At 73.2% G+C, this 41,080-nt stretch carries 31 protein-coding genes and 1 pseudogene; 16 read left to right on the top strand and 16 right to left on the bottom strand.

Annotation, left to right across the window (positions count from 1 at the left end):
• The first annotated feature begins 222 nt into the window (after positions 1-222).
• The gene (locus ABZ930_RS35305) at positions 223-1,683 is read left to right on the top strand and encodes an NAD-dependent succinate-semialdehyde dehydrogenase (protein WP_361557462.1); all 1,461 of its coding nucleotides are present in this window, start codon (positions 223-225) and stop codon (positions 1,681-1,683) included.
• A 27-nt stretch (positions 1,684-1,710) separates the two neighbouring features.
• On the opposite strand, the gene ABZ930_RS35300 is transcribed toward ABZ930_RS35305, so the two are convergent.
• The 6 genes from ABZ930_RS35300 to bglX all read right to left on the bottom strand — a co-directional run bounded on the left by ABZ930_RS35300 (position 1,711) and on the right by bglX (position 9,214).
• Positions 1,711-2,907: a hypothetical protein gene (locus tag ABZ930_RS35300; RefSeq protein ID WP_361557459.1), complete on the bottom strand. Its 1,197-nt coding sequence runs from the start codon at positions 2,905-2,907 to the stop codon at positions 1,711-1,713.
• Positions 2,904-4,142, bottom strand: coding sequence for a hypothetical protein (locus ABZ930_RS35295; protein ID WP_361557456.1), 1,239 nt, complete (start codon positions 4,140-4,142; stop codon positions 2,904-2,906). Before ABZ930_RS35295 ends, ABZ930_RS35300 begins: the two co-directional genes overlap by 4 nt.
• Positions 4,143-4,309: 167 nt before the next feature.
• Positions 4,310-5,533: an Ig-like domain-containing protein gene (locus tag ABZ930_RS35290; protein ID WP_361557453.1), complete on the bottom strand. Its 1,224-nt coding sequence runs from the start codon at positions 5,531-5,533 to the stop codon at positions 4,310-4,312.
• 306 nt (positions 5,534-5,839) lie between these two features.
• Positions 5,840-6,016, bottom strand: coding sequence for a hypothetical protein (locus ABZ930_RS35285; protein WP_361557450.1), 177 nt, complete (start codon positions 6,014-6,016; stop codon positions 5,840-5,842).
• Positions 6,017-6,156: 140 nt separating this feature from the next.
• Entirely contained in the window at positions 6,157-6,933 is a 777-nt protein-coding gene (locus ABZ930_RS35280; RefSeq protein WP_361557447.1) for a crotonase/enoyl-CoA hydratase family protein, read from the bottom strand.
• 19 nt (positions 6,934-6,952) lie between these two features.
• Complete coding sequence (bglX, locus tag ABZ930_RS35275) at positions 6,953-9,214, bottom strand: beta-glucosidase BglX (RefSeq protein ID WP_361557444.1); 2,262 nt, start codon at positions 9,212-9,214, stop codon at positions 6,953-6,955.
• A 69-nt stretch (positions 9,215-9,283) separates the two neighbouring features.
• On the opposite strand from bglX, the gene ABZ930_RS35270 reads away from it, so the two are divergent.
• Both ABZ930_RS35270 and ABZ930_RS35265 read left to right on the top strand, forming a co-directional pair.
• Positions 9,284-11,182 (top strand): ABC transporter ATP-binding protein, encoded by a 1,899-nt coding sequence (locus ABZ930_RS35270; RefSeq protein WP_361557465.1) that lies wholly within the window; start codon positions 9,284-9,286, stop codon positions 11,180-11,182.
• A gap of 79 nt (positions 11,183-11,261) precedes the next feature.
• A complete protein-coding gene (locus ABZ930_RS35265; protein WP_361557441.1) occupies positions 11,262-14,024 on the top strand; it encodes an AAA family ATPase in 2,763 nt (920 codons plus the stop codon).
• A 644-nt stretch (positions 14,025-14,668) separates the two neighbouring features.
• Here the strand turns inward: ABZ930_RS35265 and ABZ930_RS35260 are convergent.
• Entirely contained in the window at positions 14,669-15,046 is a 378-nt protein-coding gene (locus tag ABZ930_RS35260; protein WP_361557438.1) for an STAS domain-containing protein, read from the bottom strand.
• A gap of 200 nt (positions 15,047-15,246) precedes the next feature.
• Between ABZ930_RS35260 and ABZ930_RS35255 the strand changes: the two genes are divergently transcribed.
• Together ABZ930_RS35255 and ABZ930_RS35250 are read left to right on the top strand one after the other, a co-directional pair.
• Positions 15,247-15,849 carry a hypothetical protein gene (locus ABZ930_RS35255; protein ID WP_361557435.1) on the top strand — a complete coding sequence of 201 codons (603 nt, stop codon included), beginning with the start codon at positions 15,247-15,249 and terminating at the stop codon, positions 15,847-15,849.
• Positions 15,842-16,177, top strand: a pseudogene (locus ABZ930_RS35250) (RDD family protein); the annotation flags it as partial. The gene ABZ930_RS35255 and the pseudogene ABZ930_RS35250, both read left to right, overlap by 8 nt.
• Here ABZ930_RS35250 and ABZ930_RS35245 read toward each other — a convergent pair.
• Entirely contained in the window at positions 16,136-17,644 is a 1,509-nt protein-coding gene (locus ABZ930_RS35245; protein ID WP_361557432.1) for an MFS transporter, read from the bottom strand. The pseudogene ABZ930_RS35250 and the gene ABZ930_RS35245 sit on opposite strands and share 42 nt — an antisense overlap.
• A gap of 181 nt (positions 17,645-17,825) precedes the next feature.
• Here ABZ930_RS35245 and ABZ930_RS35240 point away from each other — a divergent pair, with 181 nt between their 5' ends.
• Genes ABZ930_RS35240 through sulP form a run of 4 tightly spaced genes read left to right on the top strand, consistent with a single transcriptional unit; the run spans position 17,826 to position 23,686 of the window.
• Positions 17,826-18,245: a hypothetical protein gene (locus ABZ930_RS35240; RefSeq protein ID WP_361557429.1), complete on the top strand. Its 420-nt coding sequence runs from the start codon at positions 17,826-17,828 to the stop codon at positions 18,243-18,245.
• 50 nt (positions 18,246-18,295) lie between these two features.
• Positions 18,296-19,279: a polyphosphate kinase 2 family protein gene (locus ABZ930_RS35235; protein ID WP_361557426.1), complete on the top strand. Its 984-nt coding sequence runs from the start codon at positions 18,296-18,298 to the stop codon at positions 19,277-19,279.
• A complete protein-coding gene (locus tag ABZ930_RS35230; RefSeq protein WP_361557423.1) occupies positions 19,276-21,969 on the top strand; it encodes an HAD-IC family P-type ATPase in 2,694 nt (897 codons plus the stop codon). The genes ABZ930_RS35235 and ABZ930_RS35230 overlap by 4 nt, the downstream gene beginning before the upstream one ends.
• Positions 21,970-21,976: 7 nt before the next feature.
• Positions 21,977-23,686: a sulfate permease gene (gene sulP, locus ABZ930_RS35225; protein ID WP_361557420.1), complete on the top strand. Its 1,710-nt coding sequence runs from the start codon at positions 21,977-21,979 to the stop codon at positions 23,684-23,686.
• Here sulP and ABZ930_RS35220 read toward each other — a convergent pair whose 3' ends face one another.
• The 3 genes from ABZ930_RS35220 to ABZ930_RS35210 are packed head-to-tail and all read right to left on the bottom strand — an operon-like array spanning position 23,687 to position 29,316.
• A complete protein-coding gene (locus ABZ930_RS35220; protein WP_361557417.1) occupies positions 23,687-25,174 on the bottom strand; it encodes an alpha-amylase in 1,488 nt (495 codons plus the stop codon).
• A complete protein-coding gene (locus tag ABZ930_RS35215) occupies positions 25,171-27,870 on the bottom strand; it encodes a glucosidase (protein ID WP_361557414.1) in 2,700 nt (899 codons plus the stop codon). The genes ABZ930_RS35220 and ABZ930_RS35215 overlap by 4 nt, the downstream gene beginning before the upstream one ends.
• 21 nt (positions 27,871-27,891) lie before the next feature.
• Positions 27,892-29,316 carry a hypothetical protein gene (locus tag ABZ930_RS35210; RefSeq protein ID WP_361557411.1) on the bottom strand — a complete coding sequence of 475 codons (1,425 nt, stop codon included), beginning with the start codon at positions 29,314-29,316 and terminating at the stop codon, positions 27,892-27,894.
• Between the two features lie 133 nt (positions 29,317-29,449).
• On the opposite strand from ABZ930_RS35210, the gene ABZ930_RS35205 reads away from it, so the two are divergent.
• The 3 genes from ABZ930_RS35205 (at position 29,450) to ABZ930_RS35195 (ending at position 32,980) form a co-directional block, all read left to right on the top strand.
• A complete protein-coding gene (locus ABZ930_RS35205) occupies positions 29,450-30,004 on the top strand; it encodes a DUF1269 domain-containing protein (RefSeq protein WP_361557408.1) in 555 nt (184 codons plus the stop codon).
• Positions 30,004-30,489 carry a DUF1269 domain-containing protein gene (locus ABZ930_RS35200; protein ID WP_361557405.1) on the top strand — a complete coding sequence of 162 codons (486 nt, stop codon included), beginning with the start codon at positions 30,004-30,006 and terminating at the stop codon, positions 30,487-30,489. The genes ABZ930_RS35205 and ABZ930_RS35200 overlap by 1 nt, the downstream gene beginning before the upstream one ends.
• Before the next feature lie 151 nt (positions 30,490-30,640).
• Positions 30,641-32,980 (top strand): LuxR C-terminal-related transcriptional regulator, encoded by a 2,340-nt coding sequence (locus ABZ930_RS35195; protein ID WP_361557402.1) that lies wholly within the window; start codon positions 30,641-30,643, stop codon positions 32,978-32,980.
• A 24-nt stretch (positions 32,981-33,004) separates the two neighbouring features.
• On the opposite strand, the gene ABZ930_RS35190 is transcribed toward ABZ930_RS35195, so the two are convergent.
• A complete protein-coding gene (locus ABZ930_RS35190) occupies positions 33,005-33,451 on the bottom strand; it encodes a LuxR C-terminal-related transcriptional regulator (RefSeq protein WP_361557399.1) in 447 nt (148 codons plus the stop codon).
• 124 nt (positions 33,452-33,575) lie between these two features.
• Positions 33,576-33,785, bottom strand: coding sequence for a hypothetical protein (locus tag ABZ930_RS35185; RefSeq protein WP_361557396.1), 210 nt, complete (start codon positions 33,783-33,785; stop codon positions 33,576-33,578).
• A 164-nt stretch (positions 33,786-33,949) separates the two neighbouring features.
• On the opposite strand from ABZ930_RS35185, the gene ABZ930_RS35180 reads away from it, so the two are divergent.
• Positions 33,950-34,417 (top strand): hypothetical protein, encoded by a 468-nt coding sequence (locus tag ABZ930_RS35180; RefSeq protein ID WP_361557393.1) that lies wholly within the window; start codon positions 33,950-33,952, stop codon positions 34,415-34,417.
• A 21-nt stretch (positions 34,418-34,438) separates the two neighbouring features.
• Here the strand turns inward: ABZ930_RS35180 and ABZ930_RS35175 are convergent, their stop codons facing one another.
• Positions 34,439-35,752, bottom strand: coding sequence for a diacylglycerol kinase family protein (locus ABZ930_RS35175; RefSeq protein WP_361557390.1), 1,314 nt, complete (start codon positions 35,750-35,752; stop codon positions 34,439-34,441).
• Between the two features lie 160 nt (positions 35,753-35,912).
• On the opposite strand from ABZ930_RS35175, the gene ABZ930_RS35170 reads away from it, so the two are divergent.
• Positions 35,913-37,397, top strand: coding sequence for a DUF2252 domain-containing protein (locus ABZ930_RS35170; RefSeq protein WP_361557387.1), 1,485 nt, complete (start codon positions 35,913-35,915; stop codon positions 37,395-37,397).
• On the opposite strand, the gene ABZ930_RS35165 is transcribed toward ABZ930_RS35170, so the two are convergent.
• Positions 37,394-38,191, bottom strand: coding sequence for a YhjD/YihY/BrkB family envelope integrity protein (locus tag ABZ930_RS35165; protein ID WP_361557384.1), 798 nt, complete (start codon positions 38,189-38,191; stop codon positions 37,394-37,396). The two genes, ABZ930_RS35170 and ABZ930_RS35165, sit on opposite strands and share 4 nt — an antisense overlap.
• Before the next feature lie 108 nt (positions 38,192-38,299).
• Complete coding sequence (locus ABZ930_RS35160; RefSeq protein WP_361557381.1) at positions 38,300-38,668, bottom strand: hypothetical protein; 369 nt, start codon at positions 38,666-38,668, stop codon at positions 38,300-38,302.
• Between the two features lie 270 nt (positions 38,669-38,938).
• On the opposite strand from ABZ930_RS35160, the gene ABZ930_RS35155 reads away from it, so the two are divergent.
• Positions 38,939-39,661 (top strand): GAF and ANTAR domain-containing protein, encoded by a 723-nt coding sequence (locus ABZ930_RS35155; RefSeq protein WP_361557378.1) that lies wholly within the window; start codon positions 38,939-38,941, stop codon positions 39,659-39,661.
• A 104-nt stretch (positions 39,662-39,765) separates the two neighbouring features.
• Entirely contained in the window at positions 39,766-40,731 is a 966-nt protein-coding gene (locus ABZ930_RS35150; protein WP_361557375.1) for a helix-turn-helix transcriptional regulator, read from the top strand.
• Positions 40,732-41,080: the final 349 nt, after the last annotated feature.

The raw sequence follows: 41,080 nt of genomic DNA, 5'->3' as shown, positions 1-41,080 counted from the left end.
AGTTCCCCGCGCCCCTGGATGCGAGCTCCGCTCGCCCAGGGGCAGGGGAAGGCGCGCGAAGCGCAGCCTTCAGGGGCGCGGGGAACTGCGCGAGAAGCCCCACCGGGCGGCACGCGACCGACAACCCAACAGGGGCGCGGGGAACTGCGCGACCAGCCACCGCGCACCGGTACCCGACCGAGCACCCCGACCATGCCACCGCCACCCCAGGGAGCCCGCACCATGACCACGCCCCCCGTCATCGCCGCCGTACCGAAGGAACTCCACACCGACGGCGACTGGCACCCCGCGGCAACGCGGCGGACGATGCCCGTCGAGAACCCGGCCACCGGCACCACCCTCTGCCACGTGGCGGACGCCGGCCCGGACGACGCCGCACGCGCCCTCACGGCGGCGACACAGGCCCAGCGCGCCTGGGCCGCCACCGCCCCCAGGGAACGCTCCGAGATCCTGCGCCGCGCCCACGAGATCCTCCTCGAGCGCACCGAGGACCTGGCCCTGCTGATGACCCTGGAGATGGGCAAGCCCCTCGCAGAGGCCCGCGGGGAAGTGGCGTACGCGGCGGAGTTCTTCCGCTGGTTCGCCGAGGAGGCGGTCCGGATCGACGGCGGCTACGCCACCAGCCCGGACGGCCGCAACCGTCACCTGGTACTGCGCCAGCCCGTCGGCCCCTGCCTGCTGATCACCCCCTGGAACTTCCCGCTCGCCATGGGCACCCGCAAGATCGGCCCCGCCGTCGCCGCGGGCTGCACCATGATCCTCAAACCGGCCCCGCAGACCCCGCTGTCCACCCTCGCGCTGACCGGCATCCTCACCGAGGCGGGCCTGCCCCCGGGCGTCCTGAACGTCCTGACCACCTCCGACGCGGCCGGCGTGGTCGAACCCCTGCTGCGCGGCGGCGGCATCCGCAAGCTGTCCTTCACCGGCTCCACCCAGGTGGGCCGCATCCTGCTCGCCCAGTGCGCCGACACCGTCGTCCGCACCTCGCTCGAACTCGGCGGCAACGCCCCGCTGATCGTGTTCGAGGACGCCGACCTGGACGCCGCGGTGAACGGCGCGATGGTCGCCAAGATGCGGAACATGGGGGAGGCCTGCACCGCGGCCAACCGGATCTACGTCCACACGGCCGTCGCCGAGGAGTTCGCCACCCGCCTCACGGCCCGCATGGCCGCCCTGAACGTCGGCGACGGCACCGTCCCCGGTACCGACGTCGGCCCCCTCATCGACGGCGTCGGCCGCGACAAGGTCGTCCGGCTCGTGCGCGACGCGGTCGGGCGCGGCGCGAAGGTCCTCACCGGTGGCGAAGTCCCGGCGGGCGAAGGGAACTTCTACCCGCCGACCGTGCTCGCCCAGGTGCCCCGCGACGCCGACCTCACCACCACGGAGATCTTCGGCCCCGTCGCCGCCCTGTTCACCTTCGAGGACGAGGACGACGTCGTAGGCGTCGCCAATGACACCGAGTGGGGCCTCGTCAGTTACGTCTTCACCCGCGACCTGGACCGGGCGCTGCGCGTCGGCGAGCGCCTGGAGACCGGCATGGTCGGCATCAACACCGGGCTGGTCTCCAACCCGGCCGCGCCCTTCGGCGGCGTCAAACAGTCCGGCCTGGGCCGCGAGGGCGGCCGGGTCGGCATCGAGGAGTTCCTGGAGTACAAGTACCTCGCGATCCCCACGGGCGCGTAGCGGGAACCCCAGGCCCCGGCAGCCCGGTCACAGTCGTTCCACCGCACGGAACCCGGCGAGGCGGGACAGCAAGGAGCGTGCGGGCGGCGCGAGTTCACCCACCAGCACCGCTTCGCCCGCGTTCAACAGGCCGATGACGGCGGAGAGTTCCGGCGCCGACAGGTCCGTCTCCAGGACATGGCCGCAGGCCGCCACGAGCTGACGTCCGCCGACCTTGGACCACAGCACGCGCTCGGTGGCCCGTACCGCGTCGTCGTCGGTGAAGTAGCCGGGACGCGCGGGCGGCGGGACCGGGTCCAGGCCGCCGTTGGTGGCCTGGAGCAGCGCCTCACGGGCCACCCGGCGCTCCAGGGCCGCGGGCCGCGCCGCCTGCCGGAAGTGGTCGAGCGCCGCCGCGAGCACCGGCGGCAGTCCGGTGGGCAGATCGTCCGGCGGGTCGCCGTCCGGTACGTGGATGCCGTCCCCGCCCCAGCCCTCCTGCGGGGAGACGGGGTTCGGGCCCGGCGCGAGCAGGGAGGGCAGCCCGGTGCCGTGGCGCGTCGGCTCGCGCGGGATGCCGATGTGCACGCTCGCCGTGGCCCGGGCGGACGTCCCGGAGGCGGCCGGGGCGGTCCCCGGCGATCTCGTGTGGTGCCAGCCCGCCGGCCAGTACACGAGGTCGCCGGGGACCGCGTCCGCCGCCGACCAGTGCCCGTCGAGGCCGAGCCGCAGCCGCCGGGCGCCCAGGGCCACGTACAGAAAGCCCGCGCCGCGCCGGACGGTCGACGGGCCGGGCGCGCGGGATCCGTGGAGGAGGGTCGTCGTCGCGCCGGCGCTCGGCTGGCCCACGTGCTCCCACAGGCCGGTGAGGAAGTCCCGCTCCCGCGCCCACAGCGGGTGATGGGCGGAGTGCAGGCACAGGACCATGAGGGAGAACGATTCTCCGTGGAGCTGTCCCGTCACCCGCCGGTCGTAGGCCTCGAAGGAGGCGTCCTCGGGCCGCGGCAGCAGATCCCCGGGGTCCACCAGGTGGCGCTGTCCGGCGCTGAACCGGATCCGGTGCGCGACGCCCGGCCGCTGCGCCGCGATGACGGCGCTCTCGAAGAGCTCGTTCGGGTCGAACGGCGCACGGGGCAGTCCCGTGCCGCGGATCAGGACCGGGCGCCGGTCCCAGTACTCGGTGGCGAAGCGGGGCCAGTCCAGCGTGTCGAGGATGTCCAGGGGCGCCGGGGAGCGCGGATTCATGAGCGGCGCTCCGAGCGCTCCGGCGCCGCCTCCACGGCCCTCGCGCGGTACGACTCGACGAGCAGGGAGAGGAGTTCGGGGTCGTCGGCCGAGGTGCGGGCCGTGCGGGCCAGCTCCGCGACGGTGACGGCGCGGGGTGCGGTGCGCAGCCGGGCGAGGACGGCGTCGGCGCCGGCCGGGCGGGCCGTCCAGGCGTGGCCGTTCGCCGCCCACACCGTGTCGCCGCCCTCGCGGGGCAGCCGGACGATCTCGGCGACGCGCCGTAATCGGTGCCGGGGAGTGAGCCGGACGGCGGGCCTGCGCGGCGGCGCCGGGTCAAGACCGGCGGCGGAGCGCAGCGCGGCCCAGCGCATCAGCAGCGCCCGCTCGGGATCCGGCCCGGCCAGGGTGTCCGTGAGCAGGGCGACCGACGCGGCGAGCCGGGGCGGCGCGCCGAGCCGGCCGTCGGGAGCCGCGGGCATCGGGTGCGGCAGGGTGAGCTGCCCGTCCGGGTGCCCGGGGCGGTCGCGCATCAGGTCCGCGAGGACGTCGGCCACGAGCGGCAGCGCCGAGGTGGTGCGCGCGGGAACGCGCAGCCGCAGCGTCGTGCACCGGCCGGGCCGGTGGTCGAGGTGGCTGCCGCCGGCCGGCCAGTGGACCATGTCGCCCGCGCGGGCCCGCAGCACGTACTCGGTCCCGGTGTGCTCGGGACGCACCCGTACCGTCAGCTCACCGTCGAGCACCCAGGTCAGCGCGGCCGCGTCGGTCCGGGCCGAGGCGTCCTCCGCGGAATGGTGCCGGTCGCCGACCGCCAGCTCCGCCGTGACCGGCAGCGGGGCCTGCCCGACGTGCCGCCACAGATCCGCGAGGACGTCCCGCACGCGCGACCAGAGGGCGAAGTCGTGGCCGAGCGGATCGGAGATCGTGAGCAGCCAGCCGTCACCGGCGAGGCGGGGCTCCCGGGCGAGCCGCGCGGCGTAGCCGGCCGGGTCCCGCTCGCCGGGACCCGGCAGCAGCGGTCCGGGGTCGCGCAGCCAGCCGTCCGCCGTCGCCAGGCGCACCTGCCGGGGCGCGGCCGCCGCGATCGCGGACCGCACCAGCGCGTGGGCGTCGGCCGGGCCGAGGCCCAGCGGCCGGACTCCGGGGACCACCACCGGCTCCCGTGCCCAGTGGACCTGCGCGAAGCGCCGCCAGTCCTGACCGGGGGCGGGGCCGGAGAAGTCGTGGCCTGGTGCGGGTGCGGCGCTGGCGTTCATCGGGTCCGGGGGCTCCTGAGTCCCTCGCCAAGGGGGTTCGACGGGCCCCGCGACCTTGTCAGAGCGTTTCCCGCGCCGTCAACGCCTTAAGGAGAAGCCGTGAGCATCTGGCGCAGAACAGACGCAGCGACTCATGCCTCCCACTGGCCCCAGGAATCCCACAGGACTCAGAGGGCGCTGCCTGCCTTCCAGGCCGTCCACGAAAGGTTCCAGCCGTTGAGGCCGTTGGCCGGGTCGACGGTCTCCTCGCCGGACCGGCGCACCTCGACGACGTCGCCGACCATGGAACTCTTGTAGAACTTCGCTCCCGGCGTCGAGGCGTCGTCCGCGCCCTGCGCGTCGCGCAGCCCGATGCAGCCGTGGCTGGTGTTGCTGGTACCGAAGATCGACGAGGACGCCCAGTAGTTGCCGTGGATGAAGGTGCCGGACGTGGTGAGCCGCTGCGCGTGCGGTACGTCGTCGATGTCGTACTCGTCGCCGAGCCCCACGGTCGTGGAGTCCATCCGGGTCTCCTCGAACCGCTCGGAGACGACCATCTTCCCCGCCCAGGTCTCGTAGCCGGAGCCGCCGCCCGTGACGTCGTACGTGGCGATCTCGGAACCGTCGCGGGTCACGGTCATCGACTTCTTGCTGAGGTCGACGACGCTGATCTGCTCGCGCCCGATGAGGAAGGTGACCTCCTTGTCCTGGGTGCCGTACACCCCGTCCGCGCCCTCGACGTCCTTGAGCCGGAGCCGCAGCGTGATCTTCGTGCCCGCCGCCCAGTACGTCTCGGGCCGGAAGTCGAGCCGGGTGTCGCCGAACCAGTGACCGACGATCTCCACGTCCGGGTCGGCGGTCACGGTGATCGCCTTCTGGACGGCGGCGCGGTCGGTGACGGCCTTGGTGAAGTTGAGCGAGACGGGCATGCCGACGCCCGAGGTGGAGCCGTCCTCGGGGGTGAAGTACCCGACGAAGGTCGCGCCCGGCTTTCGGGTCGTGAAGCGGGAGGTGTGCGCCGAGCCGGCACCCTCCACCTCGGCCGTCACGGTGTAGTCCGTCCCCGACGAGGGGTTCGCGCTGGAGGTCCACTCGGTGCGGCCGTCGTTGTACGTGCCCTTGAGCGGGTCGCCGCCGTCCGCGGTGACCCGCACCGATGAGAGCGTCCCGCCGGACGCCGTCACGGTGACCGGGGTGGTGAAGTCGGCCGCGGTGGCCCCGCTCGCCGGGGTCACGGTGACCTCGGCCCTGCTCGTGGCGTCGGCCGTGGCCCCGCCCGATCCGGACTTCGCCCCGGCCGTGCCGGCGCAGCCCGCGACGGTCAGCAGGGAGGCCGCGCCCAGCGTGGACAGCAGCCCCCTCCGCGACCAGTGGTCCGGCCCGTCCGCTATTCGATCCTGAGAGTCGCCCACGCCGCTGCCTTCCTGATCCACGTCTTCTGCGGTGGGGAATGCTGCCGCGCCGACCTGGGCGGATCCTTGGAAAAAGGGGCGCTTGTCTTAATTTTCCCTTTGAGGGTGACACGCGGTGCCGAAGAGGCCGGATCGCGGACGAGGAAGCCGTGTGGAAAGGTGGTGGCGAAATGCCCTGAATGCCCGTTCACTCCGGAGGAGGCCCTCATGTCCTCGAAGCGCCGACGCAAAAAGAAGGCCCGCCGCAAGCACGCGGCGAACCATGGAAGTCGTCCTCAGTCCTGAGGGTGAGCGGTTTCGGGGCGGTCAGGCCTTCTGCACGACTCCTTCACCGGTCGCGGCCGCCCATTCCGTCACCAGCGCCTCGTACTCCGCACGGTCATCGGCGGTCAACTGCCCACCCGTACGCGCCCAAAGGCCTCGAATCTGCTCGTTGACCACATGGGCGGGGCGTGCGGAGCGCGGGGCAGGGGTGAGGGACATGTGAACGAGCCTAGGGGATCGGTACGACTTTCCGCTCCCGTAGGTGACGTGGGTATCGCCATGTGTGATGTTCGCCATGGCTGTGAGCTTCGTGTAAGCGCTGCCACGTGCCGCTCCGGGGCAGCCGGGCCGTCGTGTGATCACCACCGCCGCTGCTCGCCGAACGAGCCGTGCCGGCCCTCTCCGCCCGCGAACCGCCCGGCCCCCTCGATCCCCTCGCGCAACACTCCGGTCCCGTGGCCGAGTTCGCCCCGCAGGGCCGTCTCCTCGTCGAGCCCGTGCTGCTCCCGCACCGACGCCCGGTCGCTGCGCAGACACGCCTGCGGGAACTCCGCCAGCCGTGCGGCCAGCTCCTCCGCCTCCGCGCGGGCCCGGCCCGGCGCCACCAGACGGTTGGCCAGACCCATCGCGTGGGCCTCCGGCGCCGCGACGGGCCGCCCGGTCAGGATCAGGTCCATGGCCCGGCTCTCCCCGATCAGCCGGGGCAGCCGGACCGTGCCGCCGTCGATCAGCGGCACACCCCAGCGGCGGCAGAACACCCCGAACACGGCGTCCTCCTCGACGACCCGCAGATCGCACCAGAGCGCCAGCTCCAGACCGCCCGCCACCGCGTGACCGCTCACCGCCGCGATCACCGGCTTGGACAGCCGCAGTCGCGTCGGTCCCATCGGCCCGTCGCCGTCCGCCGCCACCCGGTTGCCGCGCTCGGTGCCGACGGCCTTCAGATCGGCACCCGCGCAGAACGTGCCGCCCTCGCCCCACAGCACCGCCACCCGTGCCGCGTCGTCCACCTCGAACGCCCGGAAGGCGTCGGCCAGTTGTGCGGCCGTGGCGCCGTCGACCGCGTTGCGGGCCTCGGGGAGGGAGAGGATCACCGTGGTGACGTGGGCGGCGCGTTCGACACGGACGGACGGCATGAGGCTGCTCCCGGCTGGACTAGGTGACGGCGAGGGTCAGTTCGGCGGCGGCCGCCGAACTCGTACCGACGTACAGCTTGAACGTCCCCTCCTCGACAAGGAACGTCCCGTCCGGATCGTTCGTCCAGAACCCCAGGTCCTCCGCGCCGAGCCGGAACCGGACGGTCGTCGCCGCGCCCGCGTCGAGCGTGACCCGCCGGAACCCGCGCAGCCTGCGCACCGGCTGGACGATGCTCGCGGCCACGTCGCGCACGTACAGCTGCACCACCTCGTCCCCCGGGCGGGACCCGCTGTTGCGCACCGGCACCGACACCTCCACCGTGTCGCCCCGGCGCAGCGCCCGCGCGGACACGCGTGCCCGGCTCGACTCCGGGGTGCCGAGGTCGAAGGTCGTGTAGCTCAGGCCGTGCCCGAACGGGAACTGCGGTGACGGCGGCAGGTCCAGGTACTTCGACGTGTACTTGTTGTCCGCGTCAAAGGGGCGGCCCGTCGACTCGTGGTTGTAGTGGACCGGGAGCTGCCCGACGGTCCGCGGGAACGACACCGGCAGCTTCCCGCCCGGGTTCACCGCGCCGAACAGCACGTCCGCGACGGCGTGCCCCGCCTCGATGCCGGGATGCCAGGCCTCGAGGACGGCGGGCGCCCGCTCCAGCCAGGAACCGACCGTCAGCGGACGGCCGTTGACCAGGACGACCACGAACGGCCGGCCCGTCCCCGCGATCGCCGCGATCAGCTTCTCCTGCGCGCCCGGCAGCGCGATGTCGCTGCGCGCCGCCGCCTCCCCGCTCAAGCCCGCGGGCTCGCCCACGACCACGACCGTCAGGTCCGCGGCCCTCGCCGCCGCGACCGCCGCCCCGATCCCCGCCGTGTCCGTGCCCTCCGGCGCGACACCCCGGGCGTACGTCACCTCCGTGTCCGGCGCGGCCTTCCTGACGGCGTCCAGGATCCTCACCGCCGGGTACCGCTCGGCCGCCGCGGGCACCACCCACGTACCGAGCAGATCCGTCGCAGCGGCGAACGGGCCCACCACGGCGAGGGATGCGAGGTTCCGGCTCAGCGGCAGGACCCCGTCGTCGTTCTTCAGCAGCACCATGGAACGGGCGGCCGCCGCGCGCGCCGCTTCCCGGGTCTTCGCCGACGGCCCGGCGAGCGCCGCGTCCTCGTCGACGTACGGATCGGCGAACAGCCCGAGCGCGTACTTCAGGCGCAGCACCCGCGCCACCGCGTCGTCGACCCGGCGCCGCGCGATCCGCCCCTCGCGCAGCAGCCGCCTGCCGTGGGTGCGGAGGTTGGTGCTCGTCATCTCCATGTCGACGCCCGCGTTCAGGGCGAGGCGCGCCGCGTCCGCGCCGTCCTCGGCGAAGCCGTGCGCGATCAGCTCCTGGACGCCGGTCCAGTCGCTGACCACCGTCCCGTCGAAGCCCCACTCCTTCTTGAGGATGCCGGTGAGGGTGTGCGTGTTGCCGTGTCCCGGGACGCCGCTGACGGTGTTGAACGACGCCATCACCGTCGCCGCGCCCGCCTCCAGCGCCGCCTTGAACGGGGGGAGGTACAGATTGCGCAGCCGGGACTCGGACACGTCGACCGTGTTGTAGTCGCGGCCGCCCTCGGCGCCGCCGTACGCGACGAAGTGCTTGGCGCACGCCGCGACGGCCGTCTTCGCGGAGAGGCCCGAACCCTGGTAGCCCTTCACCTTCGCCGCCGCGTACCGCGCGGTCAGGAAGGGGTCCTCGCCGTTCCCCTCGGCGATCCGCCCCCAGCGCGGCTCGCGCGTGACGTCCATCATCGGCGAGAACGTCCAGTGCACGCCGTTGGACCGGGCCTCCCGCGCCGACACCTCGGCGTCCGCGCGCGCCACCTCCGGGTCGAAGGCGGCGGCCTGCGCGAGCGGCACCGGGAAGGTCGTCCAGAAGCCGTGGATCACGTCCAGGCCGAACAGCAGCGGGATGCCGAGCCTCGACTCCTCGACGGCGAGCCGCTGCAGCGCGTTGGTCGTCCGCGCGCCGAAGATGCTCAGCACCGACCCGAGCCGGCCGGCCCGCGCCGCGTCCTCGACCTCCTTGGTCGAACCCGACCCCGGATTCAGGTCGTAGGCCCACGGGAGCTGCTGCAACTGCCCCAGCTTCTCCTCCACCGTCATCCGGGCGAGCAGCGCCCGCACCTCGTCCTCGTAGGGGCCCACGCGCCGCTCGTCCGCCGTCGCCGGCGCGGCGGAGGGCAGCCCTCCGGCGGCGGTGACGCCGATCGCGGACAGCAACGTCCGTCTTCCCAACTCCGGCACGTCCTGGCTCCTCGCATCCCATGTGTTGACCTCAAGAAAGGTTGAGGTCCTACTGTCGACGGCATGAGCATGGAGACCACAGCCTGGACGCAGCTGCACAGCGTCATGAACGCCCAGAACGGCGGATCCAAGAACCGCCCCTTCGCCCGCGCGACCCTGCGCCGCATCGGCGCGTTCGCGCGGCCGCACCGGCGGCGCATCGTCCAGTTCGTCCTGTTGAGCGTCCTCACCGCCCTGCTGGCCGTCGCGACCCCCGTGCTCGCGGGCGACGTCGTCAACGCCATCGTCGACGGTCACGACCAGACGCTCGTGGTACGACTCGCCGTCCTCATCGCGGTGATCGCGCTCGCCGAGGCGGGAATCGGCCTGCTCGCCCGCTGGCTCTCCGCCAACCTCGGCGAGGGACTGATCCTCGATCTCCGTACGGCCGTCTTCGACCACGTGCAGAAGATGCCCGTCGCGTTCTTCACCCGGACCCGCACCGGCGCCCTCGTCAGCCGCCTCAACAACGACGTGATCGGCGCCCAGCGCGCGTTCAGCAACACCCTGTCGGGCGTCGTCGGCAACGTGGTGACCCTGGTCCTCACCCTGGTCGTCATGCTCACCCTGTCCTGGCAGATCACCCTCCTCGCCCTGGTCCTGCTGCCGGTCTTCGTGATCCCCGCCCGCCGCACGGGCTCCCGGATGGCCCGGATGCAGCGCGAGGCCGCCGCGCACAACGCGGCCATGGGCACCCGGATGACCGAGCGGTTCTCCGCGCCGGGCGCCACGCTCGTGAAGCTCTTCGGCCGCCCCGAGGAGGAGTCGCGGGAGTTCGCGGCACGGGCCCGGCGGGTGCGCGACATCGGGGTGCGCACGGCGATGGCGCAGTCCGCGTTCATCACCGCGCTCACCCTCGTCTCCGCCCTCGCGCTCGCCCTCGTCTACGGCCTCGGCGGCTACTTCGCGCTCGACGGCAGCCTCAAGGCGGGCACCGTCGTCTCCCTCGCGCTGCTCCTCACCCGGCTGTACGCGCCGCTGACGTCCCTGGCGGGCGCCCGCGTCGAGGTCATGAGCGCCCTCGTCAGCTTCGAGCGGGTCTTCGAGGTACTCGACCTCAAGCCGCTCATCGAGGAGAAACGGGACGCCCGCGAGGTGCCCGAGGGGCCGGTGGCCGTGGAGTTCGACGAGGTCCGCTTCGGCTACCCGTCCGCCGACAAGGTCTCCCTGGCCTCCCTGGAAGAGGTCGCCTCGCTCGACGGCCGCGGCGGCGCCGAGGTCCTGCACGGCGTCTCCTTCCGCGCCGAACCGGGCCAGACGATCGCGCTCGTCGGCTCCTCGGGCGCCGGCAAGTCGACCGTCGCGCAACTGCTGCCCCGCCTGTACGACACCGACGCGGGCGCCGTCCGGATCGGCGGCGTCGACGTACGCGACCTGAGCGCCACCTCGATCCGCGCCACCCTCGGCATGGTCACCCAGGACGGCCACCTCTTCCACGACAGCGTCCGCGCCAACCTGCTGCTCGCCCGGCCGGAGGCGACCGAGGACGAACTCTGGGACGTGCTGCGCAGAGCCCGCCTGGAGACCCTGGTCCGCGAACTGCCCGACGGGCTCGACACGGTGGTCGGCGAGCGCGGCTACCGGCTGTCCGGCGGCGAACGCCAGCGCATGACCATCGCCCGGCTGCTCCTCGCCCGCCAGCGCGTGGTCATCCTCGACGAGGCCACCGCCCACCTCGACAACACTTCCGAAGCGGCGGTGCAGGAGGCCCTGGCCGAGGCCCTCGACGGACGCACCGCCCTCGTCATCGCGCACCGGCTCTCCACGATCCGCTCCGCCGACCAGATCCTCGTGGTGGAGAACGGCCGGATCGTCGAACGCGGCACGCACGACGAACTCGTCGCCGTCGAGGGACGGTATGCGGAGCTGTACCGGACGCAGTTCGCGCACGAGGAGCCGGAGGCGGTGGCGGTGGCGGAAGTGAGGTGAGCGCCGCCCGGCCGCGGACGCCGCGACCGGGCCCGATCCGACGGGACGCCGTCGCGCGCGCCGCGGCTACCCTGGCCGCATGCTGCTGGGGCGGACAGCGGAGTGCGCACGGCTCGACGACCTGGTCGACGCGGCACGCGGCGGACGCAGCGGGGCGCTCGTCGTGCGGGGCGAGGCGGGGATCGGCAAGTCGAGCCTCCTCGCGTACGCCGAGTCGGTCGCCGCGGACCTGACGCGGCTGCGCACCCACGGCACCGAGTCCGAGAGCGGACTGCCCTACGTGGGACTCGCCGATCTCTTCCGGCCGGTCACCGACCTCCTCGACCGGATCCCGGAACGGCAGGCCGCCGCCCTCACCGGCGCCCTCGCGCTCGGGCCGGCCGTCGCCCAGGACCGGTTCGCCGTCGCCGCGGGGACGCTGAGCCTGCTCGGCGCGGTCAGCGAGTCCGGCCCCGTCCTGATGGTCGTCGACGACGCGCAGTGGCTCGACCCGTACTCCCTCGACGCCCTCGCCTTCGCCACCCGCAGGCTGGGGCGGGAGGGCGTCGCCGCCCTGTACGCCGCCCGCGACGGCGACGAGGCCGCCGCCCGGCTCGCGCCCGTGGAGACACTGACCCTGGGCGGCCTCGACGCCGACTCCGCGCGCCGTCTCGTCGCCGGCGGACCGCTCTGCGCGCACGACGTCGACCGGCTGCTCGCCGAGGCCCGCGGCAACCCCCTCGCCCTCCTCGAACTCCCCGCGCTCCTCGCCCGCGGCGGCCACCGGCCCGACACCGGCGCCCCGCTGCCCATCGGCGACATGCTCAACCGCACCTTCCACAGCGCCGTCACCCGGCTCCCGGCGCGCACCCAGGACGCCGTGCTGCTGCTCGCCGTCCTCGGCCCGCGCCCCCTCGCCGGCACCGAACGCGTCCTGCGCGCCCACGAGTTGACCTACGCCGCCCTCGAACCCGCCGAGCGGGCCGGGCTGCTGACCGTGGAGGAGGGCGCGTACGTCTTCCGTCATCCGCTGGTGCGCTCCAGCGTCTATCACGGGGCGAGCGCCGTGCGCCGCTGGCAGGCCCACCGCACCGTCGCCCACGCCCTGCGGGACGCCACGGCGCCCACCGCTCTCGAGCGGTACGCCTGGCATCTGGCCGAGTCCGGCGCCGACCCCGACGAAGAGGTGGCCGCCGCACTGGAACGCGCCGCGTCCGGCGGGCCCGGCAGCCTCACCCTGCCGCTCGCCGCCCGGCTGTACGCACACGCCGCCCGCTTCACCCCCGAGGACGAGCACAGGGCGCGCCGGCTGCTCGCCGCGGGCCGCGCCGCCCAGGCCGCCGGTTCCCTCGACGAGGCGGCCGGCCTGCTCGACCGCGCCCTCACCCACGCCGCCCAGGAACACACCCGCCTCGACATCCGCCAAGTGCGCTGCTACGTCGACATCCAGCGCGGCCGCACGGCCCTCGCCCGCGACCAGTTGCGCGCCGCCGTCGAGGACGCCCGGCACGTCGATCCCGCGCTCACCGCCGTCATGCTCGGCGGCATCACCTTCACCGAACTCGCCATCGGCGACCTCACCGCGGCGCGCGCCGCCTCCGCCGAGTCCATGCGGATCAGCGACGCGTTCGGCGACCCGTCCACCGCGCTGCCCGTACGCCTTCTGCACGCGCTCGTCGAACTCCTCGGCGGCGACGCGGAGAAGGGCCGCACGCTCCTCCACGACCTGGAGAAGCCGCTCGCCGCACCGGACCCGGCGTTCCCGTACCCGGTCTCCGGCGTCGGCGGCCTGTGCCATCTCGCCGCCGAGGAACTGGACGCGGGCAACGCCCTGCTGGACCGCGCCGTGCACGCCGCGCGCGCCTCCAGCACCGTGGGACTGCTCGCCCATCTCCTCGGCACGGCCGCCGTGATCGAGTTCTGGAGCGGCCGCTGGAACGCGTCGCTCGCGCACGCCGACGAGTCCGTCCGGCTCGGCGAGGACACCGGGCGCGTCCTGGAGGTGTGCCGGGCGCTCGCCGCCCAGGCCAGGACCGAGGCGGCCCGCGGCAAGGAGGCCGACTGCCGACGGCACGCGGCGCGGGCCGTGTCGCTCGCGGCCGTCACCGGGCTCCCCATGGACGCGGTCCGCGCCCACGGCGCACTCGGGCTGCTCGAACTCGGTCTGGGCCGCTTCGAGGAGTCGGCCCGGCACCTGGAGCGGGTCAGGGACTTCTCCGTCGCCAACGGTCGCGGCGACGGCCTCTATCTGTCCTGGGCCGCCGACCTCGCCGACGCCTACGTCCATCTGCACCGCACCGACGCGGCGTACGACGTCCTGCGCGTCCTCGACCACGAGGCGGGCCGGGGCCACCGCCCCGTCACCGCCGCCGCGGCCGCCCGCGTGCGCGGCATGCTCGAACCGGCCCGCGCCGACCACCACATGGACCGCGCGCTGGCCCGGCTCGACGACGTCACCGCGCCGTTCGAGCGGGCCCGCACCGAGTTCGCCCGGGGTGAGCTGCTGCGCCGCCAGGGGCGGCGCGGTGAGGCCCGGCGCCGGCTGCGGCTCGGACTCGCCCTCTTCGAACGGCTCGGCGCGAGCGGCTGGGCGGACCGCGCCGCCGCCGAACTCCGCGCCGCGGGCGGGGACGGTGTCCGCGTCGGCGGCGCGGGACACACCCCGCTCGACGGCCTCACCCCGCAGGAACTGCGCGTCGCGCTCGCCGTCGGACGCGGAGTCACCAACCACGAGGTCGCCGAACAGCTCTTCCTCAGCGTCAAGACGGTCGAGTTCCACCTCGGCAACATCTACCGCAAGCTGGAAGGGGTGCACCGCAGGGCCCAACTCGTGCGCCTCATCAGCCGGTCGGCCCGGACCTGAGGAGGCCCGGCGGACCACGCGACCGCCGGGCCGGAACAGCGGGGGTGCCCCGCCCGGACACCCCCGTCCCCCGTGTTCCCCCAGGTACGAAAGCCCCCGTCAACTTCCGTGCCCTCCACGATGACTCCCCGGCGGCGCCCCGGCCACGGTGAAAACCCTGGGATCGAGGACCAGGGGCCTACGGCGTCCGGTGTAGTCGGCGCGCGCCGGGATGCGGGGCCGACCGGCCCCGCGGGTGAGGGCCGACCGGCCCCTCCCGCGTCGTCGTGCGCGGCGCCACGGTGGGCCTTCGCCGAGCCCAGGGGGTGCTCGCCATGGCATGGAGCCCCGTGCTCCGGCTCCGCCGCCGGACACCAGCGCCCGTGGTGGTGCGGCGCGTCGGCGGATGCCTGGTGATCGAGGTACGGGCCGCGCTCGGGCCGACCGCCGAGGCGCCGGTCGGCCGGCTGCTGCACGAGGCGATCCGTCCCGGTGGCACCGGAGTCCTCGTCGACCTGCGGCACGCCGGGCGGCTCGGGGCCGCGGGCGTCAGTGTGCTGTGGCTGGCCCGGACCCTGGCCGACCGCTACGGCCTGCCGTTCGGCCTCATCGGCGCGCGGGCCGAACTCCTGTCCACGGACGGTGAGTCGTGGGCGCGGCCGGGGTCAGCCCGCGGCCTCCCGGGCGCCCCGCTCCATCGCCTCCGTCACGGTCGGAAGCGGATCGAAGCGGTCCAGCAGACCGGCCACGCGCAGCAGCTTCAGGATGTTCCGCTGCGCGCAGACGACGAGCAGCCGCCCGCCCCGGGCGACGACGCGGTCCTGCGCCCGGCACAGCAGCCGTAGCGAATAGACGTCGAAGAACGTCACCGGACCCAGGTCGAGCAGCACGGTCCGTCCCTCGTCGCTGGTGGCCGCGTCGAGGGACGGCAGGGCGTCCAGCGTGCCGGCGATGTCGATCTCGCCGTGCAACTCGATCACGATGATTCCGTGGGTCTCACGGACCCGGATGTGCCCGACGGGCCATGCGTTGTCTTCCAGCACGGCGACTTCCCCCAGGTCGGTCGGACTTCCGCAGAAGCCCGGGAAGCAGGACGACGGGATTCGGCCACCGGGGTCAGGGACGGCCTGGACGAACAGGTTACGACCCGGGGCCACGTTCTGTGCAGGCATTGACACACTCCGGCACCGAATCACCCGCGACGGATGATGCCGCCCGTCCGGCCCTCTGCTGCGGTCTGCGGATGATGCCTGCTTACGCGGACGCCCTCACCGGATTCCTGGCCCGGGGCGTGCGGTGCGCCCGGGACGCGGCGGAGTCGATCGCCGGAGCCCTGGTGCGCGGTTCGGTCGGTTTCGTCCTGGACCGGGTGGACCTGGACGCCGTGGTCGCCCGGGTGGACATCGGCCGAATAGTGGCCCGAGTGGACGTGAACGCGGTGGCGTCCCGCGTGGATGCCGACGCCGTCGCGGCCCGGGTGGACGTGGACGCTGTCGCGGCCCGGGTGGACGTAGACGCGGTCGCCGCCAGGATCGACGTGGACGCCATCGCCGCGCGCGTCGACGTCGACACGATCGCGGACCGTGTCGACGTCGTCCCCATCGCGGCCCGCGTCGACGTGAACGGCATCGCCGACCGCGTCGACATCGAACGGATCATCGCCCGCATCGACCTCGTGGGGCTCACCCGTGACGTGCTGCGGGAGATCGATCTCGGGCGGATCGTGCGGGAGACCGGGGGCGGGATGGCCGCGGACACCGGTGCCGCCGTGCGGGGGATCGGACGGCGCGGGGACCGTGGGGTGAACCGGTTCGCCGACCGGATGCTGCGGCGGGGCGATGAGTGAGGGGGAGGAGGCGGGGCTCGTCACCAGGGGAGTCGCGGGGCTGCTCGACGCGTTGCTGGTCGCCCTGACCGGCCTCGCCGTCCAATTCGGCGCGGGCTTCGCCCGGTTGCTCGTCGTCGGGCCGCCGCTGCGGGTGCCTCAGTGGGACGGGCGGCTCGCCGGCGCGATCGCGTGGACGTTCGCCGTGTGCTATCTCGGCGGGGCCTGGGCGCTCACGGGACAGAGCGTCGGCGGGCGGCTGATGGGCGTACGCGTCGGCGACCGGGCCGGGCGGCGGCTCGGACTCCTACGGGCCCTGCTCAGGGCCGCACTCACCGTGTCGTTCCCGCTGGGGCTGCTGTGGATCCCGTTCAGCCGGCGCCGGGCCGCCGTGCCGGACCTCGTGGTCGGTGCCGCCGTGCGCTACGACGGCCGCTGACCCCCGCCCGTGCGGGAACCGCGCCGCCGCGGCGAGACCGCCGAGCCCGATCACGGCGAGCACGACGAGCGCCGTCGCGTACGGGCCCACGGCCGGATCGGCGACCAGGATGGTGCCCGCGACCGCCGTGCCCACGGACGAACCGAGGTTGGACACGCTGCGGGAGAGCCCGGAGATCTCGCCCTGCAGATCCTCGGGGAAGCTGGACTGCACGACATTGACCGACGGGGTGAGCATCACCCCGAGGCCCAGCCCGATCAGCAGCAGCCCCGGAGTCAACAGCCAGACGTTCGGCGACCCGTGGGCGAGGCCGATCAGCACACCGATGCCGCAGACCGTGGTGACGAACCCGGCCATCACCAGACTCCGCTGCTCCCTGCGGCGGGCGAACCGCTGCGCTCCCAGGGACGACACCAGCAGCCCGACCGTCGACGCCGTGAAGATGGCACCGGTGCTGATGGCGTCGTATCCGCGGACGACCTGGAGATACGCGGCGACCGTGAAGGAGATGCCCATCAGCAGCAGCCACTGGACGTGCTGGGTGATCAGTCCGAGGTTCGAGGTGCGGACGTGGAACAGGGCGGTGGGGAGCAGGGGCTGGACCCCCTTGCGTTCCCTCGCCCGGACCCAGCGGAAGAACCCGGCGAGCACCGCCACGCCCGCCGACACCAGCCCCAGCGTCAGCCAGCCGTTGTCGTCCGCCGCGAGAATGCCGAGGACGAGTAATACGAGACCTGACGCCGAGAGCACCGCGCCGACCGTGTCGACCTCGCACTCGGGATCCGGCGGCAGCGGATCGTGGACGCGGCGGCTGAGCACGATGATCACCACGACGACGAGCGCCTGGAAGACGAACGCCGCCCGCCAGCTGAGCGCCCAGGTGATCAGCCCGCCGATCAGCGGCCCCGCCGCCGCCCCGATCCCGCCCATCGCCATGATCGCCCCGAACGCCCGCGCCCGGTCGGCGACTTCGGTGAACAGAAGCGTGGTGAGGATGTAGACGGGCGGGATGAGCAGCGCCGTGCCGATGCCCTCCAGGATCGAGTTGCCGAGGATGAGGACGCCGAGACCGGGCGCCGCCGCGCTGAGCAGGGCCCCGACCCCGTAGACCGCGAGGCCCACGACGAGACAGCGCTTGCGGCCGTAGCGGTCGGTGAGGATGCCGCCGGGAATCATCAGCGCGGCCATCACCAGCAGGAACACGGTGATCGCGATCTGCACGCCCTGCACCGTGGTGTCCAGGTCCGTGCTGATGTCCTTGATCATCACGTTCATGTTCGACCCGGCGAAACTGCACAGGAACTGGGCCAGGGCGAGGGGCGCGAGCACCCTGCGAGGCCAGGGAGCCGGTGTGCGCGGAGCCGTGGGCACGGTCATCGGCTCGCCTCCGATCGAGGGCGGGACCGCCTCCGATCGAGGGCGGGACGACGGACAGCGTTCCGGACGGCCCCCTCCGGGTCGTCACCCCCGGAGGGTGACGACCCACCCCCGGTACCGGGCGCGACACTCGGGGCACAGCGGTGCGTTCAGCACCGGCACCGAACACGGAGGTAGTGTCATGGCCACCTCGACGGGTTCGCACCCACGCTCCGACGTCAAAATGGCCGCGGCCGGCGGACTGACCGTCTTCGCCGCCGTGCTGCTGTTCATCTCCGGCTCCCTGGACTTCCTCCGGGGTCTGTCGGCCGTCCTCAGGGACAAGGTCTTCCTGACGACCCCCAACTACGTCTACGAGTGGGACCTGACCGGTTGGGGCTGGACCCACATGGCCCTCGGCGTGATCGCGGTGGCCGTGAGCCTCGGCCTCTTCGTCGCGATGAAGTGGGCCCGGGTCGTCGGCGTGATCATCGCCGGACTGATGATCATCGCCAACTTCCTCTCCATCCCCTACCACCCGCTCTGGTCCCTGACCCTCATCGCGATGGACGGATTCATCATCTGGGCGCTGTGCGTGGTCCGGCGCGACACCCTCTTCTGACCCCGCCCTCCGGGCGCAACCGAGTCGGGCCCGACGGGCCGAGGTGACGTATGCGCGAAGGACCAGCACGGACGCCGGACGAACGAGCCGAGCGGATCGCCGAGTTCATCGCTCCGCTGAAGGTGCGGCCCGGCGCGAAGGTGCACCTGGCGGACGACTTCGACCCCGCCTACAAGGCGGGCGTGAAGAACAAGAAGGCCGGCCGGGAGCTGCTGCGCACCGGCGTGGCGCTCCTGGCCGACTACCAGCGGCGGCTCGCCGCCGACGGCGCGACCGGGGTGCTGCTCTGCCTCCAGGCGCTCGACGCGGGCGGCAAGGACGGCACCATCCGCCATGTCATGAGCGGGGTGAACCCGCAGGGCGTCCGCGTGGCGGGCTTCAAGGTGCCCTCCGCCGACGAACTCGGCCACGACTACCTGTGGCGCTACGCCCGCGAGCTGCCCAGCCGCGGGGAGATCGGCATCTTCAACCGGTCCCACTACGAGGAGGTGCTCGTGGTGCGGGTGCACCCCGAACTCCTCAGCCGCCAGCGGCTGCCCGGCGCCTCCACGGGCCGGGCGCTGTGGCGCCGGCGCTACCGGGAGATCAACGACTGGGAGCGGTACCTGACCGAGAACGGCTTCCGCGTCGTGAAGCTGTTCCTCAACCTGTCCAAGGAGGAGCAGCGCGTCCGCTTCCTCAAGCGGATCGATCTGCCCGACCACAACTGGAAGTTCTCGGCGGCGGACGTCCGTGAGCGCGGCTGCTGGGACGCCTACCAGAGCGCGTTCTCCGAGATGCTCTCCGCGACCAGCACGAAGTGGGCGCCCTGGTACGTGATCCCGGCGGACCGCAAATGGTTCGCGCGGATCTGCGCGGCCGCCGTCCTCGCCCACACCCTCATCGAGATCGATCCGCGCTACCCGGAGGTCGACGACAAGAGCCGCGGCGAACTCGCCCGCGAGAAACGCAAGCTGGAGCGCGAGGCACCGGCCGGTACGGCAGCGGATCCGTACGCCGCCGGCCACGGGCGGAATCGGAGGCGGAAGCGATGACCGCGCACACCGCGGCGGAGGTCTGGTACACACGCTCGGCCGAGGCGGTCGCCGGGCAGTTCGGCGTCGACCCGGCGCTCGGTCTGAGCGCCGCACGCGCCGCCGCCCGGCTCGCCGACGACGGGCCCAACGCGCTGCCGCAGGAACGCACGCGCGGCGCCCTGACCCGCTTCCTCGCCCAGTACACCTCGTACATGCAGCTGATCCTGACCGCCTCGGCCATCGTGTCGCTGGCGATCCAGGAGTGGGCGACGGCCGTGGTGCTGTTCGCCCTGACCGTCCTCAACGCCGTCATCGGGCTCCGCCAGGAGGGCAAGGCGGAGAGCGCCATGAACGCCCTGAAGGAGATGTCCAAGGCCACCGCCCGCGTGCGCCGCGACGGCAACGAGGCGCGGATCCCGGCCGAGGAGGTCGTCGTCGGCGACATCGTGCTGCTCGCCGCGGGCGACGAGGTCCCGGCCGACGGACGGCTGCTGACGGCCAGTTCGCTCCAGATCGACGAGTCCGCGCTCACCGGCGAGAGCGTCCCCGTGGCGAAGGACCCGGCACCGGTGCGCGGCAGCGACCTCGGGCCCGCCGACCAGACCGACATGGCGTTCATGAACACCCCCGTCACCCACGGCAGCGGCGTCCTGCTGGTCACCGCCACCGGTACCGCGACCCAACTCGGCCGGATCGCGGGGATGCTGACGGCGACCCGGCCCGAACCCTCGCCCCTGACCGTCGAGTTGAACCGGCTCACGCTGTGGATCGTCGGCGCCGCAGGACTGACCATGATCGTGATGTTCGCCCTGGGGCGCAGCCGCGGCGAGGCCTGGGACGCGCTCTTCGTGGCCGCCGTCTCGCTCGCCATCGCCGCGATCCCGGAGGCGCTGCCCACCGTCACCCAGACGATCCTCTCGCTCGGCGGACTCGAACTCGCCCGGCGGGGCGCCATCGTCAAGGACCTGCCGTCGGTGGAGACCCTCGGCTTCACCTCGGCCGTGAACTCCGACAAGACCGGCACCCTGACGATGAACCAGATGACCGTCGTCGAGGTCGTCGACGCCTTCGACCGGTACACCGTCTCCGGCACCGGCTACTCCCTGGAGGGCCGCGTCCACCACGCCGCGGGTTCCACCGCGAGCATCGACGACGCGATCCTGCCCTACCTCCTCGCCAACGACGCCGCGCTCGTCGACGGGCAGGTGGTGGGCGACCCCACCGAAGGCGCCCTGCTGGTCCTCGGCCACAAGGCCGGCCTCGACATCGACGCGACCCGCGACCGGCTGCCCCGGCTCGCGACCCTGCCGTTCGACCCGGCCCACAAGCTCATGGCGACCTTCCACGAGACCCGCGACGAGCGGGGCCGGACGGTCGTGCGCTGCTTCGTGAAGGGAGCGGCGCCGGCCGTCCTGGCCCGCACCACCACGGCCCTCTCCGAGGGGACGGCCATCCCCTTCGACACCGCCCTGCGCGCACGGGCACAGGACACGGTGGAACGGATGGAGCGGGCGGGCCACCGCGTCATGGCCGCCGCCGTCCGCGACCTCGACCCCGCCCGCTTCGCACCGAGCGGCGACCTCCTCGCCCTCGTCACCGACCTGAGCGTCACGAGTCTCGTCGGCATGGCCGACCCGCCGCGCGCCGAGTCCAGGGCCGCCGTGGCCGCCGCGCAGGCCGCGCACATCCGCGTCCGCATGGTCACCGGCGACGACGTCATCACCGGCGCCGCCATCGCCCGGCAGGTCGGCATCGAGGGCGACGCGATCCTCGGCGCCGACTTCGCCGCCCTGCCCGAGACGGAACGCGTGGCGCGCATCGACCGGATCGGCGTCGTCGGCCGCGTCGCCCCCGAGCACAAGGTGCTCCTCGCCGACACCCTCAAGAAGCGCGGCGACGTCGTCGCCATGACCGGCGACGGCGTCAACGACGCCCCCGCCATCAAGGCAGCCGACATCGGCATCGCCATGGGCTCGGGCACCGAGGTCGCCAAGAACGCCGGGCGGATGATCCTCTCCGACGACAACTTCGCCACGATCGTCCACGCGGTCGAACAGGGCCGGAAGATCTACGACAACCTCACCAAGTACATCCGGTTCGTCCTCGTCCTGCTGGTCGTCTTCGTCCTCACCTTCCTCGGCGCGACCCTGCTCAACATCGCGGGCGGCGAACCCTTCAGCCCCGCCCAGGTGCTGTGGATCCACTTCTTCGTCAACGCCGCCTTCGGCTTCTCCCTGGGCTTCGACCGGGTCAGGCCGGACCTGATGGCCCGCCGCCCGCGCCCGCGCGGCGAACCCGTGATGACCGGCGGCCTGATGCTCACCGTGGGCCTCGTCGGCACCTTCATCGCCGTCGCGCTCATCGCCCTGATCAAGCTGGGCGAGGCACGCTACGACAGCCTGCGCGTCGGCAACTCGATCGCCTTCACCGCGTTCGCGTTCTGCCTGATCGTGTCCGCGCTCGAATGCCGCGAGCAGACCGGCACCGTCCTGACGACCAGGACCTTCGACAGCAAGCAGCTCAACTGGACGGCCCTCGGCGAGTTCGTGCTCGCCGTCCTGGCGACCCAGACGGACGCCCTCAACCGGCTGCTCGGCACGACCTCGCTGCACATCGGCCAGTTCGCCTGGGCGCTGCTGCCCGCCCTCGCCCTGCTCGTCCTGTGGGAACTCGGCAAGCTGTTCGCCCGCCGCCGGCAGCAGGGCTGAGGCACCCATGGGCTGGGTGCCGCCCGGCGTGCGGTCGCTGCGCGACTACCGCCGCGGCTGGCTCGTCAAGGACCTGGTCGCGGGCGTCGTCCTGAGCACCCTCCTGGTGCCGCAGGGCATGGCGTACGCGGAACTCGCCGGACTGCCCGCCATCACCGGCCTCTACACATCCGTGCTCTGCCTGCTCGCCTACGCCGTCTTCGGCCCGTCCCGCATCCTCGTCCTCGGGCCCGACTCCTCGCTCGGCCCGATGATCGCCGCGACGGTACTGCCCCTGGTGGCGTCCGGCGGCGACCCGGAGCGGGCCGTCGCGCTCGCCTCCGTGCTCGCCCTCATGGTCGGGGCGATCATGGTGCTCGCGGCGGTGGCGCGGCTCGGCTTCGTCGCCGACCTCGTCTCCAAGCCCACGATGATCGGCTACATGAACGGCCTGGCCCTGACCATCCTCGTCGGGCAGCTGCCGAAACTCTTCGGCTTCTCCACCGACGCCGACGGCCTGCCCGCCGAAGTCGAGGCCTTCGTCCGGGCGGTGGCGGAGGGAAAGACCGTGCCGGCCGCTCTCGCCGTCGGGGTCGGCTGCCTCGCCCTCATCCTGCTCCTGCAACGACTGCTGCCGAAGGTCCCCGCCGTGCTCGTCATGGTCGTCCTCGCCATCGCGGCGTCCGTCGTGTTCCACCTCGACGAACACGGCGTGCGGACCGTGGGACGGCTGCCCGAGGGGCTCCCGCCGTTCACCGTGCCGCACGTGACCCTGAACGACCTGGGCCCGCTGTTCGCGGGCGCCCTGGGCATCGCCCTGGTCTCGCTGGCCGACACCATCTCCAACGCGAGCGCCTTCGCCGCCCGCACCGGGCAGGAGGTGCGCGGCAACGACGAGATGCTCGCCATCGGCGCCGCGAACGTCGCCGTCGGGCTCTTCCAGGGGTTTCCCCTGAGCACCAGCGGATCACGCACCGCCGTCGCCGAACGGGCCGGGGCCCGCACCCAGCTGACCGGAGTCGTGGGCGCCGGGCTGATCCTGCTCATGCTGGTCCTGCTGCCCGGCCTCTTCCGCGACCTGCCGCAGCCCGCGCTCGCCGCCGTCGTCATCACCGCGTCCCTGTCGCTGGCCGACCTGCCCGGGACACGGCGGCTGTGGCGGCAGCGCAAGGCGGAGTTCTGGCTGTCCATCGCCGCGTTCCTGGGCGTCGCGCTGCTCGGCGTGCTGCCCGGGATCGCAATCGCCGTCGGGCTGTCCATCCTCAACGTCTTCCGGCGCGCCTGGTGGCCGTACAGCACCGAACTCGGGCGGGTGCCCGGCCTCGCGGGCTATCACGACGTGCGCTCGCACCCGCGCGCCGAACATCTGCCGGGCCTTGTCGTGCTCCGCTTCGACGCTCCGCTGTTCTTCGCCAACGCCAAGTCGTTCCGCGACGAGGTGCTGCGCGTCGTGCGGCACACCCCCGAGGCCCGCCAGGTGCTGCTCGCGGCCGAGCCGGTCACCGACGTGGACACCACCGCCGCGGACGTTCTCCTGGAGCTGGACGCCGCGCTCCAGGAGAAGGAGGTCCTGCTGGTCTTCGCGGAGCTGAAGGATCCGGTGCGGGCCAAGCTGGCGCGGTACGGGCTGACCCGGACCTTCGCACCCGAGCGGTTCTTCCCCACCGTCGAGGAGGCCGTCGTGGCGTTCCGGGTCCGCAGCGGGGCCCGCTGGACCGTCGCCCGGGACGAAGGGTGATCAGTTCCCCGAGCCGGCCACCGAGAACACATGGGTGCCCCAGGACGGCAGGTCCACGTACAGGCCGTCGTCCAGGAGCTCCGCGCCCGAACGCCCGTACCTGTCCTCGGAGAAGAGCAGTTCCGTCAGCTCCCAGGTCTCCCGGCCCAGTTCCGGCCAGGGCAGGGGCACGCGCGCCTGTGCCCGGTGGTCCGAGAGGTTCACCACCGTCAGGAAGCGGCCCGCGTCGCCGGTCCAGCAGGAGGCGATCAGGTCCAGGCCCGAGGTGTTGTCCGGCCAGATCCGGCACTCCAGGAGCCGCCAGCGCCCGGTCCGCATCCCGCTGCGGTGGACCCGGGCCAGCAGCCGCTCGTGGAACGCGCGCAGCCCCTGGTCCGGCCGCTCGTCGACGCGGCGGTCCAGGAACACCGGAAGATGGATCCGGCGCCCGGTGAACTGGCCCTCGTGCCACAGCGTCGCGCCGGGCAGCGTGGCGATCAGGACGGCCGCCGCGCGTTCCTTGTCCGGCGACATGGTGAGCGCGGCCCGCGGCTCGTCGTGGTTCTCCAGGAAGCGGACGAGGCCGCGCTGGTAGTCCTCGTCGGCCCGCAGGTGATCACGGACGGATCCGGCGCTCTCGTGCAGGACCCGGTCGTAGAGGCGCTTGTCGTAGCAGAAGTCGAACCCCTGCTCCTGAAGGGCCCATTCGAGGTTCCAGTACGCCTCGGCGGCGAACAGCATGCGCGGATGGCGCTCGCGGACCCCGGCGACGACCTCCGTCCAGAAGTCCCGCTCGGGCGGCGGACCCACCCGCTCGCCCCAGGTCCGCGCGAAGACCTCGTTCATCAGCAGCATCGCCATGTCGCAGCGCACCCCGTCGCACAGCTCGCCGATGCCCGTCAGCACTTCGGTCGTGGCCCGCCGCAGCTGCGGCGCGAACGCGTTCAGCTGGACCACATCGGGCCACGGCGGGAAGAACGGGTCGCGGCCGCGCGCGAGCACCGACCGCCCGGTGTCGAGGAAGCCGGCCGGGTCCCGGCGCACGTCCCCGGCGTCGCCCCGCACGAAGTACTCGGGGTGCCCGGTGACCCACGGGCTGTCCGGCGCCACATGGTTCGGCACGTAGTCGAGGAGCAGCCCGACGCCCCTGCGGGCGAGGGCGGCGCGGGCGGCCGCGAGCCCCTCGGTGCCGCCCAGCGTCTCGTCCGCGACGTACCGGCGGATGCAGTACGGCGACCCGGCGATGTCCTCGTCGCCGATCCCGGGGACCGCCGCGTCGAACGCGGCGCGCAGGGCCGGGTCGCGCAGGGCGATGGAGCGGCCCAGCGGGCTGCGTTCCCACACCCCCATGAGCCAGACGACGTCGACCCCGGCCGGGGTCAGCTCGTCCCACGCGTCCTTCGGCACCTCGGCGAGAGTCGGGGGCCGGCCGGTGCGCGGCCCCAGCTCCCGCAGCCAGACACGGGTGTTGACCTCATGGACGACGGGCTGCGCCGGCACCTCGGTCATCGGTTGTGCCTCCTCGCGGCGTCGGGACGGAACGCGTCGGGACCGAGCGTGCCGAAGATCTTCATCAGCGGGGCGATCAGACCGGTCCACCCCGTCTGGTGCGAGGCGCCGATCCCGGCGCCGTTGTCCCCGTGGAAGTACTCGTGGAACAGGATCAGGTCACGCCAGTGCGGGTCGTCGCGGAACTTGGTCTGGCCCCCGAAGACGGGCCGCCGCCCCTCCTCGTCACGCAGGAAGATCCGGGTCAGCCGCGCCGTGATCTCCTCGGCGACCTCGAACAGGTTCTTGTGCACCCCCGAACCCGTCGGGCACTCCACGGTGAACTCGTCGCCGTAGAAACCGTAGAGGTTGATCAGGGCGCGCACCAGGAGCGCGTTCATCGGCAGCCACACCGGTCCGCGCCAGTTCGAGTTGCCGCCGAACATGCCGGTGTCGGACTCGGCCGGCAGATAGCCGACCCGGTACTCCTGGCCGCCCGCCCAGAACGTGTACGGGTGATCGGCGTGATGACGCGACAGCGCGCGCACCCCGTACGGGCTGAGGAACTCGTCCTCGGAGAGCAGATGCCCGAGAACGCGTACGAGCTTCTTCTCGTCCAGGATCGACAGCAGCCGCGGCCCGCCCGCCGTGCCGGACTGCGCCGTGCTCATCGTCACCGACAGCGAGGGGTGCCGGGCGGCGAAGCGCTGGAGCCGCTCGCCGAGACCCGACAGATGGGACAGCTGCTCGGGACGGAACACCGTGGACGCGCACAGCGGCAGCAGCCCCACCATCGAGCGGACCTTCAGCCGGACCGCCTGCCCGTCGGGCAGCCGCAGCACGTCGTAGAAGAAGCCGTCCTCCTCGTCCCACAGCTCGTCGCCGAGGTCCCCGATGCGGTCCATCGAGGCCGCGATCCACAGATAGTGCTCGACGAACTTCAGGACCAGCTCGTCGTAGGCGTCGTTGTGCTGGGAGAGTTCGAGGGCGATCTGCAGCATCGACTGGCAGTACAGCGCCATCCACGCGGTGCCGTCGGCCTGCTCCAGCGTGCCGCCGGTGGGCAGCGGGGCGCTGCGGTCGAAGACACCGATGTTGTCCAGGCCGAGGAAGCCGCCCTGGAAGACGTTGCGGCCCGACGGGTCCTTGCGGTTGACCCACCAGGTGAAGTTCGTCAGCAGCTTCTGGAAGGTCCGCTCCAGGAAGGCGGGGTCGGAGCGGCCCGTCGTGCGCTCCTCCATCAGATGGACGAAGTACGCGGCCCAGGCGTGCACCGGCGGATTCACGTCGCCGAAGTTCCACTCGTACGCGGGGATCTGCCCGTTGGGGTGCAAGTAGCTGTCGCGCAGCAGGAGTTCGAGCTGCTGCTTGGCGAACTCGACGTCGACGACGGAGAGCGCCACCGTGTGGAACGCGAGGTCCCACGCGGCGAACCACGGATACTCCCACTTGTCCGGCATCGAGATGATGTCGTCGTTGATCATGTGGAACCACTCGCGGTTGCGCACCCCGGGCCGCGGCAGACTCCACGGCGACAGATGGTGCTCGGCCAGCCAGGTCTCCAGGTCGAAGGCGTAGTACTGCTTCGACCAGAGCATCCCGGCGAGGGCCTGGCGCAGCACCCGCGCCTCGTCCTCGCCCGCCCGGGGCGGGGTCAGCTCCCGGTAGAAGTCGTCCGCCTCGGCGATGCGCTGCTTGAACACCGAGTCGAAGCCGCGGGCCAGTGACAACTGTCCGCCCGCGGGGCCCAGCCGCAGCCGCACCGTCTCGGATCCGCCCGGGGGGACCACCAGCGTGTAGTGCGCCGCCGCCTTGGTGCCCTCCAGCCGCGGATTCACGGCCGTGCCCTCGCCCTCGACGATGTACCGGCCGATGCCGTCCTTCACGTAGGGAGAGGCGTTCGCGGTGTGGAACAGGCGCTCGTTGTTCGTCTCGTTCTCCGTGAACAGCAGCCGGGGCGCCCCCGCGCACCGCAGGTCGTAGGAGCCGAGCCCCGGATGGTCGGCGCGCACGGTGGAGACCGACCGCGGGCCCTCGGTCGCGCGCAGCCGCGGCGCGGGGTCCGGCGCGCGCCCGTCGTTCCAGGACCAGGTGTTGCGCAGCCACAGCGTCGGCAGCACGTGCAGCGTCGCCTCGTCCGGGCCCCGGTTCGCCACCGTGATCCGCATCAGGATGTCGTCGTGGTCCGCCTTCGCGTACTCCACCGTCACGTCGAAGTAGCGGTTCTCGTCGAAGATCCCCGTGTCCATCAGCTCGTACTCGAAGTCCTGCCGGCCGCGGGAGCGGTTGACCGACAGGAGCTCGTCGTAGGGGTAGGCGGTCTGCGGGTACTTGTACAGGTAGCGCAGGTAGGAGTGGCTGGGCGTGCTGTCGAGGTAGAAGTAGTACTCCTTGACGTCCTCGCCGTGGTTGCCCTCACCGTTGGTGAGACCGAAGGCGCGCTCCTTCAGGATCGGGTCCTGCCCGTTCCACAGGGCGACCGCCAGACACAGCCGCTGCTTGTCGTCGCAGATGCCGCCGAGCCCGTCCTCGCCCCAGCGGTAGGCGCGCGAACGCGCGTGGTCGTGCGGGAAGTACGACCACGCGTCGCCGCCCGGGCTGTAGTCCTCGCGGACCGTGCCCCACTGCCGCTCGCTCAGGTAAGGCCCCCACAGGCGCGCCCGCGGGTTCCCGGTGGCCGTCGGCCCCACGCCCGCGCTGGTTTCCTGCTTCTTCATGCGCGTAACTCCCTGCCTCGGTCAGCCGGATGCGCCAGTCTTCGCGGGGGTCGTGCCGCCCGCCTCACCTCCCGGGGGTGAGCCACCGCCGCGGGCGAGCAGCGTGACCGCGATCTCGTACGCGGCGAGCAGCGCGCCGACCACGAACAGCGCCGTCCACGAGGACAGCAGCAGCGCGACGAGGACGGCGACGATCACTCCGGCCACCCGCAGCACGTCGGCGTGCCGGGCGATCCAGGGCAGGACCGTCCGGTCCGTGCCGATCCGGGTGCCGGCCCGGGCCGCGAACTGCCCGCCGGCCCGCACTCCCTGGGCGGCGCGGCGGCGCAGCGCCACCGGCAGCCGGCCGGGCCCGATCAGATACATGAGCACCGCGAGACCGACGCCCAGCCACAGCAGCAGGTCGCCCAGATCGCGCAGCGTCGTGAACACCGTCCACAGCGCGGCGCGCAGCCCGTCCCGGTAGACGCCCTGCGGCACCTGCCCGAGCAACTGCCCGCGCACGGCCCGCAGTACCGCGTGCAGCACGGTCACCGTGACCACCAGCCACACGCCGAGCTGCAGCAGGGTGCGGCGCCGGTCCGGAGCGGCCCACAGCGCGAGCGCGAGCAGGACCGGCCCGGCGATCAGCAGGCCCACCAGCGCCCGCTTGGACATCACGACCGTTTGCTGGAGCTGGCTCAGCGTGTGCCGGTTGTGGAGGGTGATCTGCGCGAAGTCCGCCGGGAGCCGCACCCCCAGCGCCTTCTCGACGCGGTCGTGCAGTCCGGGAGGCAGTTCACCCGAGGTCAGCGTCGGCAGGTCGAGCTTCTTGCCGAACAGCGAGGGGAGTTGGGCCTCGAGGGCGATGAGCAGGTTGTTGGCCATCGGCAGCAGATTCAGGGTGACCGTGTCGCCGTGCACCCGTACGTTCGCGTTGCGCTTCTCGACGACGGTGACGATCCGCTCGTGGGCCCGCCGGTTGGCGCCCTCCCACAGCGCCCGGAACCGATCGGTGGCCAGCAGCTTCGACACCGACCGCTCCATGGAGTCGTGGACGGCCCCGGTGACCGGGCCCGCGAGGAACGACGCGCGCGGCGGCAGCGCCTCGGACAGCCGCCGGGTCACGTCCAGTTGGTCGAAGATCTGGTCGGTGAGATACAGGGACACGGCGCTGTTCACGTCCGGGTCCTGCGGCAGCGGGCCCACGGCCGCCACCCAGCGGTCCGTGTTCAGCGCCGTACGCGCACCCCACAGTCCCACCACCGACGTCACCCCCACCACGGCGACCAGCGCGATCAGCACCGCCGCCAGCGTCCTGCGCACCAGCAGCAGCCGCGCGCGGCGCCGCCGCTCGGTCCCCACCCGGTCGCGCAGCTCCGCGACCTCGGCGCGCAGCCGCTCCACCTCGCCCGCCTCGGCCGTCCGGGCCGGTTCGGCGGGGTCCGGAGCCTGGTCCTGGGACATGGCGTCACCTCCGCGCCCCACCGTCGCCGCCCGCCGGGCCCCCTCCCTCACCTGCGGCGGGTGACGCGGCGAGGCCCCCGCTGACGCTGTGATGACGGTCGTGACGGGGGCCGCTACGTGGAAGGGAGACACGATGGCCGGGATCGGACCGGTGCAGCTCCTCACGGTCGAGTTCGGGCCGGAAGCGAAGTTCGAAGGCCGGATCATGGAAGAGCTGTCGATCCTTGAGGCGAACGGTCAGGTCCGTGTCCTCGACATGCTGTTCGTCAGCAAGGAGCCCGGTGGCGACCTGTTCACCATGGACTTCCAGGCGGAGGGCATGGGGGAGACCGTCGCCGCCCTGCTGGGCATCTCCGGCGAACAGGTCAAGGCGGCCGAGAAGGAGTACCCGAGCCTCGTCGAGGGCAACGCCTTCGGCCTGAGCCTGGACGAGATCAGGGAGATGGCCGACGCCCTCGACCCGGGCACGGCCGCGGCGTTCGTCCTCCTCGAACACGTCTGGGCGAAGTATCTGCGCACAGCGATCCGTGACGCGGGCGGCGTGCCCGTCGCGGAAGGCTTCCTCACCGAGGAGGCACTCGAACCCGTCTCCGTCCAGGTCACCGCCGCGGCCCAGCGGCTCGGCGACCCCGTCGCCCCGAACGGCGGCGGCAACCGGACGGCGAAACACCACCCCAGGAGGTCCTGATGGCCGATCTCGTCGTGCTCGGATTCGCGGACAAGGAGAAGGCGGAGTCGGTGCTGCGCCTGTCCAAGGAGCTGTCCCGCCAGGAACTCCTCGACCTGGAGGACGCCGCCCTCGCCTGGCGCACCATGGACGGCAAGATCCACGTGCAGCAGACGTACAGCACCACCGGGGCCGGCGCGGCCGGCGGCGCCCTGTGGGGCTCGCTGTTCGGACTGCTCTTCCTGATGCCGGTGTTCGGCGCGGCGGTGGGGGCCGCCACCGGCGCCGTCGCCGGCAAGCTCACCGACATCGGCATCAACGACGCGTTCGTCAAGGAGATCGCGGCCACCCTCGAACCCGGCCACGCCGCCGTCTTCGCCCTCGTGCGCCGCTCCACCCCCGACCGCGTCCGTGACGCGCTGCGCCCCTTCAAGCCCAGCGTGCTCCGCACCTCCCTCACGAAGGAACGAGAGGAGGAGCTGGTCAGCGCCCTGCAGGGCACGTGATCGCACCGTCGTCGGCCGGCCCGGCCGGGCGCCGTCCCACCCCGGAACTTCACCCGGGTGAGATGGCGTCCGCCGGGCCGCCGTTCCGCCCGGGCGGGCCCACACTGTGCTGTGCCGCACCGCAGGCCTTCCCGAGAGCGAGGTGCCGCCGATGTCCGAGCGGCTCTGCCCCGACGACGAGGAAGCCGACCAGGAGGCATCCCGCACGACGCCCGCGCTGCCCGCCTGGATCGTGGCGCGCCCCCGGCTGACGGACCGGCTCGCCCGCGCGGTACGCGGCCGGCTGACGGTCGTCGTCGGACCCGTGGGCGCGGGCAAGACGGCCCTCGCCCTGGAGTGGGCGCACACCCGGCGCCTCCCCGGCCCGCTGGCCTGGGTGACCTGCGACGGCCGCGCCGAACAGCCCGCCGTGTTCTGGCCGCGGGTCACCTCGGCCCTGCGCGACGCGGGCGTCCGGGTGCCGGACGCCGTCGCCACCGGCGAGGGACCGCTGCTCGTCGCGGCGCTCGCCGCCGAACTCAACCGGCGCACCGAACCGGTGGTGCTGCTCCTCGACGACTTCCAGCCCGCGCCCGGCTCGCCGATCGCGGACGGCGTCAGCAGCCTGCTGCGGCACACCTCGGGCGTGCTGCGCCTGGTCGTCCTGGCCCGCCGCGACCCGCCGCTGCACCTGCGCCGCGGCCGGCTCGCCAGCGATCTGACCGAACTGCGCACCGCCGACCTCGTCTTCGACGACCGGGAGACCGCCGCCCTGCTCGCCCAGCACGGCATCGACGTGCCCAAACAGACCGTGAGCGCGCTGCGCCGGCGCACCGACGGCTGGGCCGCGGGCATCCGGCTCGCCGCGATGTCCATGGAGAAACTGGAGCGGCACGGCGAACCCGAGCGGTTCGTCGACCGGTTCGCCGGGGACGACGAGGCCGTCGCCAGCTACCTCGTCGAAGAGGTCCTCGACCTGCAGCCGGCCGCCATGCGCCGCCTCCTGCTCACCACCAGCGTCCTGGACCGGGTCAACGCCGAACTGGCCACCGCCCTGTGCGGCGACGACATCGGCGGGCACTTCGCCGACCTCGTCCGCGAGAACTCCTTCCTGCACCCGCTCGGGCACGGCTGGTACCGCTGCCACCAGATGTTCGCCGACGTGCTGCGGATGTGCCTGCGCCACGAGTCACCGGGCCTCGTCGTCCCGCTGCACCGCCGCGCGGCGGGCTGGCTCGGCGCGCACGGCCGGCTCGCCGAGGCCGTCGGACATCTGCTCGCCGCCGGCGACCGGGACCTGGCCGGCGAACTGATCGTGCGGCACCTCGCGATCGGCCAGGTCCTCGGCCTGTCCAGGTCCCCGCTGCCGGACGGCCTCACGCGCGGCGGCCCGCAGGAACCGGGGAGCGCCGGCCGGCCGGAGGCGGCCCTGCTCGCCGCGGCGGTCGCCCGCGTCCGCGGCGACGACCAGGCGTGCGGCCGGTACCTGGCGCTCGCGGAGCGCTTGCTGGCCGAACCCCCGGACGACGCCCACGTGGAGGAGGGCCGGGCGCAGGACGGTCCGCAGGAGGCCGACCGGACGGCCCGCTGCCGGCTCGCGCACGCCGTGATCCGGATGGACCGGCTGCGCGCCGGCGATCCCGGGCAGGCCTACGCCGCCGCCCTGGAGGTGGAGGGGATCGGACCGCTGCTGCCGCACGCGGCGCTCGCCCAGCACCCCGAGATCCCCGCGCTCACCCTCGCGGTGCGCGGTGCCTACGAGATCAGGGCCGGGCACCTCAAGGCGGCCGAGGCATCCCTCACCGGCGCGCTGAAGGCGGCGGGCGCGGCGGGCAACGGAGCGCTGCGGCGGGACTGCCTCGTCGAACTCGCGCTCCTGGAGGCGGTACGCGGCCGGTTCCGGGCCGCCGACGAACTCGCCGCCCACGCCACCCAGCCGCCGCTGCCCAGCTGGTGCGCCGCCGAACGCTCGCAGGCGGCCCTGCACCTGGTGCGTGCCTGGGTCGAGCTGGCCCGCGGCGAACCCGGCCGGGCCCGGCACGAACTCGCCCGCGCCGACAACGTCCTGCGGACGTCGCCCGACGTGTTCCTCGCCGAGCTGCGGGCCCTCGCCACGGGCGTCGCCGTGGCGGTGGAGCGCGGCGGGCCTCTCGGCTGCGGCCCGAAGGTACTGGACGAACTGCTGCACTCCGCGCGGCTGCCGGTGACCGTGCTGCGCACCGTGACCCCGGCCTGCGCCTTCGTGCTCGACGCGGCGCGCAACGGCCGCGCCCCCGGCGCGGCCGTGCCGGACCGCGCGGGCGGACGGCCCGCCCGCGCGGAGCAGTTGAGCCCGCGCGAGCGCGATGTGCTGGACCGTCTCGCCCAGATGATGACCACCGAGGAGATCGCCGCGGAACTGTATCTCTCGGTGAACACGGTCAAGACGCACCTCAAGAGCGTCTACCGCAAGCTCGCCGTGACGCGGCGCTCGGCCGCGGTGCGGCGGGCACGCGAACTCCAGATCCTGTGATGACGATGTTCCGGCGGCTGTCGCTCACGCTCCGTCCGTCCACCCCTCCTCGGACCCCGGCAGGGGCCCGACCAGGCCCAGCTCGCGGCCGCGCCGAACGGCCTCGGCCCGGGAGCTGGCGCCCAACTTGCGGTACACGGCGCGTACATGGCTCTTGACCGTGTTGTGCGACACGTACAGCAGGTCGGCGATCTGCCGCAGCGACACCTCCTCCTGCAACTGCCCGAGCACCGCCAACTGGCGCTCGGTCAAGGGCTGGACGGGTGACGCCTTCGATCGCTGGAGCTCTTCGCGCGGGACGGCGGCCAGCACGGCGGCCGCCTCGTCGACGAGCACGACGGCGCTGCGTGGATCCGCCACCGCGCCGGCGACTCTGACCAGCGTGCCCGCGACCCACACCAGGCAGGCCGTCACGGTCGGGCCCGGTGCGGTGCCGGATCTCGGTTGCCGGTCGTACAGGACTGCGGGCATGCCCCTCACCTCCCCATGTGGAGGGCACCACCTCCACGGTGAGGGGCGTCACCGCGGTCACGGAAGAGGCTTGTCGGTCTCTTCGGCGGACACGCTCACGTCACCGCGTCGAGGTGCGGACGGCTCAGGAGCAGGCGTCCGGCAACCGGCGTACCTCCAGCAGTTCCAGGCCGAGCGCCTGGATGCGGTCGAGGATCCCGTACAGCGCGGCCTGGTCGAGTCCGGAACCCACCAGGACCGTCTCGGACGGTTGCAGGACGACGGTCAGCTCACCGAACGCCGAACGGAAGGCGTCACCGATCCTGCCGCGCACCCGGATCTCGAAGTCGCCCATGCCGACACCTCCCGTACGACGGCTCGGTCATCGGCCCCTCGCCCATTGTCGCGACGGCACGGGCGGCGGCATCACCTTGTGCGGGTGACGGTGGTGGGCGCGCGCGGCGGGATGCTCCGTCGGGCCAGGAGAAGCAGTACTCCGTGACGAGAAGGGGAAGCGACATGGCCGGGCAGATCTCATCGGGCCCCACCCCGGGCTCCGGCGCACCACCTCCGCAGGAGCCCCACGTCGGTGTGATGGCGCTCGGGGGAGTCGTCTTCGCCGCGTGCGTCCTGGGCATCCTCGGCGGATTCCATCTGATCTCGGGCCTCTCCGAGGTCCTGAACAGCAACTACTACCAGGCGCAGAGCGACTACGCCTTCGACTTCGACACCAACGGCCGGGGCTGGGTCGAGATGATCACCGGCGCGGTGATGCTCGGCGCGGCCTTCGCCCTGTTCAAGGGCCGCACCTGGGCCCGCGCGGTCGGTATCACCATCGCCGCTCTGAGTGCGCTGGAGCACTTCTTCTTCACCCCGTACCACCCGGTGTGGTCGGCGATCATCATCGTTCTCGACGTGCTGGTGATCTGGTCGCTGACGGTGTACGGGCGCCGCGAGGCGCACAAGGTCTACGGGGCCCCGCTGTAAGCGCGCACCGCGTGGCGGGCGTCAGCTCCGGCGGGTCAGACCCAGCTCGGCGATCGTGCGCCAGTCGAGGGCCGGCCGCTCCCGGTAGCCGCCCGGGCGACGCCGGGGCACCACCACACGGAGAACGCCCGGCCGGATCTCGCAGCGCACGGGAACCGGCAGCCGCACCGCCTCGCCGTCGAGGCCGACGGGCAGCTCGGGCCGGTCGGCGTCGACGGTCACCGTCGTCGCCTGCGCCCGGGCCAGCCCCGACGCCCGGCCGCGCCGCAGCAGTCCGGCGGCCTGGGCGGCGCTGGTCACGCGGACGCCGACACAGCCGAGGACGCCGCCGTCGACGCGGGTGCGCCGGCCGAGCCCCGCGATGTCCCGCTCGCCGTAGGGGTTGTTGCTGACCAGCAGCGCCTGCGGATCCTCGAACGTGTACTCACCCGCGTGCGCGGTCAGCCGGGCGCCGCGGTGCCCCACGAGCAGATCGGGCAGCAGCTCCAGCGTCGTACGGGTCTTGCCGTCCCGGTACGCGGGGCTCTGCACCACCTCCGCGTACGCGCCGAACGAGACGTTGTTGACGAACGGCCGCCCGGCCGCCCGGCCCAGATCCACCCGGAGCTCCACCCCGTCGCGCAGCGCGTCGAGGGCCAGGGCCGGATCGTCGCGGTCCAGCCCGAGATCGAGGGCGAAGTGGTTGCGGGTGCCCGCGGGCACGACGAGGAACGGCAGGCCGAGGTCGGCGGCGACCTCGGCGACCAGGGCCTGGGTGCCGTCACCGCCCGCGACGCCGAGCAGGTCGGCGCCGCGCGCCGCGCAGGCGCGGGCCAGGGCCGCGACGTCGGTCTCGCCGCTCGTGTCCAGCAGCACCACCTCGGCGCCGAGTTCGGCCGCCCGCTCGCGCAGCCGGAACCGCTCCACCTTTCCGCCCCCGGAGCGGGGATTCATGATGAGCACGGGATGCCGCGACACCGGTGCGGGCCGCTCCCGGGCCGCGGCCGGAGCCGCCGGTCCGGCCAGCGCGGCCCTCCCGGCGGCCGCGGCCGCCAGCCACAGCGCGCCCGACACCAGCACCACCCAGAGCAGGCCGGCCCGCACGTACGCCACGAGCACCCACACCGGCGCGGCGAGCGCGAGCAGCACGGCGAGGTACCGCAGCACCCCCCGCCGGCTCAGGATCCACCACACGGCCGCGAGCGTGAGCGCCGCACCCGCGAGCCCCACAGCGAGCAGTGCGAAGGTGCGCAGCCCGGCGAAGACGCCGAGCACCACCAGCGCCGCCAGGGCGGCGAGCAGACAGCCGCGGGCCAGCCGGCGCCGCCGCCGAAGTCCTTGGATCTCCGCTTCCATGCCGAACAGTCTGCGGCCCGCGAGCCCGCCGCCCCTCACCCCCGGCAGGCGACTCGGCGGCGGACCTCACACGGCCGGGGTGACGACCCGGGAACCGGCCCGGTCCACTGTCGGGGCACCGGCGGCCGCCGGACGGGGAAGCCGCGAGGGGAGCACTGCCATGGACGGAACCACGACGACGAGCCCGCACGCGTCGGCCACGCCCACCGAGCGGGCGGCCCGGGGCAGGAGCGCCCGCTCCCGGGTACCGCGCTCGGACCACGGCGAGTTCGCACCGCCCGCCGACCGCCCCGACCCCGTCGACGTGCTCGAACAGCAGTCGGCCGGCCGGCTCGCCGAGCTGGTGCCGCTGCGCTACGGGCGCATGACGCAGTCCCCGTTCCGCTTCTACCGCGGCGCCGCCGCGCTGATGGCGGCCGACCTCGCGACCACCCCGGCCACCGGGCTGCGGGCCCAACTGTGCGGCGACGCGCACCTGCTGAACTTCCGGCTGCTCGCCTCGCCGGAGCGGCGCCTGATGTTCGACATCAACGACTTCGACGAGACGCTGCCGGGCCCCTGGGAGTGGGACGTCAAGCGCCTCGCGGCCAGCCTGGTCATCGCGGGCCGCGGCAACGGCTTCGACACGGCGCAGCGCCGCCGTGTGGTGCGCACGACGGTGGCCGCGTACCGCATCGCCATGACGGAGTTCGCCGCCCGGCGCACGCTCGACGTCTGGTACGCGCGGATCGACGCCGACGAGCTGTACGCGAGGCTCTCCGCCCGCATCGACCCGCGTGCCCGCCGTCGTCTGTCCGCCGCGCTCACCAAGGCCCGCACCCGTGACCACCTCCAGGCGCTCGACAAGCTGGCCCGGGTCGTCGACGGCGAGCTGCGCATCGTCCCCGACCCGCCGTTGATCACTCCGTTCGACGCGCTGCTGCCGGGCGTGGAGCGCAAGCACCTGGAGGACCAGCTGCGCGAACTGGTCGCCCGCTACGCCCGGACGCTGCCCGCCGACCGGCGGGCGCTGCTGGCCCAGTACGAGGTCGTCGACATGGCACGCAAGGTCGTCGGCGTGGGCAGCGTCGGCACCCGCTGCTGGGTGATCCTGCTGCTCGGCCGGGACGCCCGCGACCCGCTGATGCTCCAGGCGAAGGAGGCCGACACCTCGGTCCTCGCCCCGTTCGCCGGCGGATCGCACCTCGCCAACCAGGGTGAACGCGTCGTCACGGGCCAGCGGCTCATGCAGGCGGCCGGCGACATGTTCCTCGGCTGGGAGCGGGTCGAGGGCATCGACGGGCGGCAACGCGACTTCTACATCCGGCAGTTGCGGGACTGGAAGGCGATCCCGCAGGCCGATCTGATGAGCCCGGACGTCATGCGCCTCTTCGGCCGCACCTGCGGCACCACGCTGGCCCGCGCCCACGCCCGCTCCGGCGACCGCATCGCGATCGCCGCCTACCTGGGCCGCTCCGACACCTTCGACCGGGCCGTCGCCCGGTTCGCGGAGGCGTACGCGGACCAGAACGAGCGCGACTTCGCGGCGCTCAAGGCCGCGGTGAAGGACGGACGGGTGCGCGCCGAGAAGGAGGAGCCGGACGGCCCGGGCAGGACGGGCAAACAGAGCAAGCAGGCCAAGCAGGCCAAGCAGGCCAAGTCCTAAGGTGCGTCCGGGCCCGTCCACCGGCGGATGTACTCCTCCTGTGCGAGCACCCGCCCGATCGCCACACCGGCCACCACCACGGTGAAGAACACGATCAGCCAGGACAGCAGGGTGAACACCGCGCCGAGCGGCCCGTACCGCTGCTCGCTCACCCGCAGCGCCCGCGGCAGCCACAGACCGGACGCGGCACAGAAGGCGACCACTCCGGCGCCGGCCAGCAGCGCGCCCGGCAGCAGCGGCAGCCACGGCACCCGGCCCGCCAGCAGCAGGTGCTGCGTCCACCACCACATCAGGACCGACTCCACCACCTGGAGCACCACCCCGAGCCCGGTCCCCGCGCCGAACGCCCGGTGCAGCGACCCCTGGAGCACCAGGACCGCGATCCACACCACGAGCCACAGCGCCCACCGCCAGGCCACGTACCGCACGGCGGAACGCGGGAGTTCCCAGGCGCGCTCGCACATCCGCTGCAGCGCCCGCGTGAACGAGGTGGCCGACACCAGGGCCACCAGCATGCCCACGGCTCCCCAGTGGTAGAGCGAGCCGTCCCCGCCGCGGGTCAGCACATCGGCGTCCGCCGCCACGGGCCCGCTCGCGCCGATCAGCGTGTGCAGCGACCGCCGCATCTCGTGCCGCACGGGCGCCGGGCAGATCGAGGCGACGGCGATCAGCATCGGCAGCGCGGCGAGGAACGCCTGGGCGGCGAGCCGTGTCGACATGTCGAGAACGGTGACCCGGACGAGCTGCCGCCCGACGCGGGCCGCGAACGACCGGGCGGCTTCGGCGAGCGCCATGACGGTGACCTCTCCTGGCAGGACACGCTCCTGCCGGACACCGTGGACCGCTCCGCGTCGCTCCGCGCCACCCGGCGCGGGCGACACGGGGCGGCGACGCGGGGAGCGTCAGGTCGCGTCGCGGGCCACCTTGCGCGCCCACAGCACCAGCGGAACCTGAAGCGGCACCCGGGCCCACGCCGCGTTCCTGAGCGGCGCGGGCCGCTCGTTCCAGTCGGCGGCCATCTTGATGTTCGCGGGCAGGACGGCGACGAAGAACGCGGCCGCGGCCGTGGCCGCGCGGGCCCGGGTCAGGGGCAGCGCGACCCCCGCCGCCAGCGCCAGCTCCACGGCGCCGCTGGCCCGGGTCCAGGCGCGCGGTGAGCCCGGCAGCGTGCGCGGCACCATCGCGTCGAACGGCTTGGGCAGCAGGAAGTGGGTGACCCCCGCCCCGGCGAGCAGACCGGCGAGGAGCTGATGGGAAGGTGCGCGGCGCAAGGGGGCCTCCTGGGTGGGCAGCGACAGGCGAGTGATCTTACTTACCGGTAAGTAATGAAGTCGAGTGCCGCGCCCCGGCTTCGGACGGAAGCGCTTCGTTTTCCGGACGGTTGCCGAGCCCGCCCGGCCGTGCTTCGTTTTGCGGGCTGTGCGGGGGAGTGCCGCTCGGGATGATAGGAGGGGGAGGGCTGTTCGGTGCCTCAGGTTCTCCGATGCCGGTTGTCGATACGGTTGTTGCGTGCCCACGGATGGGGTGAAGGGGTAGTCGTGATGGTGACGGACATGGAACTGGCGGCTCTGGCCGTGCGTCTGACGGACGAGGCCAGCGCCGAGCCACTCGACGCGGGCAGGATCCTGGCCGCGTTGGTCGAGGGTGTCCGCCGGCTCGTCGGAACGCTGGGTGCGGGGGTGCACTACGCGGTGCCCGGGGACGGGGAGGTGCGGACGGAGGGGACCAGCACGGAGCTGCGCGCGCTGACGGCCGACGCCGCGGCCTGGGGAGAAGGCCCCGCTCACGAGGTCCGTACCGCCGGCCGTCCGCTCATCGACGTCGATGTGACGGGGCGCCCGGCCCGCGTGCGCTGGCCCCGCTGGGTGCCGCGTGCCCGGGCCCTCGGGCTCGCCCGCGTCACGGCGCTGCCGCTGTCCGACGGCGGCGCCACGGTCGGGGCGCTCGTCCTGCACGGCGGCCCGGGCCCTTCCCTGGGCATGCCGGCGCTGATGCGGGCGCGCGCCGTCGGCGGGATGGCCGCGGACATGCTGTCCCTGGTGCGGGAGGTGGAGCGGAACCGTTCCCTGGTGGCGCAGTTGGACCACGCGCTCACCAGCCGAGTCGTCATCGAGCAGGCCAAGGGGATGCTGTCGGTCCGGCGGGGCGTCAGCGTCGACGAGGCCTTCACCCTCCTGCGCGGCTACGCCCGTTCGCACCGGCGCAAGATCACGGAGATCGCGGCCGACATCACCGAGGGGCGCGCGGACCTCCATGCGCTGTGAGCCGGAATCCCTGCGCCGCTCCCGGCCTTGTGATTAACGTGTAAGGCCAGATGTCCGTACGACGGCATGCGTGAGCGGAGCGCACCCGGATCGGGGTCGACCTGGTGAGCGGCAAGCCTGTGAGACCCGCCGAGGCGCGGACGCGCTCGGGGGACGAGGCGCGGAGCCTGATGCAAGCGGCCTACGGGCGGCGCTTCACCGCGCAGGACGTCCCCCGGGGCGGGGCGTACGTCATCCGGCACTTCGACGCCGCGCACTTCGCGTACCGCGAGATGGTGCTGCCCGCCCCGCTCGCCTTCGCCAAGGAACCCCGGGACGACCTCGTCGTCGTACGTCTCGCGGCCGGCCGGGCCCGGCGCGTCCACGGGCGGCAGCAGGGCACCTTCGCGGCGGGCGACGTCTTCCTCGGCCATGTGCCGGGGCGGCCCTGCTCCGGGTCCTCGGTGGACCTGCACGCGTCGGCCATCACCCTGCCCGAAGCGCTCCTGGCGCGGGCCGCGGCCCTCGCCGACCCTCGCGGTGGCCGTCCGCTGCGGTTCACGCGCCTCACCCCGGTCGACCGCCGGCACGCCGCGCACTGGGAGCGCGTCCACGCCTACGCCCGCAGCGTCTGCGACCTCGGCACCGAGGCCGTCCCGCTGATCGTCGGCCCGCTGACCGAACTGCTCGCGGGCGCGGTCCTCCAGGTGTTCCCCAACACGGCCGTCGGGCACGAACCGGCCCTGGCCGACTCCCGGGACGCCACCCACTCGACGGCCGTCCGCGCGACGGCCTACATCGACGACCAGGCGCACTCCGACATCGGCCTCGCGGACATCGCCGACGCCGCGCAGGTCACGCCCCGCGCCCTCCAGTACGCCTTCCGCCGCCACCTCGGCACCACCCCCATGACCTACCTGCGGCGCGTGCGCCTCGCCCACGCCCACACCGCGCTCAAGGCCGCCGACCCCGTCACCGGTGCCACCGTCACCCGGATCGCCGCCCAGTGGGGCTTCCTGCACACGAGCCGCTTCTCCGCCGCCTACCGCGCCGCGTACGGCCGCTCCCCCCGGGACACGCTGCACGGCTGACCGCGGGACCTAGGGCCTGTCTTCACACTCCCCTCTGCCCCGCGACGCCTGGCACGTTCCCCCACACTCGAACCGGCTTCGCACGGCTCGTGCGGGAGGTACCCCCTTCGCCGCACCGGGCACAAGGCCGAGTACGTCCAGTACGAGGCCGTGCTCCCGGCACTCCCCCAGCCTTCGGCCGGGGGGACCCCCTGAGAGCACGCACCAGACGCCGCGGGGCCGCCCTCCGGGCGACGAGGGGAGTGTGAAGACAGGCCCTAGGGCGTGTCTTCAAAGTAGGCGAAGCCAGAGGAGCGTTGATGCGAGGGTGACCGCGGCTTCGAAGGAGGTCGCGGTCTTGTCGTATCGG

This window comes from Streptomyces sp. NPDC046716 (assembly GCF_040645755.1).
Classification (GTDB): Bacteria; Actinomycetota; Actinomycetes; order Streptomycetales; family Streptomycetaceae; genus Streptomyces.
The sequence above is the reverse complement of the archived record's forward strand: the minus strand, read 5'-3'. Positions and strand labels throughout refer to the sequence as shown.

Coding starts and splice junctions, on each gene's coding strand:
- ABZ930_RS35305 (WP_361557462.1), top strand. CDS start 223: ATGACCACGCCCCCCGTCATCGCCGCCGTACCGAAGGAACTCCACACC.
- ABZ930_RS35300 (WP_361557459.1), bottom strand. CDS start 2,907: ATGAATCCGCGCTCCCCGGCGCCCCTGGACATCCTCGACACGCTGGAC.
- ABZ930_RS35295 (WP_361557456.1), bottom strand. CDS start 4,142: ATGAACGCCAGCGCCGCACCCGCACCAGGCCACGACTTCTCCGGCCCC.
- ABZ930_RS35285 (WP_361557450.1), bottom strand. CDS start 6,016: ATGTCCCTCACCCCTGCCCCGCGCTCCGCACGCCCCGCCCATGTGGTC.
- ABZ930_RS35280 (WP_361557447.1), bottom strand. CDS start 6,933: ATGCCGTCCGTCCGTGTCGAACGCGCCGCCCACGTCACCACGGTGATC.
- ABZ930_RS35270 (WP_361557465.1), top strand. CDS start 9,284: ATGGAGACCACAGCCTGGACGCAGCTGCACAGCGTCATGAACGCCCAG.
- ABZ930_RS35265 (WP_361557441.1), top strand. CDS start 11,262: ATGCTGCTGGGGCGGACAGCGGAGTGCGCACGGCTCGACGACCTGGTC.
- ABZ930_RS35255 (WP_361557435.1), top strand. CDS start 15,247: ATGATGCCTGCTTACGCGGACGCCCTCACCGGATTCCTGGCCCGGGGC.
- ABZ930_RS35245 (WP_361557432.1), bottom strand. CDS start 17,644: ATGACCGTGCCCACGGCTCCGCGCACACCGGCTCCCTGGCCTCGCAGG.
- ABZ930_RS35240 (WP_361557429.1), top strand. CDS start 17,826: ATGGCCACCTCGACGGGTTCGCACCCACGCTCCGACGTCAAAATGGCC.
- ABZ930_RS35235 (WP_361557426.1), top strand. CDS start 18,296: ATGCGCGAAGGACCAGCACGGACGCCGGACGAACGAGCCGAGCGGATC.
- ABZ930_RS35230 (WP_361557423.1), top strand. CDS start 19,276: ATGACCGCGCACACCGCGGCGGAGGTCTGGTACACACGCTCGGCCGAG.
- sulP (WP_361557420.1), top strand. CDS start 21,977: ATGGGCTGGGTGCCGCCCGGCGTGCGGTCGCTGCGCGACTACCGCCGC.
- ABZ930_RS35220 (WP_361557417.1), bottom strand. CDS start 25,174: ATGACCGAGGTGCCGGCGCAGCCCGTCGTCCATGAGGTCAACACCCGT.
- ABZ930_RS35215 (WP_361557414.1), bottom strand. CDS start 27,870: ATGAAGAAGCAGGAAACCAGCGCGGGCGTGGGGCCGACGGCCACCGGG.
- ABZ930_RS35210 (WP_361557411.1), bottom strand. CDS start 29,316: ATGTCCCAGGACCAGGCTCCGGACCCCGCCGAACCGGCCCGGACGGCC.
- ABZ930_RS35205 (WP_361557408.1), top strand. CDS start 29,450: ATGGCCGGGATCGGACCGGTGCAGCTCCTCACGGTCGAGTTCGGGCCG.
- ABZ930_RS35200 (WP_361557405.1), top strand. CDS start 30,004: ATGGCCGATCTCGTCGTGCTCGGATTCGCGGACAAGGAGAAGGCGGAG.
- ABZ930_RS35195 (WP_361557402.1), top strand. CDS start 30,641: ATGTCCGAGCGGCTCTGCCCCGACGACGAGGAAGCCGACCAGGAGGCA.
- ABZ930_RS35190 (WP_361557399.1), bottom strand. CDS start 33,451: ATGCCCGCAGTCCTGTACGACCGGCAACCGAGATCCGGCACCGCACCG.
- ABZ930_RS35185 (WP_361557396.1), bottom strand. CDS start 33,785: ATGGGCGACTTCGAGATCCGGGTGCGCGGCAGGATCGGTGACGCCTTC.
- ABZ930_RS35180 (WP_361557393.1), top strand. CDS start 33,950: ATGGCCGGGCAGATCTCATCGGGCCCCACCCCGGGCTCCGGCGCACCA.
- ABZ930_RS35175 (WP_361557390.1), bottom strand. CDS start 35,752: ATGGAAGCGGAGATCCAAGGACTTCGGCGGCGGCGCCGGCTGGCCCGC.
- ABZ930_RS35170 (WP_361557387.1), top strand. CDS start 35,913: ATGGACGGAACCACGACGACGAGCCCGCACGCGTCGGCCACGCCCACC.
- ABZ930_RS35165 (WP_361557384.1), bottom strand. CDS start 38,191: ATGGCGCTCGCCGAAGCCGCCCGGTCGTTCGCGGCCCGCGTCGGGCGG.
- ABZ930_RS35155 (WP_361557378.1), top strand. CDS start 38,939: ATGGTGACGGACATGGAACTGGCGGCTCTGGCCGTGCGTCTGACGGAC.